This window comes from Sphingomonas sp. H160509, from assembly GCF_024124765.2.
Taxonomy (GTDB): domain Bacteria; phylum Pseudomonadota; class Alphaproteobacteria; order Sphingomonadales; family Sphingomonadaceae; genus Sphingomonas.
The window spans coordinates 1,862,570-1,907,500 of record NZ_JAMXSR020000002.1; the positions used below are offsets into that span (position 1 = coordinate 1,862,570).

Genomic DNA, 44,931 nt, shown 5'->3' on the forward strand with positions numbered 1-44,931 from the left:
GGACGTTGATACCGGGCGCGGCGAACCCGCCATAACTCAAACCCAGTTGGAACGGGATCGTCGCCTGCGGTCCGAGGTTTCCGGTTGCCAGATTCCCGCCGACGTTGATCCCAAGGAATTCTTGCGTGTTGTCGATGTAGCCCGCTTTGAAGTCCAACACCCCGGCGATCACATCCTGATAATAGTGGAGGCGACCGATCCGGATTTTCTTCGGACCGTTCACTGCTGGAAAGCTGTTGTCGACGATGCTCAATGTCGTCGCGATCTGCCCGCCCTTGAGGCCGATACGGCCGAGATCGTAAGTCGCGGTGAGGCTGGCCGTGGTATTGGTTCGTGTTATTCGCTGACCGTTATAAAGCTGTGGTCCACGATAGCCGCGATCGTTCTGCAAGAAGTCATACTGGAAATTGGCCGTATTGATCGGCGAAATGCCGATGCCGATATCGGCGAGCGCATCACGAACGCCTAGATGATCGGCGAGGATCGTATCGGCGACCTTGGGATACGAGATCGCCCAGCCCTTCAGACTAAGATCGTCGAACCGCCTGAAACGATCGGGCGTGGGCAAAACACTGTCGTCTGGCAGCGCGCTCGTCGTGGCAGGCTGTGTCGTCTGTTCGGTGGGAACCGGCCGCGCAGGCACCTGAGCAAGAGCCGCGGGCGGCGCTGACAACGCCAATAGCGCTGCAACGCAGCGGAATGCGGTAGGATCGGACATACGCAACTCTCCAAATATCAGCGACGCGTCGCGCGCTCCGCCTGCGCCCAGGCCAGCGCCATCAATTCGGGCAGCACCGCGACGCGCTGGCGTGCCTCGGCTGACGCCGCCGTACCGTTCAGCACGCGGCCTTTTATTCCGTGGAAGATCGCGGCGAGGCGGAAGAAGTTGAACGCGATGTAGAAGTCGTATCCGGGCATCGAAGCCAAGCCACGCCGGGCACAATAGGCTTGCAGATACGCTTGTTCGGACGGGATCCGGAGCGACGCCGGATCCACGCCACCAAGCCCGGCGACGATATGTGCCGGCATCCGGTACATCATGGCATGATAGGCGAAGTCCGCTCCCGGATGCCCGAGGGTCGACAATTCCCAGTCGAGTACGGCCAATATCCGGGGTTCGCTGGGATGAAAGATCAGATTGTCGCAGCGGAAGTCGCCATGCACGATGGATGACGCATCGTCGTCGAGGGGAATGTTCGCCGGCAGCCATTCGACGAGCCGGTCCATATACGGATCCCGCCCTGCGGCATCGTCGGACAGATACTGGCTCGACCAACGCGCGATCTGACGTTCGAAGTAATTGCCGGGCCTACCATAGTCCGCGAGCCCGATCGCGTCTGGATCGATCCCGTGAAGCTGCGCCATCGTCGCATTCATCGCATCGAAATACGCAGCCCGCTCCTCGGCAGGTACGTCAGGGAAGGTCGCGTCCCAGACGACGCGCCCTTCGACCATGTCCATGACGTAGAACATCGTGCCGATCACCGTGTCGTCCACCGACAGTCCGTAAACGTGCGCCACCGGAAAGCCGGCACGCTCGAGTGCGATCAGCACCCTAGCTTCGCGGTCGACGGCATGAGCGCCCTTCAGCAACGGCCCGGGCGGCTTGCGACGCAGGACGTAACGTCGCTTCGGCGTGGCCAGATGGTAAGTCGGATTGGATTGCCCACCGCGAAACTGCGTGACGATCAGCGGCCCCTGATAGTCCGCAACATGCGCGCGCATCCACGTGTCCAACGCGCCTTCGTCAAGCTCGAAACCCGGGCGTACTGGCGTGGTCCCCAGATTGGCATCGGAGACCCGCGTCATGACGTGCTCGACCCCCAACTTGCGGCGCCGCGGTAGCCGTTCACCGGGAAAACCAGCGTCAGTTCGGCGGTGCGACACGCGGTATGGCACTGACCAACCCTGGTATGCCAAACCCTCAAAGCGTCTGTCCGTCGTCGATCGTCATCACCGAACCGGTCAGGTTCCGGCTTGCATCGGACGAGAAATACAGGATCATCGCGTCAAGCGCGTCGCTGTCCATAACGCGCTTTCGTGGAAAGGACGCGAGCAGCCCCTGCCCCGCCGGCTGATCCCAAAGCGTCTCGTTCATTTCGGTGGAGATGTAGCCGGGGCAAAGCACGTTGACGTTGATGCCCTTGCGCGCCCAGTCCTTCGCCAGCGATCGCCCCATCTGGGCGACGGCAGCCTTTGTCGCACTGTACGGCGCAATGCCCGCCCCCGGCTGATGCGCGGTGATCGACGATATTATCGTGATGCGACCATGTTCGCTGTCCTGCGATCCGGCTGCCACCATGCGCCGCGCACCTTCGCGTGCCGTCAGGAACACACCGCGCAGATTGACCGCGACGATCCGGTCGAAGGCGTCGGCCTCCAGCCCGAGAGAACTGCCTGCGACGTTCAGTCCGGCGTTGGCAATGACCGTATCGACCGGGCCGAAGCGTGCTGCGGCTTCGTCATAGGCCGCGATGATCGAGGCCTCGTCGGTGACATCCATCGCCAGCGGCAGCGCTTCGCCGCCATTGTCCGCTATCTCCTGCGCAAGCGTGTCGAGCAGTTCGGCACGCCGCGCGCCGATCACCACTTTCGCACCGCTCGCCGCCAATATGTTCGCAAACCGACGCCCCAGTCCCGAGGATGCCCCTGTGACCAGCGCGACACGGCCGGTCAGATCGAACGAAAATCCAGTCACGCCGACACCAGTGCCGCAACCGCACGCGCGGCCATGGCCTTCTTATCGAGCTTTCCGGTGGCGCCGATCGCCATCTCATCGACCAAGACCAGATGTTCCGGCCATTTCTTGCGCGACATTCCTTCGCGTTGGAGATGCGCGATCATCTCGTCGAAACTGATCGGCGACGCCCCATCGCGTATCCGGCACACTGCGCAAGCCTGCTCGCCAAGCTTGCGTTCCGGAACGCCGACCACTGCCACTTCGGCGAGGGCCGGGTGGCGCAGCAGTGCGGCTTCGATCTCGGCGGGGTCGATGTTCAGACCGCCGCGGATGATCTGGTCCTTAATACGACCCACCACCCGGACATAGCCCTCATCGTCGCGGACGATCTCGTCGCCGGTCAGGTAATAGCCGTCGGGCGTCATGCGCTCCTGTCCGGCTCCCAGATCCTCGGCATAGCCCAGGAACAGCGACGGTCCGCGCACGCCCGCCTGTCCACGCTCACCGCGTGGCAGCGATCGACCGTCCGTATCGAAGGCTTCCTCGAGCGTTCCCGGGAAGGGTCGCCCATCGGTCGATTGACGCCGCACCAGCGTGTCTGTCGGCACGGTTGAACAATGTCCCATGCATTCCGACATGCCGAACATACGCAGCGCCTTCAGGCCCAACAGAGTATCGGCATCGGCGATCAATTCAGGCGTCATCGCGCTGCCGCCAACGGCCACGGCGCGTAACGGCAATCGCCCCGACCACGCGCCTGTCTTCGCCGCCTCCACCATCGTATACAGGTGCGTCGGCACCATGATCGCCCAGCCGCAGTCATGAACGGTCGCACGTCGCATCGCTGCCACGGGGTCCCATGGATCGATCAGCACGAGGGGGTGGCCAAGCGACAGGGCGAAATGCGCGGTGAACGTGAAGCCCGGCGCGCTGTCGAGCGGTACGATCCCCAGGATCGAGTCTCCTGGCTTCAGGCCGGCATTGGCAGCGCAGGCACGCGTCGCGTAGTTCAACGCCGTCGACCCGTGCATCACGCCCTTGGGCACGCCTGTAGTACCGGACGTGAACCCGATCAGCGCGGCGTCGCGGTTGCGAAAATCGTTGGAGCGGACTATCGAAGGAGCGGGATCGATACGGATCGCGTCGTCGGCATCCACGAAGATGTGCGCGGCATGGCCGAGCCGGGTCTCTAGCATCGTCCGGTCGGCGTCGGACAATTTTGGCGAATAGGGGCAGAAGATCGCCTCGCACGCCGATACGGCGAGCGCCACAACCAAGGTGCTCGCACGCTTGTGCCCGGCGACCAGCACGCGCGATCCTGCGCCGACACCCGCTGCACGCAGACGGACCTGCAGGGCTTCCGCCTCGACGCGAAGCTTGCCCCGGGTCCATCGTCGATCATCGCAATCGACCAGAGCCGTCGCGGCTGGATCTTCGTCGGCCCTCGCCACGAACTGAGGCCACAGCCGGTCGTCGGACCAGACAAGTCCATCCGCGCTCAGGTCAGCCAAGGGATTGCCCTCCGTCCACGAGGAAAGTCTGGCCGGTAATGAAACTGCCGGCCTGGGAGGCAAGCAGGGCCAGCGTACCGGAGACTTCGTCGGGGCGCCCGAAGCGCCCCATCAGGATGCGTGCCCGGGTCTTGTCCTGAATCGTGGGGTCAAGCGTCTCGGTCATGCCGGTCTCGATCGATCCGGGCGCGATCGCGTTCACGCGTATGCCGTGTTCAGCCCATTGCGCAGCCAGATCACTCGTCAGATGGACGATAGCCGCCTTGCTCGTCGTGTACGGCACGACCTGGCCATCCGCAGGGCGGTAGGAGATGAAGGCGCCGACCGAGGCGATGTTGACGATGGCGCCACCGCCATGCGCGATCATGTGACGTGCCGCGTGGCGGCACGCGAGGAACGTGCCGGTGACGTTCACCTCCATGACCTTGCGCCAGCCCTTGAGCGGAATGTCCTGTGGGAGCCCCCACCACGAGGCACCGGCATTGTTGACGAGGATATCGAGACCGCCAAGTCGCGCGATCGTCTCGGTCACGGCGGCTTCGACGGAGTCCTCATCCGAGATATCGCAGGACAGTCCGATCGCCTGCGTGCCAAAGCGCTCGGTGATCGTGTTGGCCAACGCAACACATTCGTCGCCGTTGCGGGAGGCGAGTGCTACGGCGCAGCCCAGATCCGCCAAGGTCGCGGCCATCGCCTCTGCCAGTGCGCCGCGTCCGCCCGTGATGAGCGCACGCTGGCCGTCCAGTCGAAAGCCTTGCGCCATAAAGCCAGGAGAGAGTTCACCCATCTCCATACTCCTTCGACTGAACCTGCGCTTCCAGCAGATCGACTTCCTCGGTGATCAGGATAATCCTCCGGCCGCCCATCCCGCGGGTCTGGGCAGTCGCCGCCTTCCATTCTGGAGAGGCGAAGGCGACGTCGAGCGCGGCCTGATCAGCGAAGGTCAGCACGGCGTGCCCGTCCCATCCCGGCGTTTCGGGACTGTCATAGTCCTTCGTCACGACGCCGTGGCGATACGCGACGAGACCAGGCAGCACCCGAGCGGCATCGGCATGGGGCCCGCGCCACCACTCGGTGAATCGCACCTGCGTCCAGTCGTCGGGACGGCTTGCGAGCACGACCATGCTGACCTTCGTCACCTTAGTTGCCCGTCCAGACCGGCTTGCGCTTCTCGAGGAATGCGGCGACGCCTTCCTTCGCATCGGCGGAATGGTGGACGACGTTACACGTCATCGTCTCAAGCGTGATGAGCGTGTTCGTGTCGGCGTCCATGCCGCGGTTCAGCGCCATCTTGGTCATCCACATGCAGAACGGGCTCTTGTCGATCAACGGCGCGCAGAAGTCCGCGATCAAAGCATCGAACTTGTCGGCGGGAGCAGACGCGTTGCACAGGTTCCACTCGACCGTCTCGTCGCCGGTCAGCAGCTTGCCGGTCAGCATCAGCTCCTTGGACTTGCGCATGCCGATGTAGCGCGGCAGGCGATAAATCGGCCCGGCACCGCCGAACAGCGCGCGGCGGATATGGAAATCGCCGATCTTCGCTTCCGATGCAGCCAGTGCGAAATCGCACGAGATCATCAGTTCGAAGCCACCAGCGACGGCATAGCCTTCGACTGCGGCGATGGTCGGCTTCGACATGTTGTAGATCTTGTCGTAGGTCCGCGCCGAGTCGATCGCGAGCTGTAGTGAAACCGTGCTTTCGTGCAGCACCGGACCGACCAGCTGATCCAGATCTGCGCCAGAGCAGAACGTGTTGCCGCGTCCGCGAAACACCACGGCCAACGCCTTCTTGTCGGCAGCGGCGCGATCGACCGCGACCTCGAGTTCGCGCAGTAGCTGTGGGCTGACGCAGTTCCGCTTGTGAGGCCGGTTCAGCCAGATCGTGCAGATACCATTATCCGCCAGTTCATACTGGATGACGTCTTTTTCGAGTTCCATGTCGCTCTCCGTTTTTAGTGATGGATATATTTGTAGAAAGTTCAGTCCGCTGCCGGTTCCAGCAGCGCGCCAACGGCCATCCAGGCGGCAACCCCAGCTGCAGGGATCGCGCAGAGCACCGCCTCGGCAATTTCCTCGTCGCTGGCGCCCGCCCGGCGGGCACCGCGAACATGCGTTGCCGCCATCGGGCTATACCCGGCCGCGAGGATCGCCAGCAGCAGCAGTTCGCCATGTTTGGGCGACAGCGGGTTCGCGTCGATACTGCCCCGACGCATGAGATAATATGCGTCCGCTGCCCGCGGCACGAGCCGCAGCAACTGGGCGAGTGGCGGCGGAATCGTTCCGAAATACGCCTCGAAATTGGCGACCGCTTCGCCAGGCGCAGCGTCGGGTAGCTGCTGTGGTTTCGGCAACTCGCCCAACGCCATGGCGCTGGTCACCAGTTGGGCGAATTCCAACGCCGCACCTTCACCGCGCAGGCTGCTCAAGACGATGATTCCGGCGGTTGCCTCCGTCACGGTGAGACCCAGACCCACGCCACGAACAAGTTCGCGGCGAGCAAGATCGGGATAGCGCCGATCGATCGCCGTGACCGCGACGAACAACGCCTTCAACCGCGCCGGAACGGCTCCGTCTCGATCGATGACGTCGCGAAAGGCCGCGTACCCAGCCAGCGTGTAAGGGGCGTGAGACCGCAGCAATACCGCGTCTTCCAGCCCGTTCGACGAACTCATCAGCACTATCCTCTCTTGCCGCCAATTGTGTCGACCGTCCGGTCGGGCGTCAATCTATTTTGTTGGTTGGTTCTTCGGTGGTCACGATTACTACGCTGCCAAACCAATACTCCAACGTCAGTATCTAGGCATCGTCCGACCGGACGGTCGCCTGTCTAAATGGTCAATGGATTTCCCGAATCGATCTCTACCGAACCCGGCGATTTGGCGCGTCCATGTTCCGTCCCAGGCGCCACAAGACCGGTTGACAGCCGACCGGTCGGTCGAATAGCTGTGACAAGACACGACCGACCGGTCGATTGAGTAATGATTTAGCTGTTAGGCAGGGGTAGCCGCATGAATTTCGAGCATTCGGATCGATCGCGGGCCTGGATGGGCCGTGTCCGCGCCTTCATGGACGAGCATATTATTCCTGCCGTTCCGGTTTATCACGAGCAAGCCGCGAAACTGGATCGTTGGAAAGATATTCCGTCAGTATTCGAAGAGCTTAAAGACAAAGCCCGCGACGAAGGATTGTGGAATTTCTTTATGCCCCCGTCGGAGCATGACGATGAGTTCTTCACCAGTCCCGGGCTGACGAACCTCGATTATGCCCCGATCGCCGAACTGATGGGTCGCGTGTCGTTCGCGAGCGAAGTCTTCAATTGCATGGCGCCCGACACCGGCAATTTCGAGGTCCTTCACCGGTATGGTACGCCTGCACAAAAGGCGCGTTTCATGGTGCCGCTGCGTGACGGGATCACGCGGTCTGCGTTCCTGATGACCGAACCCGCCGTCGCCTCGTCCGACGCGCGCAACATACAGACCGCGATCCGCCGCGATGGCGATGAGTATGTCATCAACGGTCGTAAATGGTGGTCATCCGGTGCGGGCCATCCCAAGTGCGACTTCTTCATCCTCATGGGCAAGACCGATCCCGACGCGCCGGCCTATAAACAGCAGTCGATGATCCTGGTGCCGCGCGACACGCCGGGCGTGACTCTGCTGCGCCACCTGCCGGTATTCGGTTACGATCACGCGCCGCACGGCCATTTCGAGGTATTGCTCGAGGACGTTCGCGTGCCCGTCGACAACATGTTGCTCGGCGAGGGACGCGGCTTCGAAATCGCGCAGGGCCGCCTCGGGCCCGGCCGAATCCATCATACCATGCGCAACATCGCGACGATGGAAGTCGCGCTTGAAAAGATGTGCCGGCGACTGCTGACCCGCCATACGTTCGGCAAGGCGATTGCCGAACATTCGGTGTGGGAAGAGCGGATCGCGCGCGCGCGTTGCGAGATCGAGATGACGCGCCTCCTATGCCTGAAGGCGGCCGACATGATGGACACCGTGGGCAACAAGGCCGCCCGCGCGGAGATCGCGATGATCAAGATCGCCGCGCCCCGCAAGGCGCAGCAAATCGTCGACGATGCCATCCAGGCGCATGGCGGTGGAGGCGTTAGTGACGATTTCGGATTGGCCGAGTTGTGGGCGAACACCCGCATCGTCCGTCTGACCGACGGCCCCGACGAAGTGCACGAGCGTCAGCTCGCACGCATGGAATTCGACAAGTACCGTGGGGAGTTGGCGGCATGAGTGCTCCCGCTGCAACGATCGGGCAGACCGAGGCAGTCGTGCCCGGCTCTCAGTTCGACGAGGCGACGCTGGAGCGTTACCTCGTTGGGGCGGTACCTGGATTTTCAGGTCCGATGGCCGTCGATCAGTTTCAAGGTGGTCAGTCCAATCCGACCTTTCTGTTGACGACTCCGGATGCCAAATATGTATTGCGCCGGAAGCCGGCTGGCGTCCTGCTCGCGTCGGCGCATGCGGTGGATCGCGAATATCGCATCACGCGCGCGCTGTTCGAAGCGGGGCTGCCCGTTCCCGAACCGCTGGTGCTGTGCGAGGACCTCGATGTCATCGGCACGATGTTCTACGTCATGCGACATGTCCCCGGCCGCGGCTTCTGGGACCCCCGCATGCCGCAATTGTCCCCGGCCGAGCGCGCGGCGGTGTACGATTCCGCAAACGACACGCTCGCCCGACTTCATCGCGTGGATTATGCGGCGCTCGGTCTCGCCGACTATGGTCGCCCGGGAAATTATTTCGTCCGTCAAATCTCGCGCTGGACGCGCCAATACGAGGCGTCACGGACGGTCGATATACCAGAAATGGACTGGCTGGCCGAGTGGCTGCCAGGGGCCATTCCGCCTAGCGACGAACGCACGACCATCATCCACGGTGACTATTCGTTCCACAATCTTCTGATCCACCCGACCGAACCGCGCGTCGCGGCGGTGATCGACTGGGAACTGTCGACGTTGGGGGATCCGCTCGGGGACCTGACCTATCACATGATGGAGTGGTTTCGCCCCGAGGGGGTGGATGTGCGCGGAACGTTGCGCGGCGCCGACCTGACGGCCCTCGGCATCCCGACGCCCGAGGCTTATGCCCAGACGTACTGCGAACGCACCGGGTTCGACGTCGACCCCACGCATCCCTTCTACACCGCGTTTAACCTGTTCCGGGTTGCGGCCATCTTGCAGGGCATCGCCGGGCGCGCGCGAGACGGTGTGCAGACCGCCGCCAATGCAGGCGAAATCATCCAGCGGATCCGTCCCCTCGCCTTGGCCGCATGGCATTCAGCGCGCGAAGCCGGAGCAGGCTGACCTTCCTTTCGCGGCCCGAAACCTACCGTCGGGTCACAGCGACCATCTGACTACGGAGCGAAACAAGCGACCATCAGATCCGACAACAGATCGGACGATATAAAGGAGAGGATTATATGACGCGATCGATGATTCCGTTGGCGCTAGGTGTTTCGACGCTGGCCCTGCTTACTCCGATGACGGCCTATTCCCAAGCCGCCGGCACCACAACGCCAGCGGAACAGGAATCCGTTATTCCGACTACGCCAGCCCCCCGGCCGGCAGCGTGACGAACACGGTACCGACGCCGCAGGCAGCCGCAGCAACTGGCATCGCCGGCGACATCATCGTCACCGCGACGCGGCGTTCCGAACGTCTCCAGAATGTACCGATAGCCGTCAGCGCGCTGGGGGAAGAGCAAATTCAGGCTCGCAAGGTCGACAATTTCGCCGAGATCGTGAAGATCGCACCTGGCCCCACCTTCGTACCGGTCAAAGGTACATCGGTCGTTACGGTACAAATCCGAGGTCAGGGTACCATCAATGATTCACCCGGTCTGGAAAGTCCGGTCGGGGTGTATATCGACGACATATTCTACGGGACGCTCGCGTCGTTCGACGCCAATCTCTATGACGTATCCCAGGTGTCGATACTTCGCGGACCGCAAGGAACGACCTTCGGTCGCAATGCCGTCGGCGGCGCACTCGTCGTCACCAACAACATGGCGGAGATCGGCGTCAGCAGCGGCCGCGCGACGTTGACTGGGGTCACTTATAAAGGTGGTCGTGGCGGGTTGGAGGCTGACGGATTCATCAACGTACCGATATCGGAAACTCTCGCCGGACGTTTCGCTTACAGCGTGAAGTCGGTTGGCGGATATCAGCACAATTTGATCACCGACAACTACCTCGCGAATAACAAGGTATCTTCCTATCGGGCGTCTGTTCGCTGGCGGCCCAACGAGAAATGGAACATCGTCGCGAGCGGCTCCTACCTACGCCGCGTTGGGTCCGGCGATGGCCCTACCATCGTCGGCGACGGCGCCCTGGCAGCATCGGTACAAGAACGAACGAACGGCAATCTCCACAAAGTGCTTCTCGATGACGATGGGTTCACGCGGCGTACGATCGGCACCGCGTTGCTCAATGCGAGTTACGAGACCGCCATCGGACAGATCAGTTCGATCACGGGATACCGATATCTGAAGTCGAGGCTGGCGGAAGACGCCGATGGAGGCCCGAACCCCGTCAACTTTCCTTCACTCAACACGAACGACGAGTGGCAGGTAAGTCAGGAATTCCGGTTCACATCAGACCTTGGCGGCCCCTTCGATTTCGTCGCGGGCGCATATTTCGGCTATGAGGACTTGAACCACAAGATCACGTTCGGTTTCGACGGTCGCGATCCGAACCTCTTCTTCTCGGTCCTCAATGCGGGTCGATATACGCCAGGTCAGACGTTCGAGGGACAGATCGAGAATCGCAGCTTCGGACCGTATGCCGAGGGAAAATACAAGTTCACGGACAAATTGTCGCTGACCGCCGGCCTTCGTTTCAGCTACGAGCGCAAAACGGGCTACACGCAGCATATCGGATCGTCTCCGTTCCAGGGCGGTCCTTACTTCCAGCAACTGCCGGCCAATGACGATGCGGTCGACAGCTGGAAAGGTTGGACCCCGCGCGTCATCGCGGAGTATCACCCATTCCGTGGCAGCCTGTTTTACGCATCGGCGTCGCGCGGCTTTCAGGGTGGCGGCTGGTCGTTCAACGTCCGAACGCCGCTGGCTGCCGCTACACCGCTGCGCGCCCAAACGACATGGAGCTATGAGGTCGGCACGAAGACCGATCTCTTCAATCGTGCTCTCACCATCAATATCGCTGCCTTCCACGCCAACACGGCCAATCTCCAAGTGCGCTCTCAGGTGGACGGCGTGTTTCAAGACTCGAATGCAGGGAAGCTTCGGTCTCGCGGCGTCGAAGTCGAGGCAGTGTTACGTCCCACGTCCAACCTGTCGATCGGCGCCAATTATGCTTACACCGATGCTTTTTTACGCGAGTTTCGTCGGATGCACTGCAGCAGGTCTGAATTGCACCGGCAATCAGGCTCCATTCACGCCAGAGCATGATTTTACTGCCCTTCTCGATTATACTGCCGACCTTGCGAGCGGCGCTTCGGTGATTTTTCACTTCGATACGAAGTTTGCCAGCCCGTTCCAAGTTACCTCAACCGGACTTGGCCAGCCCGCAGTACGACTGACCGAGCGCAAGAATGTTGCCAATACTTCTTTGACTTTCAAACCGGCCGCCGCCGACTGGGATATCCGTGTCTGGGCGCGCAATCTGTTTGACAAACAATATGCCACCAACGGTCTCCAGTATAACTTCTATCATGTGTCGCGCGCCGAAGTGGCCGCTGCAGGTGGCTTGGGCAATCTTGACGTTGAACGGATCACCGTCGGCGCACCGCGGACGATCGGTGCGACCCTGACGATACGATATGGGAAATGATATGATGGGACAGGCCGCAGATACCCCGACGACGGCATCACGACGGATCGCATTGCTGGTGTTGATCGTGGTGTCGGTGTTCAACTATCTCGATCGGACGGTGATCTCGATCCTGCAGGTGCCGATCAAGCGCGACCTGTCCCTCAGCGATGCTCAGCTCGGCGCGTTGACCGGGCTGACCTTCGCCCTATTCTATTCCACGCTCGGCGTGCCGATCGCGCGGCTGGCCGATCGGTACAGTCGCAGGATCGTGATTGCCGGATCGTTGTTGTTGTGGAGCGCGATGACTGCGGTAAGCGGGTTCGCTGGCAGCTTCGCCATGCTTGTCTTCTTCCGCATCGGCGTGGCGCTGGGAGAGGCGGGGAGCATTCCCGCAAGCCATTCGATGATCGCCGACTATTATCCGCCGGAGCGCCGAGCGACGGCACTCGGCATCTGGGGGCTCGCACTGCCGATCGGGGTGATGCTGGGGTATCTGTCGGGCGGCTGGCTCGCCCAGGCGATCGACTGGCGGGCCGCATTGTGGATTATCGGAGGGATCGGCGTCGTGCTGGCACCGATCGTCCTTATGATGCTCCGGGAACCGGTTCGCGGGCGCTACGATGCCGGGCCCGCCCCCGACGCCATGCCGTGGCGCGACGGGCTGGCGCTGATGGCACGACGGCCGAGCCTGCTGCTGCTGTTCGCCGGTGGCGCGCTGAACAACGTCGTGCTCAGCGTCGCGCTCTACTGGAACGCGCCATTCTATACGCGGCTGCACGGCATGGCGCTTGGTGACGTCGCAACTGCGCTGTCGCTGATGACAGGCCTTGGCGGGGCGATCGGTATTTTCCTGGGAGGGTGGCTGACCGACCGTATCGGCGCCGACAAGCCTCATCTCCGGCCGGTATTGACCGGAATTGCGCTGATCGCGGTCACGCCTGCCGCACTCGTCCAGCTGTTGTCGACATCGACCACGGTATCGCTGATCGCGTGCGCGGTGACGGTCATGCTGCTGTTCTTTTACTATGCGCCGATCATCGCGATGACCCAGACGCTGGTGCCGGCATCGATGCGAGCATTCACGTCGTCGATCCTGCTGCTGTCGGTCAATCTCATCGGGCTCGGCCTTGGGCCATGGCTGACGGGCGTCCTGAGCGACGTCATCGGCATGGGCGACCAGTCGTTGCGTTATGCAATGGCGGCGATGTCCTTCGTCGGAATTTTCGCAGGGTCGTGCTTCCTGCTTGCCGCCCGCTATTACAAAAAGGATCTGGCAAAATGAGCGATTGGTCGAACGGCTGTGCTGTCATCACCGGGGGCGGCAGCGGGATCGGCGCTGCGCTTGCGCGCCACGCAGCGACATTGGGCATGAACGTCGTGCTCGCGGATATCGCGGTCGAAGAGGCGCAGGCCGTCGCCGACGAAATCGGCGCCGACCGTGCGATCGCGCTGCGCTGTGACGTGTCCTCCGAAGCGGACGTGACCGCGCTCGCCAATGCCGCGGAAGCCAGGTTCGGCCGTGTCGGCCTGCTCTGCAACAACGCGGGGATCGTGCCTGGTGGGCGTCATCGACGCGTGTGGGAATATACCGAAAACGACTGGCAATGGTCGCTCGGCGTCAATTTGGGGGGCGTATTGAACGGCATGCGCGTGTTCGTGCCCCGGCTATTGGCGGCGGAAGCGCCTGCGCATATCATGAACACGGCGTCGGTCGCCGGGCTGGTCAGCGGGTCGGGATCGGCCTGTTACGGTGCGGCGAAGCACGCCGTGGTTCGCGCGACCGAGGCCCTGTATGCTGGTTTGCAGGAAATGGACGCTCCGATCGGCGTTACGTTGCTCCTGCCCGGCCTGGTAGCGACGCGGATCTACGATGCCGAGCGGTCTCGTCCGCAAGCGTTGGCGGCGCCAGGCGGCCCACCCAGCGAGTCCGCCGCTCTGGAAGCGATGCGCGACGATCTCTATCGCGGCGCACTTACCGCCGAACAGACCGCCACGATCGCCTTCGACGCGATCCGACAGAATCGCTTCTACGCGACGACGACCGACGCGTTCGATGCCGCAATTCGCGCCCGTGCCGATGCGATCCTCTCCCGGACGAACCCCCATTTCGAGAGCATCGTCGACATGAGCCGCAAGGATGCCGGATTGGCCGTCACGTCGGCCGGATGAGCTTCGTCGGCCGCTCCGTACTGATCACCGGTGCGGCAATGGGCATCGGCCTCGCTACCGCGCGTCGTTTCCTCGAACGTGGCGCCGATGTCTGGCTCGCCGACCGAGACGAACGCGCGCTCGCGTCTGCGTGCGGTGATCTACCCCTTGCCCGCCGCGATCGCGCCATCGTGCTCGACGTCACGGACGAACATGACTGGGCGGACGCCGCCAGTCGCATCGCCACGGCCGGCGGGTTGGACGTCCTGATCAACAATGCCGGGCGAGGTCATTTCCGTATGCTCGCCGATACCAGCCTTGCCGAGTGGCGCGAGATCCGGGCGGTCAACGTCGACGCGCTGTTCTTGGGCACACGTACCATGCTTCCAATGCTTGCCGCGTCGGGATCCGGTGCGATCGTCAACGTCGCGTCGATCCGGGGCATGATCTCGGGGCCGGGATCGGGTTCGTATGGTGCGGCAAAAGGTGCGGCGCGCATGTTCGGCAAGGCTGCGGCGTTGGAATTCGCGGCGCCCCGCAACGGCGTGCGCGTCAACACGGTCAATCCCGGCCTGATCGACACCCCGCTATCGCGTGCGGTGTTCAACGATCCCACTGCGTCTGCCAGGCGATTGGCGGACATCTCGCTCGGTCGCGCCGGGACTGCGGAGGAAGTCGCGGACGCTATTGTCTTTCTCGCGAGCGACGAGGCCGCCTATATCACAGGTGCGGACGTGACGATCGATGGCGGCCAAACTGCGGGCTGACGCGTCACGCCGTGACCAGCAGCGTCCCGTCATTGCTTCCGTCAAACAGTGCAACGAACGCTTCGGGCAGACGCGCGAACCCGGCGCGCTGGTCGATGCGGACGGTGAGCCGGCCCTCGTCAGCCCAGTGCCGCAACTTGGCGCGCGCGACAGCAGCGCGCCCGACGAAATCACCGACCACGAACCCTTCCATGCGGATGCGGCCATAGACCAGCTTCATCATGTCTCGCGGCCCTGGAGCGCCGCCCGCCCGGTCGTAGGACGAGATTTGCCCGCATAAGACGATCCGGCCGTGGTCCGCCATCGCGTTCACCGCGGCATCGAGCTGCTCGCCACCGACATTGTCAAAGAACACGTCGATGCCACCGGGGCACAGTTCAGCCAAGCGGGCTGGAACGTCATCGTTGCGATAATCGATCGCTGCCGTCGCACCGAGTTCTTCGACCAGCTTGCGACATTTGTCGGGGCCCCCTGCGATACCGATCACGCGACAGCCTATGATCCCCGCGATCTGACAGACAAGCGAGCCTACCGATCCTGCCGCACCTGATACGACGACGGTTTCTCCCGCCAAAGGCCGTCCGACGTCCAGCAATCCGAAATAGGCCGTCAGACTGTTGGGTGAATACAGGCCAAGCGCCTCGATGAACGTCACGTCGGAAGGTATCGGAAATGGCGGAACCGGGGCTGCATTCGGACGAAGCACGCTCCAGTCCTCCCACCGCGCCATCGCGACCATCCGGGTGCCAACGGGATGATCCGGATAATTCGACTGGACGACCTCACAGGCTGTCATGCCGGCGATCGTGCCGCCGATCGGGATCGAGCCGCGATAGCTTGCGGGGCCGGCGTTCACCCAGTTGCGGATCGTCGGGGCCACGGCGAAGATATGGTTGCGGACCAACACTTCGCCTTCGTCCAGCGCGGGAGGCGTGAACGGCTCGGTCCGCATGGCAAAATCGCTCGTCGCGACACGCCCGTCGGGCCGCTTGGCCAAGGTCCACTTGCGGTTGAACGTCACGCCGCGAGCGCCACGCGCGCCTCACTGGCACTGCCAAACAGACGTGCCAGCAGCATGACTCGCCGCAGGCCACGCCCGACCGGGAGTTCGTCGGTCACGCCCATCCCGCCGTGAAGGTGCACCGCCTCCTCGGCAAGCCGCTGCGCCGCGTCCGCCACATAGGCCTTGGCGCCCAGCACACCGCGCACGAACCCTGCATCATCGCGGTCGACGATCGCCGCTTTCAGCATGAGCGATCGCGCCTGTTCAAGCGCGACGAACATCCGCGCCAACTTATGTTGAACGACCTGAAAGCTGCCGATCGCGACGCCGAACTGCTGGCGCTGGCGTACATACTCCACGGTCTGCTCGTACAGCGTGGACATCGCCCCCCACCAATTCGGCGACGTGGCAAAGGCGAATCATTGCCAAGGTCGTATCACCGTCCTCTTGCCTCAGGACCAAAGCGGGCGTGCCGTCAAACCGCACCATGCCTGCAGCCGATCCGTCGATCAGCCGGACCGGTTCGATCGAAAGCCCGTCGGCGTCGCGTTCGACGAGCCAGGTCGCACCGGCGCCTATCACAACCAGTGCGGCTGCATCGACTGCGGACAATATGAAATCCGCGCGTCCCGTCAGCCGCGCGCCATCGGTCGAGACATCGGCCACCGCGACGGCGAGCACGTGATCGCCCGTCATCGCCGGTGCTACCCATGTCTCGATCGCTGCGGCGTCGCCCCCACGCGCGATCGCATCCGCGGCACCGACGATCCCCTCGGCCAATGGCGTGATCGCAAGCGCGCGGCCGAACTCTTCCGCCACGATCATCACGTCCTGCGGACCGCCGCCCAGGCCGCCCGCTTCTTCGGGCAACAGGAAGCCGAAGAGTCCCAGTTCGCCCAGCGCATGCCAGTCATCCTGCGAGATCGGCCCCTCGCCCGCCGTTGCAGGGTCCGTCCGATCCGCCAGAAAACGGCTGACGGTATCGCGCAACAGGACCTGTTCCTCGCTGGAGGTGATGTTCATGTCACACCCGCTCCACGATCGTGACGTTGGCAATGCCCCCCGCCTTCGCACATCGTCTGCAAGCCGTACCGCCCACCGCGCGCATGCAGCGCGTGAACGAGGGTCGCCATCAGCTTCGTGCCCGTCGCACCCAGCGGATGGCCAAGTGCGATTGCACCGCCATTCACGTTGAGCCGCGCTGGATCGGCACCGAGCGCGGACAGCCACGCCATCGGAATCGATGCGAATGCCTCGTTTACCTCGAACAGATCGATCTGGTCCAGCGCCATGCCCGCCCGTTGCAGCGCGCGACGGGTCGCGGAGATAGGCTCCTCCAGCATGATGACGGGATCGCCCGCCGTCACGGTAAGGTTGTGGATGCGCGCGAGCGGCGTCAGGCCATGCGTCCGAACCGCTTCGGCCGAGGCGACTAGGACACCGCTGGCGCCGTCGCAGATCTGGCTGGCGGTCGCCGCGGACAACGTGCCCTTCTCGCTCAACAGCTTGACCGAACCGATCGACTCGAGCGACGCGTCGGCACGTACGCCCTCGTCATGATCATGCACGACCGAATTGCCATCGGGATCGATCGTCGTGACCGGAACGATCTCGGCAGTGAAGGCGCCGGACGCGCGAGCGGCTACCGCCTTACGGTGGCTTTCCAGCGCATAGGCGTCCATCGCAGCTCGGTCGAAACCGTATTTGTCGGCGATCATCTGTGCACCGGTGAACTGGCTGAAGCCCTCGACGCCGTAGCGTTCCAGGATCTTCGCCGAGAAGGGACTGCCACCCATTCCGGCCTTGGCGGCCAGCGTCACGGGCGATCCCATATGGACGCGGGACATGCTCTCGACGCCGCCGGCGATCACCAGATCCTGCGTGCCAGACATCACCGCTTGAGCCGCGAAGTGCAGCGCCTGTTGCGAGCTGCCGCATTGGCGATCGATCGTGACGGCAGGCACGCTGTCGGGCAGCGACGACGCAAGGACGACGTTACGGCCAAGTGCGAAGGTCTGCTCGCCGATCTGGCTGACGCAGCCGATGATGACGTCGTCGATCGCCGCTGGATCGACACCGGTCTCGGCGATGATGGCGTCGAGTATCGTCGCACCCAGGTCCGCCGGGTGAATCCCCGCAAGCCTGCCATTGCGACGGCCACCGGGAGTACGTTTCGCTGATACGATGAAAGCTTCTGGCATGAAAATGGTCCTTCGATGGTCAGAGGCCGACGGCGGCCTTGGCAATGATGGTGAGCTGGATTTCGCTGGTGCCGCCGAAGATCGACCACGCCCGCGCGTTGAGATAGCGTGCGGCGGCCAAGCCTGTCTCGGGCGGGCCGACCAGTGCGGGCGCGTCGTCGGCGTGGAACGGGCGTTCGGCGGGGAGCTGCAAGCTCGCCATGCCGAACGCGTCGATTGCAAGACCCTCGATCCCCTGGCGCACTTCGGAGGCGATGAGTTTCACCGCGAGGCTACGCGCATGCGGTGGATTGCCCTGCTCGATCTCCAGCAACGTGCGCAACTCGGTCATCTCGAGCGCTTCCGCCTCCAGCCGCAGCCGTACGGCGCGATCCGCCAGTTCACCCCTCAACGTCGTGGCGCGCGTCAGACGATCGAGATCGGCCAGCAATTGCGGCGCATAGCCGGTACCACCGCGCTCGTTCTCGAGCAGGAACTTGGCGATCGTCCACCCCCTGCCCTTCCTCGCCGACCAGGTTCGCGACGGGAACACGGACGTCTTCGAGAAAGACCTCGTTCAGTTCATGGTCTCCCGACGCGCTCAGAATCGGTCGCACGGTAACACCGGGCGATGCCATGTCGATCAGCAGGAACGAGATGCCGCGCTGCGCCTTGACGGTAGCGTCGGTGCGTACCAGCGCGAACATCCAGTTCGCGAATTGCGCCTGCGTAGTCCAGATCTTCTGACCCGAAACGATATACTCGTCGCCTTCGCGCACCGCGCGCGTGCGGAGCGAGGCGAGGTCGGAGCCTGATCCCGGTTCCGAAAAGCCCTGTGCCCAGATGTGTTCGCCGCTGCGCAATGCAGGCAAAAATCGCTCCTGCTGTTCATCACTGCCATAGGTATACAGGACTGGCCCGACCAGCTTCAGTCCCATACCGGGCAGGATCGGTGCGCCGGCGGCCGTGCATTCGGTCTCGAATATCCAGCGGCGCACGGCATCCCATCCGGGACCACCAGCTGCTTTAGGCCAGAAATAGACGAGCCAGCCCTTGGCGTTCAACGCCGCCTGCCACGCAAGATAAACGTCGGGTTCGGCAAATACGCCCGACGTCAGGGGTTGCACCCCGCCGCATCTCCGGCGTCAGCGCGTCCTGCAGGAAGGACCGCACCTCTGTACGAAAAGCCTGCTGTTCTGGGGATAGCGAAAGATCCATCACGCGCGCTCCACGATCGCGACGCCCGAGACGCCGGGGGCGCCATAGACGTGACTATAGCCCAACCGGGGGCTGCCCGGCACCTGCCGCGCGCCAGCCTGGCCGGTCAGCTGGCGGTAATTCTCGTACACCTGCCGCAACCCCGAGGCGCCGACCGGCTCCCCGCACGCGAGGCAACCGCCATCGGTATTGACCGGCAGCGCACCGCCAATCCGCGTGCGTCCCTCCGCCAGCCACCGTTCCTGCTCGCCGTCGGCGCAGAAACCGTTCTCGGCCATGTGCATGATCTCTGCCCCGCTTTCGGTATCCTGCAATTGCGCGACGCCGATATCGGCAGGACCGACCCCTGCCATCTCATATGCAGCGCGCGAGGCGATCTCGGTGGGCGATGGCCCACGATCGATTTCCAGCGCCGGCGAAAAGACCTCGAACGACCCCGGCGGGCGGCTACGGACCGCGGCCGCACGAAGCCGCACCATCGGCAATCCCAGTTCGCGTGCGCGCTTGCCACTCGCGAAGATCAGAGCAACCGCGCCTTCGCCAGGCGAGCAGAACATGAACTTGGTCAGCGGGTCGCTCACCATCGTCGATTGCAGGATCGTGTCCGCATCGACCGGTTCGCGCCGCCATGCATGCTCGGTCAGCGCACCATTTGCGAATGCCTTCTCCGCGACTGCCGCGAGGGTCGGTGGAGTAATGCCGTAAGCTGCCATGTACCGTTGGATCTTCATCGCGAAGAACTGCGTGGTCAGCATCAGGCCAGTCTCGCCATACCATTCGGGCAGGCCCCATTCGGCAGGCTTCGGGTCGAAGGCACCACGCGGATGCTTGTCGAAGCCGACGGCGATACCCAAGTCGAACTCGCCCGACTTGATCGTCGTATAGGCGCCGAACATCGCCGAGCCGCCGGTCGCGCAACCGTTCGACACGTTGATGAACTGCAAGCCAGTCAGTCCCAGATCGGAGACCATGGTGTCGGCTTTGCCCGCGGCGTCCGATCCGCCATAGGCGAACTGCACGTCGGGCCAGGCAAGACCCGCATCAGCGAGTGCCGCGCGCACCGCGAACGCTCCCTGCTGCAAGCCGCTGCGGCCCGGTGTACGGCCGAACGGGTGGATGCCGGCACCGATAATGAAGACGTCGCTCATGCCGCCAACGCCGTTGGCGCGAAAGCGAAGGTCGTACGAACCTCTCCATCCATTCGCGTGAAGGCCTGCGCCACCAGCGTCATCGGCATGTCGATCGCGAACCGGTCGATCGGTGCGCCGGTCAGCCGACCCTCGACGATCAATGCTTCACCTAGAGCCACATAGCCGACGGCATAGGGTTCGAACGCTTCTGGCCCCGCATAGGGCGGCGACTTGGGACGGAAACGCTGCACCGTCCATGACCATAAACGGCCTTCGCGGGGCAAGGTTACCGTTTCAAAACGGTCCTCGTCATCGGGTAGCGGAAAGGCGATCGCGCCCGTCATGCGATTGCGGCCCGCCAATAAGGCGACGTCGCCCTGCCCATCGCGAACAAGCAAGCGATCGTCGATCAGGGGGCGCATCTTCCAGCGGTGCATCCAGCATATCTCTCTCCTTGGTTCGAGAGACTAGCGGCATTGCCAATGATACGCCGCTGACCTTTGTGTCAGCGCACCTTGCCGAGAAAACCGAGCTGCGCCGCCTTGAACAGCGCCTGGTCGCGATTGACGGCATCGAGCTTCTGCGCGGCGGAGCGGATATGAAAGCGAATGGTGGTGCGCTTCAGGCCAAGGATGATCGCGATATCGTCGTTGGTCTTGCCTGCTCCCGCCCACCGCAGGCACTCTACCTCCCGCTTTGTCAGCGCCACCCCCCGCCAGCTGCTCGCGTGGCTGTTCTGTTGCCTTGACGTAGCTGGTGATGAAAATTCTCGCCAGCAGCGCCAGTGCCTCGTCATGCGCGCCGAAGATCGTACTCAGTTCTTCCACGGCATGATCATGATGGACGAAACTTGCAGCGCCGATCTGTCCGAACGGGAGATGCACCGGCGCCACGATCGCTGCCCGCGTGAACGCCCGCGCCTCAAAATCGGAGAGGTCGAGCGCTTCCAGCGCGCGATTGCGCGACCGCGAATAAATGCCGCTTCTGTTGCACCAGAACGGTTCCCCCTCCAGCCGACACGCCTTGGGCAGAGGCGACGTCAGGCCGAGCAGCGGGACTTCCCACCATAACGCCCCAGCCTCGCCCGGGGTAAAGACATCGCTGGCGAGCACGCGGCCGTCCGCATCCTTCATCGGCGTCGAGGTGGCGATATTGTGCGTGATGTTGACGAGAAGCCCGGTACGCTCGCTCACCGCATCGCGCAGCGCCTCGGCAGCCGGACGTATGTCTGCGGACGTCTGTATCCGTACCGCGTCGAGGATATCGTCGTCGATCAGCATGGCAGCGCGGGGGGGACCCGAAGTCCAGATACAAACACGGTGAGGATCAGGTCGTGATCGGTCGTACATGGACGGGGTCTAACAGGATCGCCGCCGTCGCGTTACCCCTGCGATGCGTTGGTCTTGAGCCCGTCGAAGAAGGGTTGGCATAGTGCATCCGCGACTTGCTCCGGCGTCTGCGTCGGGGCCAGCGGCGGGTACCATTTATACGCCCAGTTGCACATGCCCAGGAAGCCGTAGGTCGTAATGGTCGGATCGACGCTGCGGAATTCGCCGCTCGCTATGCCCGCTTCGATCAAGCCCTTCACGCGGGCAAAATAATCGCGTCTTGCCTGGCGGATAGCATCGCGCATTTCCCCTTCCAGATCACCGTAATTGTCCATGAAGGCACGAACATAGCCCGGGTGGTTGGCGATCTGAGTCAGGATGCCGACGCACGCCGCGCGTAGCGACGGTACCGGATCGGAGCCCTCCTCCACCGTAAGCCCGGCAAGCAAGGCTTGGATATGCGTATCGTGGATCGCGTACAGAATGGAAATCTTGCTCGGGAAGTAATGGTATAGCGTCGGCTTTCCCATGCCGACCTCGTCCGCGAGCATCTGCATCGACGTATTGTGATACCCGACTTTGTCGAACAGGCCGGCGCAATGCTCGATGATCGCAATACGCTTCTCATCATGCGCTTCCGTGCGAACCTTGGTCGTCTTTGCCGGCATGCGGTGTCGTATCCTCTTGTCTAGCAGTTATCGTTCGTATGCCGTTCGAGCGCGTGCGTCCATGCATCCGCGCAGTCTTGGACTGTTATCCGCTCTTTGGCGCTTCCATCGCGGTTGCGCCGATCGCCCATGCCGACAACCCGGCGACCGGGACCGCGCAAAGGATGGCTTCGGCGATCTGGGCCTCGGTCGCGCCCGCCTTTCGTGCGCCATCGATGTGAACGGCGGCCCAGTTACTATAGTCCGCGGCGAGCACGGTCACGAGCAGGAGTTCCGCATGAGCCGGCTCCAATGCGGTCCCCGACAGCGTCCCCTCACGCATGAGATAATAGGCGTCGGCGCCGGTGGGCACGAGATCGAGCAACAGCCGAAGCGATGGCGGCACCGTACCGAAATACTTGATGAAATTGCCTTCCGCGTCTCCCTCGGCGACCTCAACGGGCTGCTCGTCGGCCTCGATCACGGCATCGTCGGGATAGGTCACGCTCAGCACTTCGGCGAAACGCAGCGCCGCCCCCTCGCCTCGCGAACTCGACAAAATCGTCATCGCCGCGGCGGCATGCGCGCTCGTCAGCCCAGCGGTCGCGGCCTGCGCCAATTCCCGTCGCGCCATCGCCTCATAGCCCTTCGTACAAGCGGCCGCGGCGACAAACAGACGCTTGAGCGAAGCCGGCAGCGCACCGTCCTCCTCGACCACCTTACGAAACCGCGCATAACCCGCAACGGTCTTCGGAGCGTTGGAGCGCAGTCGCCCGCTTGAAAGGAGCAGATTGGCTTGGGGGGCGTCGCGAGTCACGTCTTTCTCCTTCAAGCAGAAGCCGATGAGCCTTGGTTCGGCCTGTGTGCCGCCCTTCTTAACGACCATCCGGACGCTGACAACAGTTGACGACCGACCGTACGGTCGATTATTCGTGGCGGCGATAATCGAGAAGGATGTCAGACTATGACGAACGACCGGCAATCGACGTGATGAGAGCATTGGAAAACCGCGTCGCCCTGGTCACGGGCGCGGCGTCGGGCATCGGGCGCGCTACCGCCCGTCGCATGGCCGAACACGGTGCGACCGTTATTCTCGTCGATCGGACAGCAGACGCCTTGCCCGGCGCGCTGGAAGACCTGCCGGCAGGTGCGCACCGCACCGTCACGCTCGACGTCACCGACGAAGCCGGCTGGATCGACGTGGCGCGGACCATCACCGATGAAATCGGGCATCTCGACATCTTGGTGAACAACGCTGGCTTCGGGACCTTCCGTTCCATCGCCGATACTACGCTCGATCACTGGCGGATGGTCATGGCCGTCAACCTCGACAGTATCTTTCTCAGCACCAAATATCTCCTGCCGCTGCTCGCGAAGTCGCCAACGGGCGGTGCGGTCGTCAATATGTCGTCGATCCGCGGCATCGCGGGCGCCGCCAACACCGGCGCTTACTGTGCGGCAAAGGGCGGCGTTCGCATGTTCACCAAGGCCACTGCACTCGAATGCGCGGCCTTGGGCAACGGGGTACGCGCCAACTCCATTCACCCCGGACACGTCGCCACGCCCCTGACGGCGGGAGCGCACGCGTCGGAGGAAGGACAGCGCGCGCTGCTGGCGGACACGCCGCTTGGGCGCAAGGCCTCGCCAGACGAGATAGCCGATGCCATTGTTTTCTTGGCCGGAGATGGATCGCGCTACATGACGGGCTCCGAACTGATCGTTGATGGCGGATCCACCGCACAATAGGAGACAGTCTTGAAGATCAACGACATAGCCGCCATCGTCACCGGCGGCGCATCCGGACTGGGCGGAGCTACCGCTGCGATGCTCGCGGCCAGAGGGGCCAGGGTAACGATCGTAGATCGGGATCGTGACGCCGCAGAGGCTCACGCCACCGTAATCGGCGGGCGCGCCGCGATCGTCGACGTCACGGACGATGCCGCCATCGAAGCTGCACTCGCCGAGGCGGAACAGGCCCATGGCGTCGCCCGCATATTGGTCAATTGTGCCGGCGTGGCGCCCGCGATCAAGACCGTCGGCAAGGAAAACGTTCCGCATCCGCTCGACGCCTTCCGCCGCGCCGTCGAGATCAACCTGATAGGCACCTTCGCGATGATTGCCCGCTTCTCGGCGAGACTGGTCGCGGCCGAGCCGATCGGTGAGGAACGCGGCGTGATCGTCAACACCGCCTCGGTGGCGGCCTATGACGGACAGGTAGGCCAGGCAGCCTATGCCGCCTCGAAGGGTGGCGTCGTCGGCATGACGCTCCCCATCGCTCGCGACCTTGCGCAGCATCGCATCCGGGTGATGACGATCGCCCCCGGGATCTTCCTGACGCCGATGCTCATGGGCCTGCCACAAGCGGCGCAGGATTCGCTGGGAACGCAGGTGCCGCACCCCAGTAGGCTCGGGAAACCAGACGAATATGCCGCACTGGTCGAAGCGATCCTGACCAATCCCATGCTCAACGGCGACGTGATCCGCCTTGATGGTGCGATCCGGATGGCACCCCGATGAGCGGCGCCACGATTGCCGCAGCCGTGGCACGCTTCGTTCGCGACCGGGTGGTGCCGTACGAACACGATCCCCGGCGTAGCGCGCACGGTCCTTCGGACGAACTCGTCCAGGAGTTGCGCGATCTGGCGCGCGCGGCCGGCGTCCTGACACCGCATATTCTGTCCGACGGTAGCCATCTGTCGCACAGGGATACGGCTAAGGTGCTGCGCGCTGCCGGGTTGTCGCCGCTCGGGCCATTGGCGGTCAACGTCATGGCACCCGACGAGGGCAACATGTATCTGCTCGGCAAGGTCGCCAGCACCGAGCAGAAGGCGCGCTTCCTCTCGCCGCTGGTGGACGGCACGGCGCGATCCGCCTTCTTCATGACGGAGCCAGCGGCCGATGGGGGCGCAGGCTCGGATCCGTCGATGATGCTCACGACCGCCGCTCGCGACGGAAACCACTGGGTCGTCAATGGTCGCAAGGCGTTCATCACGGGCGCCGACGGTGCGAAGGTCGGCATCGTGATGGCGAAAGCCGACGAAGGCGCGACGATGTTCCTGGTCGACCTGCCCGATCCTGCGATCACGATCGAACGCGTGCTCGATACGATCGACAGTTCCATGCCGGGCGGTCATTCGGTCGTCGCTATCACCAACCTGCGCATTCCGGCCGACCAGATGCTCGGCATTCCGGGCGATGGCTTCAAGCTCGCGCAAGTTCGGCTGGCGCCCGCGCGGCTTACCCATTGCATGCGGTGGCTGGGTGCCTGCGACCGCGCGAACGAGATCGCGACCGACTATGCCTGCCGCCGCCACGCGTTCGGCAAGCCGCTGGTCGATCACGAAGGGGTCGGCTTCATGCTGGCCGAGAATCTGATCGATCTGAGACAGGCCGAACTGATGATCGATTGGTGCGCCGACGTGCTCGATACCGGCGCGCTTGGTACCGTGGAAAGCTCGATGGCAAAGGTTGCGGTCAGCGAGGCGTTGATGCGCATCGCCGATCGTTGCGTGCAGGTCATGGGCGGCACCGGCGTGACCGACGACACGATCGTCGCGCAAGTCTTTCGCGAGGTACGCGCCTTTCGAATCTACGACGGCCCCACCGAAGTCCACAAGTGGAGCCTCGCCAAGAAGATCAAGCGCGACTGGCGCGACGCCCAAAGTCCGGTTCATCCATGACAGGCCTGTCGTTCGAGCGCGTTGGACGCCCCCTTTTGTCCTGCCAGCGCCACATTGGACGACAGTAATTCCGGAGATAGTATGACCCCATCGAAGAACACTGGCCCGATCCGCACCGAACGCCATGACGACGTGCTCGTCATCATCTCGAACAATCCTCCCGTCAACGCGCTCGGTGCTGCGGTGCGGCAGGGCCTCGAAGCCGCGATCAAGGACGGCGTCAACGACGACAGCATCACCGCGATGGTGATCCGCTGCGACGGCCGCACGTTCTTCGCGGGTGCCGACATCACCGAGTTCGGCAAGGAAATGGTCGAGCCCGGCCTGCCGACCGTCGTCGACATGATCGAGGCGTCGTCGAAGCCCGTCGTCGCGGCGATCCACGGCACCGCGCGCTCGGCGGCGGCTGCGAAGTGACGCTCGGCTGCCATTACCGCGTCGCCGTTCCCTCGGCGAGGATCGGCACGCCCGAAGTGAAGCTCGGCCTGCTCCCCGGCGCGGGCGGCACGCAGCGCATCCCGCGCATAGCCGGCGTGAAGCTCGCGCTCGAGATGACCGCGAAGGGCGATCCGATCTCGGCGAAGAAGGCGCTCGACGCCGGCCTGATCGACAAGATCGTCGGCGAGGACTCGCTCGAGGCCGATGCCGTCGCCTTTGCACGCGAGATCGCGACCAAGCGCCCCCTGCCCCGTGCGTCCGAGAAGACCGCGCAGGCCGATCCGGATGCCGTGGCTGCGTTCAAGAAGGAGAATGCGCGCCGTTTCCGTAACTTCGACGCGCCGGCTGCCAACATTGCCTGCGTCGAGAAGGCCGCCGACGGTTCGAGCTTCGAAGAGGGCATCGCGTTCGAACGCCAGGAATTCATGAAGCTCATGATGGGCGTGCAGTCGGCCGCACAGCGCCACATCTTCTTCGCCGAACGCCAGGCCGCGAAGATCGACGACGTCCCCGCCGACACCAAGCTGCGTGAGATCAAGCGCGTCGGCGTGATTGGCGCGGGCACGATGGGCGGCGGCATCTCGATGAACTTCCTGTCCGCGGGTATCCCGGTGACGATCGTCGAGATGCAGCAGGAGGCGCTCGACCGCGGCACCGGCGTCGTACGCAAGAACTACGAAGCGACCGCCGCCAAAGGCCGGATCAAGCCCGAGCAGGTCGAGCAGGCGATGGGCGCGCTGAAGCCGACGCTCGACTTCGCCGATCTCGCCGAATGCGATCTGATCATCGAGGCGGTGTACGAGACGATGGAGGTGAAGAAGGAGATCTTCACCAAGCTCGACGCGATCGCCAAGCCGGGCGCGATCCTGGCGTCGAACACGTCGTATCTGGATATCGACGAGATCGCCGCGTGCACGAAGCGGCCCGAGGACGTGGTCGGGATGCACTTCTTTTCGCCCGCCAACGTGATGAAATTGCTGGAGGTCGTGCGCGGCGACAAGACCGCGGACGACGTGCTCGCGACCGTCATGGCGCTCGCGAAGAAGATCAAGAAGGTCGCTGTGGTGGCAGGCGTCACCTACGGTTTCATCGGCAACCGGATGCTGATGCCGCGGCAGGTCGAGGCGACCAAGCTGTTGCTCGAAGGCGCGAGCCCGGAGCAGATCGACAAGGTGCACGTGGCGTTCGGGATGCCGATGGGGCCGTTCCAGATGAGCGATCTGGCGGGCGTCGACATCGGCTGGCACCGCGATCCGAGCCGGATCGAGAACATCCGCGATGCGCTGGCGGCGGAGAACCGCTGGGGCCAGAAGACCAAGGCGGGCTTCTACGATTACGACGAGAAGCGGACGCCGTCGAACTCGGCGCGGGTCACGGAGATCATCGACGACTTCCGCAAGAAATCGGGCGTGACGCCGCGCGAGATCAGCGACGAGGAGATCGTCGTGCGGACGCTCTACACCATGGTCAACGAAGGCGCGCTGATCCTCGAAGAGGGCAAGGCGCAGCGCGCGTCGGACGTCGATGTGGTGTGGATCTACGGGTACGGCTGGCCGGTGTACCGCGGCGGGCCGATGTTCTGGGCGCAGTCCGAGGGGTTGCCGAAGGTCGTCGCGGGGCTGGAGAAATACGGGTTCCCGGTGGCGAAATCGCTCAAGGCCGGTTCGCTATGACGGCGTTTCCGGTCTCCAAATCCAATCGAGTTTACGACCGCCCGAACGGTGGCAGGAATGAAGCGGGGATCCATACTCTACTGACCTGCTAAATCTCTCAATACCAGAAATGGTCATAGCCGTCGGCGTAAGGGTTGCTATCGGCAATGCCGACTTTCGGAAAGAGTGCGGCGCGTATCCACCTTTATGTGGACAATACGGCGACCTCGATACACTCCTCCGCCTCGCACCATTTTGCCAGATCGCGTGTTTTCAAAGAACGATGGCCTTGGCCCTTGGTGACGCCAGCATCAGCCACCCACTTCCAGCGACAAATACGCGACGGCAGGAACAGTGACGGTCGTGCGAAATCAGCCATAAATTGCCCGGTTGCTTTCGCGAAGACGACATCGCCGGTGTAGGCAGAGACCGAATTGTGGCGATATCGCAAGCCAGGCCGATTAGCGCGGGAATCTAAGGCGGGAATGCAGTGGATGAGCTGCCGCATCGAGGTTGTCTTCGTTACCCAGTGATGGTGGATTCTAAACGAACGCGGCCAGCCCCCGATCGCATCGTTAGGACATCCCGATGGCAACATTATCGATCGCTATGGCGGCGGATCCGGGCCAGTAGACGGAAACCGTGTCGTCTGGGCGGTGCAATTGCTCCAGTCGATCGCTATGCCGACGAGCAGTGAAGTTTACGTTCTTTCTCGCCGACCGGATGTCATGAACGGTGTTTGCCAATTCACCATAATAGCGCTCCGCGACTACTCTACCATTGTGAAGCAAAACTACGCTCGCACATCGAAGTGTTCGTCATGACCGAACGCCGCGAGGAACGTTTCGAGAGCGAGGCGATACCCGGCGCAGAGGCAGCAGCGGACAACGCGACGGCGCTGGGCGCGATGACAGCAGTTTTGATTGATTTCATAGGCCGGTTTCCTGAAGGGATACAGCCAGTACCTGCCACATGGCAGCGTTCGCGTCTTGTATCAGCTCAACATATCGAGATTTACCCTAATAGGCAGGAGTTATGTCGAGACGAGACTGGAAGGTTCTGGTCAGATGGGACTGATCGACAACGCCTGCCGATTGCGCGACGTCGGCGAGCGACGCGACACCTTTTCCCAGCATCGCTACAGCTCACTCTAATCGGTGCTAGAGCTTTATGTCACTCGCCCTTGGGATGGGCCTGCTATCGAGTAGCGCGTCAGAGAGCAGCGATGACCGCGAGATCATCGCGCAATCAGGCGCATCTGAAGTGGCAGCTGTTACTGCGCGGCGGCATGGAGCTGTTAGCCGAACCTTTCGCCATGCTGGCATTGCCAACCAGGGTGGCAGAAATGTTCAACGGGAATGGCCCCGTACAGCCGTACGCCCGCTCTGGCAGGTCAACCAAGACACCACCCGCTAGCTGCGCTACCTTGCCTTCGATGCTCGCGACTCGTCGCCTCTTAGCGCAACGCTATTTTGCCGTGCTTTTCTGCGCGGCAGCGTTGTTACTGAAGCTGCTCGTACCGACCGGGTACATGATCGGCAGTGAGCACGGCCGGATTACGATCGAGCTATGTTCCGGCGTTGCCCCCAACGCCACGACGATGACCATGTCGGGGACGCACGGCGAGATGCCTGATCACGGCAAAGCGAAGGACCACGGCAAGGCTGAAATGCCGTGCGCGTTTGCGGGCCTGTCAGCCGCATCGCTCGGTGCGATCGATCCCGTTCAGCTCGTCGCCCTGATCGCCTTCGTCATAGCGATCGGGCTGTCACCAGCCGTCCAACCGGCGACGGTCCGCCGCGGCTACCTACGGCCTCCGCTTCGCGGTCCCCGGCCGCCCTTTGACCGACTGATCGTCTGCTCCTTCGAGAGCAACCACGTCCACGGACCGCGCGCTATCGCGAGGGCCGGTCAAAGGCCTATCCATGATCCGAACTCACTTGCTGGCAGGGGCGTGCCTGCCCTGCCTCCTGCTCGCCGTACCAGCGTCCGCTCAGGATGACGCGGCACGCATCACGAAGTCCGACCTGACAGTCACCAATGCGCAGGACCTCCACACAGCGCAAACCGGCGACATCATCGTCACGGCGCTGAAACGCCCGCAGGCGCTTCAGGACGTGCCGGCAAGCGTTACCATCCTTTCCGCCGACCTGCTTCGCCGCCTCGACGCGCAGGACTTCTCCCGCGTCGCGGACTCCGTGCCGGGCTTGGCCTTCGCGACCACCGGGCCCGGCAACTCGCAGTACATCATACGCGGGATAGGCGGGGTGGGGTTCGTCCAGTCGCCGACCACGGGCGTCTACCTCGACGAGACCCCGCTTCAGACCCGCGCACTCCGCGGCTTTTCACAGCCCGACCCGCAGCTGTTCGACGTCGCTCGGGTCGAAGTGCTGCGCGGACCGCAAGGCGTGTTGTTCGGGTCGTCATCGATGGGCGGCCTGGTCCGCATCGTGACCAACCAGCCCGACCCGACCAAGATCGCCGCACTGAGTCAGGCGAGCGTTTCGACCGTCACCGATGGCGGCACGAGCTGGGACGCCAAGGCGATGCTCAATTTCCCGATCATCGCCGATACACTCGCGCTGCGCATATCGGGCGGGTTTGTCCGGCAGGGCGGCTGGATCGACGATCTGCGGCCGACTACCGGCGACCTGACCGAGAATGCGGGAACGTCGGCCGTTCGCAAGGACGTCAACTGGACGCGCACCGGCACGGTTCGCGCCGCTCTGCGCTGGAATACAACACCGACCCTGACGATCACGCCGTCGTTGGTCTGGCAGGACGCCTATAGCAACGCGGACCGTCCCCATAGCGACGTGACCTTCGACAAGCGCGCTCGGCTGAAGGCGCGGCATGCGGACACGTATGCCAAGGACCGGTTCGTCATCGGCTCGCTGCTGATCGAGAACCGGTTCGACGCGCTCGGGGGCTTCACGCTGTCGTCGAATTCGTCCTGGCTCGACCGGCGCAACCGGCTGTCGTTCGACGTCACCGCATTCGACTCTCCGATCGTCGAGGACATCGTCGGACCGGGTCCCGGGGGCAGGCTGTTCCCAACGCCGCTCGTGGATTTCGGTCGCACGAGACAATTTACGCAGGAGGTGCGCGCGGTGTCCGATGGCCCGGGGCGGCTGCAATATGTGTTCGGCGCGCTCTACCGCGACCTTCATCAGGGCTCCGGTCGCAGCATCACCGTCGCCGACCTGTTCGGCGTCACCGCGCCGCTGCCGCTTGGTGCCAGCAGCCCGGCCGTCATCCAAGACACGACGGTGCGCTTCCGTGAGAGGGAGATCGCGGCGTTCGGCGAGCTGACCTATACCGTGGTACCGAAGGTGAAGGTCGCTGCGGGAGCCCGTGTGTTTGCCTATCGCCAACGCGAAGCAAGCCGACGCTACGGGATTGGTGGCGTCGCAGGCGGCGACCTCGCCTACGATTATGACGAGCGCAATCGCGAGAACGGCGTCACACCGCGCTTCACGCTGAGCTATGAGCCAAGCCGTGCCGCGACGCTCTACGCCAGCTACTCGCAGGGATTCCGCACCGGGGGCGTCAATGCGCCCGTGACCGATGATATCTGCTCTGCCGCGGAACGTCGCGCGGCGGGCATTCCCGACGTACCGCCACCTTACGACAGCGATCGTACCGACAATTACGAGATAGGCGCCAAGACCAGTCTCTGGGGTGGTCGTGTGCGGATCAACGGCGCTGCCTATGCGATCGACTGGAAGGACTATCAGCAGGCGTTCCAGACTGCGTGCGGGATCAACAACGCGATGACCATCTCCTTCACTGTCAACGCCGGCCGGGTTCGTAGCCGTGGCGGCGAGCTTGAAGTTTCCGTGTCGCCGGTCCGGGGGCTCGATCTTCACGCGGGCGGATCGTTCACCGACGCGACCTACCGCAACGACGTGCCCAACTTGCTGCTGCCGGCAGGCTCGCGTGTGCTCGATGTGCCGCGCTGGCTATGGAATGTGCGCGGCGAGTACGAGACCGCGCTCACAGAAGGGCTGACCGGCACGCTGTTCGCCGCGGCGCGCCACGTCGGCGAATCCAACAGCGGGTTCGGCGAAGGCGAGGTGCTGCCGCGTCCGGCCTACACGCTGGTCGATGCCTCCGCGGGGGGTGACGATGCATGGCGGCCTGGGGGGTCGACCTGTTCGTCACCAACCTGTTCGACGCCGTGCCGGTCTTTGGCCAGGAGTTCACGACGTCGCCCGGCAACACCACTGCGAACAGCTACTTTTCCTATCTCGTCGGTCCGCCGCGGACTGTCGGGATACGTCTGACCCAGGCATTATGATGGCGGGCATGGACGCTTCAGCGATGAACACGAACCCACCCGGCGGCCATCGGGAACCCGGCGCACGGTGGTACAACGCGGTATGGCGTTGGCACTTCTATGCAGGGGCTGTTCTGCATCCCATTCATTATCTGGTTGTCACTAACGGGCATGATCTATCTGTGGCGACCGCAGCTGGAAGCATGGTTGGACCAGCCCTACTATCATCTTCCCGTTGCCGGGCGGACCGTCTCACCCGACGCGCAGGTGCGGGTGGCACTGGCTGCGGTGCCACGATCGTCGCTGCATAAATACGTACTCCCGGAGCATCCGGGAAACGCCGTGCGTGTGATCGTCTCCGCCGATGGCGTTGATCACCGCGTCTATGTCGATCCGCACTCGCTTGCGGTGCTGAAGGTCATCGGCGAGGAAGACCGGCCGCTCAACGTTGTATCGCGCCTTCACGGCGAATTGCTCGCGGGGGTGTGGGGCAGCTACCTCGTCGAGATCGCCGCGTGCTGGGCGATCGTCATGCTCCTGACCGGGCTTTATCTATGGTGGCCGCGCAACAGGAAGGGCCTCGCGGGTGTCCCTCTACCCTCGCCTGGGGCGCGGCCGACGCGTGTTCTGGCGTGATATCCACGCGACTGCCGGCATCTGGGTTTCGGTGTTCGCGCTCGGGCTGATCCTCACTGGCCTTCCATGGGCAAATGCCTGGGGCAGCTATCTGGGGGAGGTCCGCACGCTCACGGGCACGACGCAGGGTCCCGTCGACTGGACGATCGGCGGCAAGGCGCCGACGGCGAAAGCGGACGCGATGCTTGGGGCTCACGCCGGGCATGACGGCATGGTCATGGCTGCCCCGCCGATCCCGCCCGGTGAGCTTGGGCGCGTGATCGCTACGGTCCGGCCGTTGCGGATTGCACCGCCTGTGCTGCTGTCTCCCCCGCGCATGAAGGCGGGCCGTGGGCGGTGTCATCGGACGCAGCCGATCGCCCACTGCGATCGGACGCGCAGGTCGATGGTGCGACAGGCCGCCTTGTCGGCCGTGTCGCGTTCGCCGACCGCCATTGGATCGACCGGGTCATCGGCTACGGCATCGCGGCGCACGAGGGCGCGCTGTTCGGCATCGCCAATCAGATCCTCGGCACGCTAACCGCGCTGCTGCTGACCGTCCTCGCCGTATCGGGCGGGATCATGTGGTGGCGGAGGCGACCGACGGGTTTGCTGGGCGCACCATTGCCGCAGAACCGGCCGCGCTTTCGGATCGGGTTGGTGGCAGCGATCGTCGGGCTTGGGGTCTACATGCCGCTGTTCGGCACGACACTCGTGATCGTCCTCTTAGTCGAACGGGTTGTCCTGCGCCGCATTGCCAAGACGCGACGCTGGCTGGGGCTGGGAAGAGCCGCTTCTTCCTGAAGGGGATGCGGGAACAGTAGGTGTGATCGCACGGCGCCGGTCACTATCCACCTGACGAGCCGTTAGCCCCTGTGCCTCGACCGTATCTGACAGTGTCATGCTCCAACGCAGGGCAGCCCATACATCACAGGCGTTTTAGCCTGACACGCCGACGGATATCGGCGCGATGGCGCCGAGACGTCGGAACCCTCCCCCTATCTTCCCGCGCTTGAGCCATGAAGGAGAGACGGCATGGACGACCAGCGTGTGTGGGAATTCGAAGGAAGCCTATGGGATGCCAGCGACGAGCATTACCAGGAGCGGATCGACGAGGAGATCGTCATGGTCTTGCCCCGTCCGCCTTATGTCTTCCAGGGGCAGGAAGCGAAGGATGCGGTCAAGGCTACGCCCGATTGGGATACGGTCGAGCTATCGGATCGACGAGTGTCACGACCTCAAGAGGGCCTGATCGTCGTTGCGTACACCGCGCGCTGCGCAAGCGGCGACGAGAAGTACGAGGCACATTGCACCTCGACTTTGCGGATGCGGGGACACGACGATTGGCTGGTCGTCCAACATCAGCAGACGCCACCCTTAACCGCCAGCGTCGAGGCCTGACCGCGGGCTTGCCGTTGCGCCCGATACATACCTGTAACAGGCGCGACGGTACTAAACCGGGAAGGCAGCGCCCCTATTGCTGATGTAATGCCAACAGCCTCAACTACGACCGGTTATCGCGACCAATGGATCGCCCAGGCGACCGTCGGCAAGTAAGGATGCCGTGACTCCGCGAAAACCCGCCGTCTTGAGATAGAGGCGGACGAGCGAGGTGTGGCCCTGCGTATCAAGAGCACGCCAGACCGCCACGGCCTTGGTCGGGAAGCAGCGGTTCGAGAAGCTTATGATGACGCGGCCTCCTGGCTTCAGCACCCGACGAACCTCGCGCAGTACCCCCAGGGGGTGTTGCAGATATTGAACGCCGACACAGATCAGTACGGCATCGTAGCGCGCGTCCTCTTCGGACAAGTCAGGCACATCGTTCAGGTTCTGGACGAACCAGCGATCGAGGCGCGGGTTGGCCGCGAGTTCCTCTTCGTTCATGCCGTGGCCGACGACCTCGGCATAGGCGACGTCGTCCGGCAGGTGGCTGACCCAGCTCGACATGAGGTCGAGCACCCGCCCGCCAGCGGGGATCGCATCGCGGTACAGGCTGGTCAGTGCGCCGACAGCTGCCTCGTCGATGTGCGTGACTAAACGCGGGGGGTGCGTAGAAGCCAAGGTCGTCGCCATCATCCTGACGGTCGAAGGCATGCGCCGGCAGTCCCAACTCGATCGCTTCGGTCACGCGATGAACTCCCGCAATGCGAAGCCGCCAGTATCCGCGACCACAGCGTCCGTTGGGAACCGTATCCACGGGCGCACCACAAGATAGCGGTCGTCTTCAATCACCGGCGACGGCCGAGCCAGACACCGACCCCCCGCAAGACCGAGAACCGCCATACTGCCCGCCGCGGCTGCCACCTTGCGCCCCCGGTGTGGATCGCGCCGGCCACCATCTGGACCGGCGGGGACGCCAGGTTCGAACAACACCCCATCGCTGTCGTTGCCGTCGGCTGCCCGGGCCGACCAGGTGTCGAGGAAGCCACTCATGATAGCCGCCAGCAGGTTCGGCGCCGCGAACTCGCCGAGTTTGAAGGCGATTGCCGGCGCGCCGACCGCAGTGAGGTTACGGGGGTGCATGGCTAGCCGCACGACAGCCTTAGCAACCGTCTCTGGTGCGAGCGAACCCGCGGGTAACGAAAGCCGTGCGCCAGTATAGTTACCGGCGTGGTCAACGCCGGGTTCGTCGACGAAGGTTGGGCAGACGTCGCATATGTGAATGTGCGGGCGCTTCGACACCTCGCCGCGCAACGCCGCGCTGAACCCGCGCAACCCGAACTTGCTCGCCGAATACGCCGCAGCGTAAGGCGTGGCAACGAAACCGCCGGCTGAGATCATGTTTACCCACGTGCCGTGATCCTGCCCGAGGAAGATCGGCAATACTGCATGTACGTCGTTCATGTGGGCGACGAGGTTCACATCGACGACGCGGGCATGATCCGCGATCGGGACGTCTTCGTACCGGCCAAGCACACCGACGCCTTCGCAACTGAACCACAGGTCGATGCCACCGAGTAGATCGCGCGCCTCGGCAGCGAACACGGCCACTCCGCCTGCATCGGTGCAGTCGACTGGACGGACGATCGCGCTGCCGCCAGCTTCGACGCAGCGCTGCGCGACGTCGTCCAGCCCGTCCTTGCCACGAGCCCCCCAGGACAAGCCGCGCTCCCGCTTTGGCGAAAGCCACCGCCGTTGCCGCGCCGATACCGCTCGATGCACCGGTTATCACGACACGCCGCCCGGCCAGGTTACGATCAGCGCTCATCGGATGATCCTCGAGGCGGCGGCCTTTACGCCTTCGGGAAGACAACGCGGCCGCGTTAGACAAACTGTCTTATCATCATGCATAAACACTAAACGTCCCGAAGGCGCTGGGGTGCCACCCAACCCCGCGCGATGTTCCTTGAAAGTAATCCCAGGTTGATCAGTTCGGATTGGTATGCGGTTCCTTGGGGCCATCGTTCAAAGACCTGAGCTGGGCCTCGCGGGTTGGGTTTCCACTCCCGCCGTGCGGAACCGGGACATCGATGGGACTGTTCGGCGTCGCACCACCGCTGAGTTTCCCCGATCCGCTCAAGCCATCCGCGGCATCGGCACCACCTAGACCCCCGCCGCCCGGCGTTTTGGTCATCTGCGCATCGTCTAAAACGGTCGCAGCGCTCTCCGCGTCGTCCGGCTCCGGCTTCACGTCGTCAGGTACAATGTTCGGCTGTTCGGTCGTCATGTCGATCTCCTTTGCTCGCTCTAAAACCATTTGAGCCGAGCTAGTTTCCCATCAATTCAACGAATCAAATGCTTGTTGCTGGAACACAGGAGCCCGGAGGATACCGTCTCGGCCCGCCCCCCGATGGCCAATTCGTCCAGCATCACCCGGGAGGATCCGAGGCAAATTCCGCCGCTCCGCCCTCATGGATATGTTCCAAAATCTACGCGTTTGAACTTCGTCACAGGGAGAGCATGATGCCCGATACGTTCAAACCAACTGCGAAGATCGCCGCCAATGCGACGAAGGGGCTAAAGTTACGCGACGATTTCGGACGAGGCGGTACGGACGTCGGGGTTCGTCGTGCCGAACAATTGGCAGCACAGGACGATGTGACCGCCGAGGATGTGAAGTCGATGCACAGCTACTTCGCTCGTCACGAGGTCGATAAAGACGGCAAAACGCACGAGTGGGGATCGGACACTGATCCGTCCGCGGGCTACATCGCTTGGCTTCTTTGGGGGAGGCGATGAAGGCAAGGAATGGGCCGATCGACACGTCGAGAAGCTCGACTAGAAGGCTGTCGCAACGGAAGAGCGCGATCACGATCGTCATTCGATCAAGATCGACCACCACTTTTACCGCGGAGGGCCGGCACGATGCCGTTAGCGCTCCTGGTCCCCTGTAATTGATCGGCGCCTATCAGATGTACGTTCTTATTTTTGCCGCGGCCGCAGCCCTAGTGCAATCGCCAGTTGCTGCATCCGTGGTGAAGCCAGGCACGATATCGATCGTGGCTGCTGATCGTCCGACCACGTCTCCCGCTATCACGAAAACGTTCACGGACGCCGTGCAGCGAACCCTCCTTCGAACAGCTTTCCTGCCCCCTCCCCGACGCAAACCACAGCCTTTACGTCGCCAAGGTCGAGGTATCCCAGACACAGCGCGGCGTCGTCCGGTCCGGCAATGACCGATCAGGTCGACCGGGCGTGGCGGCCGGGCTCAGATGCCTGTCGCTGACTTTGCCCTCGGGGAAGGATCAGTTGCATGGCCTGATCGTCACCCGTCTCGAGGTGACCGTGTCGCTGCGCCGCGACAATCACGTTGTCTGGACCGGACAGGCGACCACGGTGCGCGCTAGCGGCACACGAACAGGCGAACCCTCGGCTGTTGCCGCAGCTCTGTCCGATGCCCTCCTGAGATGGTTTCCCCGACAGCTGCCCGGACCGCTGTCTGTGCCATAAGCTTCACCGGCAAAGCGGTCGTCAGACCCTGATCTTCGACAACACGCGCACCGTGACATTGCCGCGTCTGTCAAGCTTCCGCCCGTAGAGCAATGCCATCGATCAACGGAGTGGTTGAACAATCCCACGTCATCCTCACCGGCCGCAAACAAACCCGGAATAGCCCTACGTGCAACGAGTGACTCAAAAGTGCCCCTACCGCCTTATGACTTTGGTGATCAGTATCTTTGCCAGCCCCTGACCGAAAACTTTAGCACCACCCTACAATAGACCCCGTTGACGTCCTGTCGGCTGAGCGAAGTCGTCCCAGTGGCGTAGGCGGTGTGCGCGGGGTCGGGCATTCTTCCCCCCTGAACTTCTCTTGCCAATAGCGCGCGTGCCCTGCAATCGCGTCGTAAGGCATCGGAGGAAATGCTTCGCGCGGCCAACCTCTATCGCCCCAGTTACGGCGGACGACGGGTCCCTTGGTGATCGCGCTCGCTACCCGCGAAGCCCGACGCGGCGCAGTGTATAAGCCAACATTCATCCCGAAGCCCCCTGCCCTTTCGCTAACGCGGGCGTGAGGACTCGCGCAGAACTGCGTTGAAGGTTTTTGCGCGGCTTTATACTAGCACCGGATCAGCTACTTTGGTCGCCTCGCGCTCGGCAACCACCTAGCAGCACGCGTAAAGGTAAATCGTCAGGATTTTGGGCCGCAATGAATTATCGTCATTCCTTCCATGCCGGCAACAGCGCCGATGTGGTGAAGCACAGCCTATTGATCGCGCTCGTCCGGGCCTTGCAACAAAAAAGAGGGCGCGCTGACCCTAATCGACACTCATGCCGGCTGCGGTCTGTATGACCTCGGCAGCGAGGATGCCCGGCGCACCGGCGAGGCCATGCAGGGCGTGCTGCGGGCCTTTGCCGACCCGAACCCCTTGCTGAACGACTACCGCGCCGCCGTGCAGGCGGTGAATGTCGGGGCCGAGCCGCATCTGTACCCCGGATCGCCGCGGATATTGGCGCAGCTTCTGCGGCCGCAGGACTTCCTGATCCTGAACGAAAAACATCCCGAGGACGCCTATACCCTGCGCGGCGTGATGCGCGACACACCCGCTGCTGTGCATGAGCGCGACGCCTACGAACTTTGGCTGGCGATGCTGCCACCCAGAACCGCGCGGGGCGTGGTGGTGGTCGACCCGCCGTACGAGCAGACCGATGAACGCGCCCGTATCACAGCCACCCTTGCGGCTGCCTCTCGCAAATGGTCGCATGGCGTCACGGTGATCTGGTATCCGCTGAAAGACCGCGCCACGCATTGGCAGTGGAAGGAAGAGTTACGAAAGCTCGGCATTTCGAAATTGCTGGGGGTGGAGCATTGGTTGTACGATGGCGATCAGCCCGGCATCTATAATGGCGCAGGCCTTTATATCGTCAACCCGCCCTACGCCTTCGTGCAGGCTCTGCCGCCTTTGCTGGAAACCCTGCGCGTCGTGCTGGCGCCGAACGGGCATGGGGGCGAGATCACAACCGAGTGGTTGCGCGATTAACGGTATAGCCTCACCCCCCTTCTTTCGAAGGGGGTATCACCAAACCGCAGACTTCAAATTAACATCTTGCGAGATCCGTTCGATGTTGGCTGGCTATCGCAGCCTGCGCTCCGCGTTTCCTAGCAGCGACGGTAGGTCTGCCTTCTCTTGAAAAATAATAATTGGCGAAGACGCTACGAACAGTGACAAGTAACTGTTCCTGTTCTCGATAGCCGCGGCCGCGTGTAGACGCGTAGTCTGGAAATTAACGGTCCTAGGTTAGTCGACGCGAAACCGCGGCTTGAACAGCCGCGGGGTCCGGCAAAGGCCTTGGCTTTTTAGGTCACCCCGCCATATCCATGCTGTCTGCGACACTATAATATTGGCGTTCGGCTTCGGAGGCAGGGTGTCGCCGACCGTGCCGGCCGACGGCTCGATCCCGGCCTTCGAACAGCTCGACGTACGTGATCGCCGCGTATCATGAGCCGCAGTTCCTGTGGTGAAAGATGCCGCCACGTGGGACCGACCCGCGGTCGTGAAAGGCTTGCTCGATCGCGTTGGGACGAATGTGAAATGTCGTTCCGTCGGCACGCTATTCGACGCCCCGGCGGGCGTGGTTGTCGATGACGAAGCCCGTCCTGAACCTGTCGAAGAGTCGATGTAGACAAACCTGCCCCAGTCGCAACGTAGGTGGAGTCCGACACCCACTGCATGTTCGGCGTTGGGGCGTAGAACTGCCGGTTGACGTGATCGCGCGGGCACGGCGCCGCTTTGTCGCTGATGGTCGGGCGCTGGCTTGCCGCGAATTACCCGTGTCAAGCCGATCTCGCCCATCAGCAGTTCCATAGTACAACGAGAGATTACGCAGCCCTCCCGCGTCATCTGCCAGCCGGCCTTATGCGCACCTTAGGCCGCTTAGTTCTCTGCGAACGTACAGGCTATCTCAGGCTTAAAGGCCACATCCTGCCGCGCCGGCGCCGGTAGGCGCGGCAAATTCTGTCACTGCGCGACGCGCTCATGATATGTGAATGGGGCGATCAACAGGATGCGGCAGATCGGCTCGACCCCATGGACACTGGTTATCCTCAAAGATCGTGATCATCGCCGGGGCGGGTAGTCGAGTTCCACCTGAGCAAATACCCGAATGCCCCTCAGGCAAGCAGGACAGGCTTACGCAGGATTTCATTGGCCTACCGCCGTTCGCGTATCTCGCGTTCTAGCACCTTCGTCTCGTCAGCGACCGCAGTCGAAACACCGACGCGCTTCCCGCTGTCGACCTCTGCCTTCTGACCTCTTCATGCCGAGTTTACGGAACACGACAGAGTTCTTTGGCAATCGATACCAGCGTCGCCCATCTGAACGGATACTCCCGCTCGTGATCGAAAACCGCCCGCCCTGTCCGCTCGCCGACCTCGGGCACAAACGTGTTCGTTGTTTTGCGCGTCATGACTCTTAGTTTCAAGAGTTGGGTTTCGACAAACCCGGGGCAGTCAATCCGCTGGCTTCAAGCTGCATCCGAACCTGAGCCGTTTGCATAGTAAGAAGGCGGGATGGGTTACCGCGGCGTTCGAGAGCACGCGGTAAAACGCAGGCGTTCGAACGGTTGCGCGCGCTTATCGAGGCTGTGGTGCTGACGCCGGAAGAGGGTGATCTCGCGATTGATCTACGCGGCGAGCTGGCCTCGATGCTGTCGCTTTATGCCGGAGCGGAGACGCAAAAAGCCTCCGCGGGTGAACCCTTGGAGGTGTTGTAAATGAAGTTGGTTGCGGGGACAGGATTTGAACCTGTGACCTTCAGGTTATGAGCCTGACGAGCTACCGGGCTGCTCCACCCCGCGCCGAGATCCCATCGAAGTGGTACTTCGATGGGGCCCGAGTGTCCGCGTTGTGCGGAACTGAGTGTATGAGAAATTGTGAATGGGTTTTGGATATGGTGTGTGTTTGCATGTTGCACGGGCTTCAATGCCTGGCGACGACCTACTCTTCCATCGCTTGAGCGATAGTACCATTGGCGCAGTCGGGTTTCACGGCCGAGTTCGGAATGGGATCGGGTGGGACACCGACGCTATAGCCACCAGGCAATGGAGCCGGTGCGACATGCGTTTGCGTTCATATCTGGGTCCCTCAAAGTTTCGCATTGCTGCGAAGCTTGAGGGTTTTAAAATCGATACCGTGCAAGGTTTGTAGTGGTATTCGACCAATCCCTCGACGGCGAGGGGATTGGCAATCTGGCGTCGTCTTAATCATCCGCACTATCGAATGGCTAGCTGGTTGCCCAGTGTTGTCATTGATGGTGTGAGACTCTCAAGCGCGAATAGAGCAATTAGTATCGGTTAGCTCCATGCGTTACCGCACTTCTACATCCGATCTATCAACGTCGTGGTCTCCGACGGCTCTATGAAATCTTATCTCGAGGGAGGCTTCCCGCTTAGATGCTTTCAGCGGTTATCCCGTCCATACATAGCTACCCAGCTGCGCTCCTGGCGGAACGACTGGTACACCAGAGGTATGTTCAACCCGGTCCTCTCGTACTAGGGTCAACTCCTCTCAAATTTCGACGCCCACGGCAGATAGGGACCAAACTGTCTCGCGACGTTCTGAACCCAGCTCACGTACCACTTTAATTGGCGAACAGCCAAACCCTTGGGACCTGCTCCAGCCCCAGGATGTGATGAGCCGACATCGAGGTGCCAAACAACCCCGTCGATATGAGCTCTTGGGGGGTTATCAGCCTGTTATCCCCGGCGTACCTTTTATCCGTTGAGCGATGGCCCTTCCACGAGGGACCACCGGATCACTATGACCGACTTTCGTCTCTGCTCGACTTGTCAGTCTCGCAGTCAGGCGGGCTTATGCCATTGCACTCTAACAGACGGTTTCCGACCGTCCTGAGCCCACCATTGCGCGCCTCCGTTACTCTTTAGGGAGGCGACCGCCCCAGTCAAACTACCCGCCACAGAGGGTCCCTGTTCCGGCTTACGGAACGAGGTTAGACATCAGAAACAAACAGGGTGGTATTTCACCTATGGCTCCACATCAGCTGGCGCCGATGCTTCAAAGCCTCCCACCTATGCTACACAGTTTCTTCCCTAATGCCACTCTGAAGCTGCAGTAAAGGTGCACGGGGTCTTTCCGTCTAACCGCGGGTACTCCGCATCTTCACGGAGAATTCAATTTCGCTGAGCATGTCCTGGAGACAGTGGGGAAGTCGTTACGCCATTCGTGCAGGTCGGAACTTACCCGACAAGGAATTTCGCTACCTTAGGACCGTTATAGTTACGGCCGCCGTTTACCTGGGCTTCATTTCAGAGCTTGCACCCCTCCACTTAACCTTCAGGCACCGGGCAGGCGTCAGGCCCTATACGTCGTCTTGAAGCCGACTTAGCAGAGCCCTGTGTTTTTGCTAAACAGTCGCTACCCCCTGGCCTGTGCCCCCTCAAAGTGCTTGCGCATAGTGAGGGCCTCCTTCTTCCGAAGGTACGGAGGCAATTTGCCGAGTTCCTTCAGGACACTTCTCTCAAGCGCCTTGGTATACTCTACCTGACCACCTGTGTCGGTTTCGGGTACGGTCTATACGGTGGGGCTATTTCCTGGAACCATTTCGAAGCCATCCCAATCCGATAAGGGATGACAACACACATGATCCGTCACACACCACCAGGCCCACGAATATTAACGTGGTTCCCATCGACTACCCCCTTCGGGCTCGTCTTAGGGGCCGGCTCACCCTGCGCGGATTAGCCTTGCGCAGGAACCCTTGGTCTTTCGGCGAGAGGGCATCTCACCCTCTTTATCGCTACTCATGTCTGCATTCGCACTTCCGATACCTCCACGACCCATTACCAGATCGCTTCACAGGCTTACGGAACGCTCCGCTACCGCGTACCACATAAGTGGCACACCCTAAGCTTCGGCACGTATCTTGAGCCCCGTTACATCTTCGCCGCAGGACCTCTTGTTTAGACCAGTGAGCTGTTACGCTTTCTTTAAAGGATGGCTGCTTCTAAGCCAACCTCCTGGTTGTTTTGGAAGTCCCACATGCTTTCCCACTTAGATACGATTTGGGGGCCTTAGCTGTAGGTCAGGGCTGTTTCCCTTTTGACGACGGACCTTAGCACCCGCCGTCTGTCTCCCGCATATCACTCTTAGGTATTCGGAGTTTGGTTAGGTTTGGTAGATCTCGCGACCCCCCTAGCCCATCCAGTGCTCTACCCCCCTAAGGTGTTCGTGCGAGGCACTACCTCAATAGTTTTCGCGGAGAACCAGCTATTTCCCGGCTTGATTGGCCTTTCACCCCTAAACACAACTCATCCGGTAACTTTTCAACGTTAATCGGTTCGGACCTCCAGTGCATGTTACTGCACCTTCATCCTGGTCATGCCTAGATCGCCGGGTTTCGGGTCTAATACATCAAACTCTGGCGCCCTATTCAGACTCGCTTTCGCTGCGCCTACACCTATCGGCTTAAGCTTGCTTGATACATTAAGTCACAGACCCATTATGCAAGAGGTACGCTGTCAGGCCATAAAAGCCCTCCAACTGCTTGTAGGCAATCCGTTTCAGGTACTGTTTCACTCCCCTCATCGGGGTGCTTTTCACCTTTCCCTCACGGTACTAGTTCGCTATCGGTCACATACGAGTATTTAGGCTTGGAGGGTGGTCCCCCCATGTTCAGACAGAATTTCACGTGTTCCGCCCCTACTCGAGTCCTGAATTCTCACTTTCGTATACGGGGCTGTCACCCGCTATGGCGTCACTTTCCAGAGACTTCTACTAGTTGAAATTCAGGCACTGGCCTGGTCCGCGTTCGCTCGCCACTACTAACGGAATCTCGGTTGATGTCTTTTCCTCCAGCTACTGAGATGTTTCAGTTCGCCGGGTTCGCTTCACGAAGCCTATGTATTCAGCTAAGTGATACCTAACCTAATTAACTCTACCCCAGCATTGCTGCTCAAGTAGAATTAATCGGGATAGGTGGGTTTCCCCATTCGGAAATCGTCGGGTCAAAGCTTGCTCACAGCTCACCGACGCTTATCGCAGCGTGCCACGTCCTTCATCGCCTGTATGTGCCAAGGCATCCACGAATTGCCCTTACCTCACGCTTGAGAGTCCACACCACCAACGACATCACTGGGTGCCTCCGAAGAGGTCACCAACTCGGCAGAGCAGTGCGCGTTGGCCTTTGTCAGGTGCGGATGATTATAATCTCAGCCAGATTATTAGTTATGATGATGTCGATATCTGGAGCCTCGAACCGCTCGTCCAATCCGCGCTGCACAGAAGTGCCTCACGAACCGCCGAAGCAATCCTCGTCTCCAAAATCGAGCACCTCACGGCATCGATTTTAAAAAACCCATTCACAATGTCAAATACGACGGGCGTGCCCGTCAATCACCGTGCTCTCGCACGGCGAACCGTTTCTCTTCATCTCTAGGTTGTGGCTGATGGTGCGTTGCCCGCGAGCCCGTCA

General features: G+C 62.3%; 38 protein-coding genes, 1 tRNA gene, 2 rRNA genes, 5 pseudogenes and 1 other annotated feature (1 of these 47 running past the window's edge). Of the genes and pseudogenes, 20 read left to right on the forward strand and 26 right to left on the reverse strand.

The window, feature by feature from the left end:
• From NHF48_RS10770 to NHF48_RS10805, 8 genes are all read right to left on the reverse strand, one after another.
• Positions 1–718, reverse strand: the 5' portion of a protein-coding gene (locus NHF48_RS10770) for a carbohydrate porin (RefSeq protein WP_253071102.1). It extends 668 nt beyond the left edge of the window; 718 of the gene's 1,386 nt are visible here — the first part of the coding sequence; the start codon lies at positions 716–718; the stop codon falls past the left edge of the window.
• Between the two features lie 17 nt (positions 719–735).
• Positions 736–1,809 (reverse strand): phosphotransferase, encoded by a 1,074-nt coding sequence (locus NHF48_RS10775; protein ID WP_253071103.1) that lies wholly within the window; start codon positions 1,807–1,809, stop codon positions 736–738.
• 115 nt (positions 1,810–1,924) lie between these two features.
• Complete coding sequence (locus NHF48_RS10780) at positions 1,925–2,698, reverse strand: SDR family NAD(P)-dependent oxidoreductase (protein WP_253071104.1); 774 nt, start codon at positions 2,696–2,698, stop codon at positions 1,925–1,927.
• The gene (locus NHF48_RS10785; protein WP_253071105.1) at positions 2,695–4,191 is read right to left on the reverse strand and encodes a class I adenylate-forming enzyme family protein; all 1,497 of its coding nucleotides are present in this window, start codon (positions 4,189–4,191) and stop codon (positions 2,695–2,697) included. The genes NHF48_RS10780 and NHF48_RS10785 overlap by 4 nt, the downstream gene beginning before the upstream one ends.
• Positions 4,184–4,978 (reverse strand): SDR family NAD(P)-dependent oxidoreductase, encoded by a 795-nt coding sequence (locus NHF48_RS10790; protein WP_253071106.1) that lies wholly within the window; start codon positions 4,976–4,978, stop codon positions 4,184–4,186. Before NHF48_RS10790 ends, NHF48_RS10785 begins: the two co-directional genes overlap by 8 nt.
• Positions 4,971–5,315, reverse strand: a complete 345-nt coding sequence (locus NHF48_RS10795) for an EthD family reductase (protein WP_253072400.1) — start codon at positions 5,313–5,315, stop codon at positions 4,971–4,973. The genes NHF48_RS10790 and NHF48_RS10795 overlap by 8 nt, the downstream gene beginning before the upstream one ends.
• Before the next feature lie 16 nt (positions 5,316–5,331).
• A complete protein-coding gene (locus tag NHF48_RS10800; RefSeq protein ID WP_056485440.1) occupies positions 5,332–6,129 on the reverse strand; it encodes an enoyl-CoA hydratase/isomerase family protein in 798 nt (265 codons plus the stop codon).
• Positions 6,130–6,170: 41 nt separating this feature from the next.
• Positions 6,171–6,863 (reverse strand): carboxymuconolactone decarboxylase family protein, encoded by a 693-nt coding sequence (locus tag NHF48_RS10805; protein ID WP_253071107.1) that lies wholly within the window; start codon positions 6,861–6,863, stop codon positions 6,171–6,173.
• Between the two features lie 336 nt (positions 6,864–7,199).
• On the opposite strand from NHF48_RS10805, the gene NHF48_RS10810 reads away from it, so the two are divergent.
• The 7 genes from NHF48_RS10810 to NHF48_RS10840 all read left to right on the forward strand — a co-directional run bounded on the left by NHF48_RS10810 (position 7,200) and on the right by NHF48_RS10840 (position 14,894).
• Positions 7,200–8,438, forward strand: coding sequence for an acyl-CoA dehydrogenase family protein (locus NHF48_RS10810; protein ID WP_253071108.1), 1,239 nt, complete (start codon positions 7,200–7,202; stop codon positions 8,436–8,438).
• Entirely contained in the window at positions 8,435–9,511 is a 1,077-nt protein-coding gene (locus NHF48_RS10815) for a phosphotransferase family protein (protein WP_253071109.1), read from the forward strand. The genes NHF48_RS10810 and NHF48_RS10815 overlap by 4 nt, the downstream gene beginning before the upstream one ends.
• 400 nt (positions 9,512–9,911) lie before the next feature.
• Entirely contained in the window at positions 9,912–11,615 is a 1,704-nt protein-coding gene (locus tag NHF48_RS10820) for a TonB-dependent receptor (protein ID WP_263817032.1), read from the forward strand.
• A gap of 49 nt (positions 11,616–11,664) precedes the next feature.
• Positions 11,665–11,997 carry a hypothetical protein gene (locus NHF48_RS10825; protein WP_342454630.1) on the forward strand — a complete coding sequence of 111 codons (333 nt, stop codon included), beginning with the start codon at positions 11,665–11,667 and terminating at the stop codon, positions 11,995–11,997.
• Complete coding sequence (locus tag NHF48_RS10830) at positions 11,987–13,261, forward strand: spinster family MFS transporter (protein WP_263816839.1); 1,275 nt, start codon at positions 11,987–11,989, stop codon at positions 13,259–13,261. The genes NHF48_RS10825 and NHF48_RS10830 overlap by 11 nt, the downstream gene beginning before the upstream one ends.
• Positions 13,258–14,148, forward strand: coding sequence for an SDR family NAD(P)-dependent oxidoreductase (locus tag NHF48_RS10835; protein ID WP_253071112.1), 891 nt, complete (start codon positions 13,258–13,260; stop codon positions 14,146–14,148). Before NHF48_RS10830 ends, NHF48_RS10835 begins: the two co-directional genes overlap by 4 nt.
• Positions 14,145–14,894 carry an SDR family NAD(P)-dependent oxidoreductase gene (locus NHF48_RS10840; protein ID WP_253071113.1) on the forward strand — a complete coding sequence of 250 codons (750 nt, stop codon included), beginning with the start codon at positions 14,145–14,147 and terminating at the stop codon, positions 14,892–14,894. The genes NHF48_RS10835 and NHF48_RS10840 overlap by 4 nt, the downstream gene beginning before the upstream one ends.
• Positions 14,895–14,898: 4 nt before the next feature.
• Here the strand turns inward: NHF48_RS10840 and NHF48_RS10845 are convergent, their stop codons facing one another.
• The 10 genes and pseudogenes from NHF48_RS10845 to NHF48_RS10900 all read right to left on the reverse strand — a co-directional run bounded on the left by NHF48_RS10845 (position 14,899) and on the right by NHF48_RS10900 (position 23,217).
• Entirely contained in the window at positions 14,899–15,915 is a 1,017-nt protein-coding gene (locus NHF48_RS10845) for an NADP-dependent oxidoreductase (RefSeq protein WP_253071114.1), read from the reverse strand.
• Positions 15,912–16,280 carry an acyl-CoA dehydrogenase family protein gene (locus tag NHF48_RS10850; protein WP_253071115.1) on the reverse strand — a complete coding sequence of 123 codons (369 nt, stop codon included), beginning with the start codon at positions 16,278–16,280 and terminating at the stop codon, positions 15,912–15,914. Before NHF48_RS10850 ends, NHF48_RS10845 begins: the two co-directional genes overlap by 4 nt.
• Positions 16,189–16,920 carry an acyl-CoA dehydrogenase family protein gene (locus tag NHF48_RS10855; RefSeq protein ID WP_253071116.1) on the reverse strand — a complete coding sequence of 244 codons (732 nt, stop codon included), beginning with the start codon at positions 16,918–16,920 and terminating at the stop codon, positions 16,189–16,191. Before NHF48_RS10855 ends, NHF48_RS10850 begins: the two co-directional genes overlap by 92 nt.
• A gap of 1 nt (position 16,921) precedes the next feature.
• A pseudogene (locus NHF48_RS10860) lies at positions 16,922–18,098 on the reverse strand (acetyl-CoA C-acetyltransferase).
• Positions 18,099–18,117: 19 nt separating this feature from the next.
• Positions 18,118–19,295: pseudogene (locus NHF48_RS10865) on the reverse strand (acyl-CoA dehydrogenase family protein).
• Positions 19,295–20,443 (reverse strand): thiolase family protein, encoded by a 1,149-nt coding sequence (locus NHF48_RS10870; protein ID WP_253071117.1) that lies wholly within the window; start codon positions 20,441–20,443, stop codon positions 19,295–19,297. Before NHF48_RS10870 ends, NHF48_RS10865 begins: the two are co-directional and overlap by 1 nt.
• Positions 20,440–20,862, reverse strand: a complete 423-nt coding sequence (locus tag NHF48_RS10875; protein ID WP_446741144.1) for a Zn-ribbon domain-containing OB-fold protein — start codon at positions 20,860–20,862, stop codon at positions 20,440–20,442. Before NHF48_RS10875 ends, NHF48_RS10870 begins: the two co-directional genes overlap by 4 nt.
• Before the next feature lie 30 nt (positions 20,863–20,892).
• Positions 20,893–21,705, reverse strand: a complete 813-nt coding sequence (locus tag NHF48_RS25955; protein ID WP_446741145.1) for a helix-turn-helix transcriptional regulator — start codon at positions 21,703–21,705, stop codon at positions 20,893–20,895.
• A 101-nt stretch (positions 21,706–21,806) separates the two neighbouring features.
• Positions 21,807–22,421, reverse strand: coding sequence for a TetR/AcrR family transcriptional regulator (locus tag NHF48_RS10895; protein ID WP_253071121.1), 615 nt, complete (start codon positions 22,419–22,421; stop codon positions 21,807–21,809).
• 85 nt (positions 22,422–22,506) lie between these two features.
• Positions 22,507–23,217: a carboxymuconolactone decarboxylase family protein gene (locus tag NHF48_RS10900; protein ID WP_253071122.1), complete on the reverse strand. Its 711-nt coding sequence runs from the start codon at positions 23,215–23,217 to the stop codon at positions 22,507–22,509.
• Between the two features lie 173 nt (positions 23,218–23,390).
• Between NHF48_RS10900 and NHF48_RS10905 the strand changes: the two genes are divergently transcribed.
• The 4 genes and pseudogenes from NHF48_RS10905 (at position 23,391) to NHF48_RS10920 (ending at position 28,191) form a co-directional block, all read left to right on the forward strand.
• The gene (locus tag NHF48_RS10905) at positions 23,391–24,146 is read left to right on the forward strand and encodes an SDR family NAD(P)-dependent oxidoreductase (protein WP_263817033.1); all 756 of its coding nucleotides are present in this window, start codon (positions 23,391–23,393) and stop codon (positions 24,144–24,146) included.
• A gap of 9 nt (positions 24,147–24,155) precedes the next feature.
• Positions 24,156–24,917, forward strand: a complete 762-nt coding sequence (locus tag NHF48_RS10910; protein ID WP_253071124.1) for an SDR family NAD(P)-dependent oxidoreductase — start codon at positions 24,156–24,158, stop codon at positions 24,915–24,917.
• Positions 24,914–26,080, forward strand: a complete 1,167-nt coding sequence (locus tag NHF48_RS10915; protein WP_253071125.1) for an acyl-CoA dehydrogenase family protein — start codon at positions 24,914–24,916, stop codon at positions 26,078–26,080. Before NHF48_RS10910 ends, NHF48_RS10915 begins: the two co-directional genes overlap by 4 nt.
• 81 nt (positions 26,081–26,161) lie before the next feature.
• Positions 26,162–28,191 (forward strand): annotated as a pseudogene (locus NHF48_RS10920) (3-hydroxyacyl-CoA dehydrogenase NAD-binding domain-containing protein).
• Between the two features lie 184 nt (positions 28,192–28,375).
• Here NHF48_RS10920 and NHF48_RS10925 read toward each other — a convergent pair.
• Both NHF48_RS10925 and NHF48_RS25960 read right to left on the reverse strand, forming a co-directional pair.
• On the reverse strand, positions 28,376–28,678 hold the full coding sequence (locus tag NHF48_RS10925; protein ID WP_253071126.1) for a hypothetical protein: 303 nt from the start codon (positions 28,676–28,678) through the stop codon (positions 28,376–28,378).
• A gap of 511 nt (positions 28,679–29,189) precedes the next feature.
• On the reverse strand, positions 29,190–29,306 hold the full coding sequence (locus NHF48_RS25960; protein ID WP_446741146.1) for a helix-turn-helix transcriptional regulator: 117 nt from the start codon (positions 29,304–29,306) through the stop codon (positions 29,190–29,192).
• Positions 29,307–29,668: 362 nt separating this feature from the next.
• Between NHF48_RS25960 and NHF48_RS10930 the strand changes: the two genes are divergently transcribed.
• The 6 genes and pseudogenes from NHF48_RS10930 (at position 29,669) to NHF48_RS10945 (ending at position 34,465) form a co-directional block, all read left to right on the forward strand.
• Positions 29,669–30,172: a DUF2946 family protein gene (locus NHF48_RS10930; RefSeq protein WP_263816840.1), complete on the forward strand. Its 504-nt coding sequence runs from the start codon at positions 29,669–29,671 to the stop codon at positions 30,170–30,172.
• Positions 30,096–32,456 carry a TonB-dependent receptor gene (locus NHF48_RS10935; protein ID WP_253071128.1) on the forward strand — a complete coding sequence of 787 codons (2,361 nt, stop codon included), beginning with the start codon at positions 30,096–30,098 and terminating at the stop codon, positions 32,454–32,456. Before NHF48_RS10930 ends, NHF48_RS10935 begins: the two co-directional genes overlap by 77 nt.
• 164 nt (positions 32,457–32,620) lie before the next feature.
• Complete coding sequence (locus NHF48_RS25005) at positions 32,621–33,085, forward strand: PepSY-associated TM helix domain-containing protein (protein WP_342454631.1); 465 nt, start codon at positions 32,621–32,623, stop codon at positions 33,083–33,085.
• Positions 33,072–33,296: pseudogene (locus NHF48_RS25010) on the forward strand (PepSY domain-containing protein); the annotation flags it as partial. The gene NHF48_RS25005 and the pseudogene NHF48_RS25010, both read left to right, overlap by 14 nt.
• Positions 33,297–33,421: 125 nt before the next feature.
• Entirely contained in the window at positions 33,422–33,868 is a 447-nt protein-coding gene (locus NHF48_RS25015) for a PepSY domain-containing protein (protein ID WP_342454632.1), read from the forward strand.
• A gap of 231 nt (positions 33,869–34,099) precedes the next feature.
• Positions 34,100–34,465 (forward strand): hypothetical protein, encoded by a 366-nt coding sequence (locus NHF48_RS10945; RefSeq protein ID WP_056485817.1) that lies wholly within the window; start codon positions 34,100–34,102, stop codon positions 34,463–34,465.
• 99 nt (positions 34,466–34,564) lie between these two features.
• Here NHF48_RS10945 and NHF48_RS10950 read toward each other — a convergent pair whose 3' ends face one another.
• The 3 genes from NHF48_RS10950 to NHF48_RS10960 form a co-directional block, all read right to left on the reverse strand.
• Positions 34,565–35,158 carry a class I SAM-dependent methyltransferase gene (locus NHF48_RS10950; RefSeq protein ID WP_253071129.1) on the reverse strand — a complete coding sequence of 198 codons (594 nt, stop codon included), beginning with the start codon at positions 35,156–35,158 and terminating at the stop codon, positions 34,565–34,567.
• Positions 35,159–35,188: 30 nt separating this feature from the next.
• The gene (locus tag NHF48_RS10955) at positions 35,189–36,166 is read right to left on the reverse strand and encodes an SDR family oxidoreductase (RefSeq protein WP_253071130.1); all 978 of its coding nucleotides are present in this window, start codon (positions 36,164–36,166) and stop codon (positions 35,189–35,191) included.
• Between the two features lie 265 nt (positions 36,167–36,431).
• A complete protein-coding gene (locus tag NHF48_RS10960; RefSeq protein ID WP_253071131.1) occupies positions 36,432–36,731 on the reverse strand; it encodes a hypothetical protein in 300 nt (99 codons plus the stop codon).
• A 236-nt stretch (positions 36,732–36,967) separates the two neighbouring features.
• Between NHF48_RS10960 and NHF48_RS10965 the strand changes: the two genes are divergently transcribed.
• The 3 genes and pseudogenes from NHF48_RS10965 to NHF48_RS10975 all read left to right on the forward strand — a co-directional run bounded on the left by NHF48_RS10965 (position 36,968) and on the right by NHF48_RS10975 (position 41,215).
• Positions 36,968–37,243 (forward strand): hypothetical protein, encoded by a 276-nt coding sequence (locus NHF48_RS10965; RefSeq protein ID WP_253071132.1) that lies wholly within the window; start codon positions 36,968–36,970, stop codon positions 37,241–37,243.
• Between the two features lie 1,408 nt (positions 37,244–38,651).
• Positions 38,652–39,483, forward strand: a pseudogene (locus NHF48_RS10970) (23S rRNA (adenine(2030)-N(6))-methyltransferase RlmJ).
• A gap of 1,008 nt (positions 39,484–40,491) precedes the next feature.
• Positions 40,492–40,605, reverse strand: a sequence feature (AL1L pseudoknot).
• 460 nt (positions 40,606–41,065) lie between these two features.
• Entirely contained in the window at positions 41,066–41,215 is a 150-nt protein-coding gene (locus NHF48_RS10975) for a hypothetical protein (protein ID WP_253071133.1), read from the forward strand.
• A 7-nt stretch (positions 41,216–41,222) separates the two neighbouring features.
• Here the strand turns inward: NHF48_RS10975 and NHF48_RS10980 are convergent.
• The 3 genes from NHF48_RS10980 to NHF48_RS10990 all read right to left on the reverse strand — a co-directional run bounded on the left by NHF48_RS10980 (position 41,223) and on the right by NHF48_RS10990 (position 44,566).
• Positions 41,223–41,299, reverse strand: a tRNA-Met gene (locus NHF48_RS10980).
• A 126-nt stretch (positions 41,300–41,425) separates the two neighbouring features.
• A 5S ribosomal RNA gene (rrf, locus tag NHF48_RS10985) occupies positions 41,426–41,540 on the reverse strand.
• 224 nt (positions 41,541–41,764) lie between these two features.
• Positions 41,765–44,566: ribosomal RNA gene (locus NHF48_RS10990) — 23S ribosomal RNA — on the reverse strand.
• Between the last annotated feature and the right edge of the window lie 365 nt (positions 44,567–44,931).

Coding starts and splice junctions, on each gene's coding strand:
- NHF48_RS10950 (WP_253071129.1), bottom strand. CDS start 35,158: ATGCCTTCGACCGTCAGGATGATGGCGACGACCTTGGCTTCTACGCAC.
- NHF48_RS10915 (WP_253071125.1), top strand. CDS start 24,914: ATGAGCGGCGCCACGATTGCCGCAGCCGTGGCACGCTTCGTTCGCGAC.
- NHF48_RS10835 (WP_253071112.1), top strand. CDS start 13,258: ATGAGCGATTGGTCGAACGGCTGTGCTGTCATCACCGGGGGCGGCAGC.
- NHF48_RS10795 (WP_253072400.1), bottom strand. CDS start 5,315: ATGGTCGTGCTCGCAAGCCGTCCCGACGACTGGACGCAGGTGCGATTC.
- NHF48_RS10925 (WP_253071126.1), bottom strand. CDS start 28,678: ATGCGGCAGCTCATCCACTGCATTCCCGCCTTAGATTCCCGCGCTAAT.
- NHF48_RS25960 (WP_446741146.1), bottom strand. CDS start 29,306: ATGCTGGGAAAAGGTGTCGCGTCGCTCGCCGACGTCGCGCAATCGGCA.
- NHF48_RS10815 (WP_253071109.1), top strand. CDS start 8,435: ATGAGTGCTCCCGCTGCAACGATCGGGCAGACCGAGGCAGTCGTGCCC.
- NHF48_RS10895 (WP_253071121.1), bottom strand. CDS start 22,421: ATGCCGGCAAAGACGACCAAGGTTCGCACGGAAGCGCATGATGAGAAG.
- NHF48_RS10800 (WP_056485440.1), bottom strand. CDS start 6,129: ATGGAACTCGAAAAAGACGTCATCCAGTATGAACTGGCGGATAATGGT.
- NHF48_RS10775 (WP_253071103.1), bottom strand. CDS start 1,809: ATGACGCGGGTCTCCGATGCCAATCTGGGGACCACGCCAGTACGCCCG.
- NHF48_RS10945 (WP_056485817.1), top strand. CDS start 34,100: ATGGACGACCAGCGTGTGTGGGAATTCGAAGGAAGCCTATGGGATGCC.
- NHF48_RS10805 (WP_253071107.1), bottom strand. CDS start 6,863: ATGAGTTCGTCGAACGGGCTGGAAGACGCGGTATTGCTGCGGTCTCAC.
- NHF48_RS10965 (WP_253071132.1), top strand. CDS start 36,968: ATGCCCGATACGTTCAAACCAACTGCGAAGATCGCCGCCAATGCGACG.
- NHF48_RS10875 (WP_446741144.1), bottom strand. CDS start 20,862: ATGCACCGCTGGAAGATGCGCCCCCTGATCGACGATCGCTTGCTTGTT.
- NHF48_RS10960 (WP_253071131.1), bottom strand. CDS start 36,731: ATGACGACCGAACAGCCGAACATTGTACCTGACGACGTGAAGCCGGAG.
- NHF48_RS10810 (WP_253071108.1), top strand. CDS start 7,200: ATGAATTTCGAGCATTCGGATCGATCGCGGGCCTGGATGGGCCGTGTC.
- NHF48_RS25955 (WP_446741145.1), bottom strand. CDS start 21,705: ATGCTGATCGACGACGATATCCTCGACGCGGTACGGATACAGACGTCC.
- NHF48_RS10870 (WP_253071117.1), bottom strand. CDS start 20,443: ATGAGCGACGTCTTCATTATCGGTGCCGGCATCCACCCGTTCGGCCGT.
- NHF48_RS25005 (WP_342454631.1), top strand. CDS start 32,621: ATGATCTATCTGTGGCGACCGCAGCTGGAAGCATGGTTGGACCAGCCC.
- NHF48_RS10840 (WP_253071113.1), top strand. CDS start 14,145: ATGAGCTTCGTCGGCCGCTCCGTACTGATCACCGGTGCGGCAATGGGC.
- NHF48_RS10850 (WP_253071115.1), bottom strand. CDS start 16,280: ATGTCCACGCTGTACGAGCAGACCGTGGAGTATGTACGCCAGCGCCAG.
- NHF48_RS10790 (WP_253071106.1), bottom strand. CDS start 4,978: ATGGGTGAACTCTCTCCTGGCTTTATGGCGCAAGGCTTTCGACTGGAC.
- NHF48_RS10830 (WP_263816839.1), top strand. CDS start 11,987: ATGGGAAATGATATGATGGGACAGGCCGCAGATACCCCGACGACGGCA.
- NHF48_RS10905 (WP_263817033.1), top strand. CDS start 23,391: ATGAGAGCATTGGAAAACCGCGTCGCCCTGGTCACGGGCGCGGCGTCG.
- NHF48_RS10855 (WP_253071116.1), bottom strand. CDS start 16,920: ATGAACATCACCTCCAGCGAGGAACAGGTCCTGTTGCGCGATACCGTC.
- NHF48_RS10935 (WP_253071128.1), top strand. CDS start 30,096: ATGATCCGAACTCACTTGCTGGCAGGGGCGTGCCTGCCCTGCCTCCTG.